The sequence below is a fragment of the Nostoc sp. FACHB-110 genome, assembly GCF_014697425.1.
Classification (GTDB): Bacteria; Cyanobacteriota; Cyanobacteriia; order Cyanobacteriales; family Nostocaceae; genus Nostoc_B.
In genome coordinates, this window is the sequence record NZ_JACJRU010000055.1 from 1 (window position 1) to 46,175 (window position 46,175).

Annotated in this window: 32 protein-coding genes, 3 pseudogenes and 1 CRISPR repeat array; of the genes and pseudogenes, 24 read left to right on the plus strand and 11 right to left on the minus strand. The window is 40.8% G+C overall.

The genetic code is table 11. From position 1 onward, the window contains the following. Positions 1 to 208: 208 nt before the first annotated feature. From pcrA to H6G69_RS34225, 3 genes are all read right to left on the minus strand, one after another. Complete coding sequence (gene pcrA / locus H6G69_RS30265; protein ID WP_190692877.1) at positions 209 to 2,533, minus strand: DNA helicase PcrA; 2,325 nt, start codon at positions 2,531 to 2,533, stop codon at positions 209 to 211. Positions 2,534 to 2,647: 114 nt separating this feature from the next. Next, positions 2,648 to 3,100, minus strand: a complete 453-nt coding sequence (locus H6G69_RS30270; protein WP_190692879.1) for a DUF4365 domain-containing protein — start codon at positions 3,098 to 3,100, stop codon at positions 2,648 to 2,650. Beyond that, on the minus strand, positions 3,100 to 3,597 hold the full coding sequence (locus H6G69_RS34225; protein WP_190692881.1) for a DUF4365 domain-containing protein: 498 nt from the start codon (positions 3,595 to 3,597) through the stop codon (positions 3,100 to 3,102). Before H6G69_RS34225 ends, H6G69_RS30270 begins: the two co-directional genes overlap by 1 nt. Before the next feature lie 181 nt (positions 3,598 to 3,778). Between H6G69_RS34225 and glgA the strand changes: the two genes are divergently transcribed. Both glgA and H6G69_RS30285 read left to right on the plus strand, forming a co-directional pair. After that, positions 3,779 to 5,257: a glycogen synthase GlgA gene (gene glgA / locus H6G69_RS30280; RefSeq protein WP_190692883.1), complete on the plus strand. Its 1,479-nt coding sequence runs from the start codon at positions 3,779 to 3,781 to the stop codon at positions 5,255 to 5,257. Between the two features lie 755 nt (positions 5,258 to 6,012). Next, positions 6,013 to 7,956 (plus strand): ATP-binding protein, encoded by a 1,944-nt coding sequence (locus H6G69_RS30285; RefSeq protein ID WP_190692885.1) that lies wholly within the window; start codon positions 6,013 to 6,015, stop codon positions 7,954 to 7,956. On the opposite strand, the gene H6G69_RS30290 is transcribed toward H6G69_RS30285, so the two are convergent. From H6G69_RS30290 to H6G69_RS30305, 4 genes are all read right to left on the minus strand, one after another. Next, positions 7,949 to 8,401, minus strand: coding sequence for a response regulator (locus tag H6G69_RS30290; protein ID WP_190692886.1), 453 nt, complete (start codon positions 8,399 to 8,401; stop codon positions 7,949 to 7,951). The two genes, H6G69_RS30285 and H6G69_RS30290, sit on opposite strands and share 8 nt — an antisense overlap. A 39-nt stretch (positions 8,402 to 8,440) precedes the next feature. Next, positions 8,441 to 8,884: a response regulator gene (locus H6G69_RS30295; RefSeq protein ID WP_190692888.1), complete on the minus strand. Its 444-nt coding sequence runs from the start codon at positions 8,882 to 8,884 to the stop codon at positions 8,441 to 8,443. Between the two features lie 182 nt (positions 8,885 to 9,066). After that, positions 9,067 to 10,710 carry a glycosyltransferase family 39 protein gene (locus H6G69_RS30300; protein ID WP_190692890.1) on the minus strand — a complete coding sequence of 548 codons (1,644 nt, stop codon included), beginning with the start codon at positions 10,708 to 10,710 and terminating at the stop codon, positions 9,067 to 9,069. 166 nt (positions 10,711 to 10,876) lie between these two features. After that, positions 10,877 to 14,905, minus strand: coding sequence for a PAS domain S-box protein (locus H6G69_RS30305; protein ID WP_190692892.1), 4,029 nt, complete (start codon positions 14,903 to 14,905; stop codon positions 10,877 to 10,879). 128 nt (positions 14,906 to 15,033) lie between these two features. Here H6G69_RS30305 and H6G69_RS30310 point away from each other — a divergent pair, with 128 nt between their 5' ends. From H6G69_RS30310 to H6G69_RS30385, 16 genes are all read left to right on the plus strand, one after another. After that, the gene (locus H6G69_RS30310) at positions 15,034 to 15,678 is read left to right on the plus strand and encodes a PAP/fibrillin family protein (protein ID WP_190692894.1); all 645 of its coding nucleotides are present in this window, start codon (positions 15,034 to 15,036) and stop codon (positions 15,676 to 15,678) included. 155 nt (positions 15,679 to 15,833) lie between these two features. Beyond that, complete coding sequence (locus H6G69_RS30315) at positions 15,834 to 16,211, plus strand: hypothetical protein (RefSeq protein ID WP_190692896.1); 378 nt, start codon at positions 15,834 to 15,836, stop codon at positions 16,209 to 16,211. A gap of 372 nt (positions 16,212 to 16,583) precedes the next feature. Beyond that, positions 16,584 to 17,519, plus strand: coding sequence for a M48 family metallopeptidase (locus H6G69_RS30320; RefSeq protein ID WP_190692898.1), 936 nt, complete (start codon positions 16,584 to 16,586; stop codon positions 17,517 to 17,519). 354 nt (positions 17,520 to 17,873) lie between these two features. Then, positions 17,874 to 18,542 carry a hypothetical protein gene (locus H6G69_RS30325; RefSeq protein WP_190692899.1) on the plus strand — a complete coding sequence of 223 codons (669 nt, stop codon included), beginning with the start codon at positions 17,874 to 17,876 and terminating at the stop codon, positions 18,540 to 18,542. A 55-nt stretch (positions 18,543 to 18,597) separates the two neighbouring features. Continuing rightward, positions 18,598 to 19,620 (plus strand): glutathione S-transferase family protein, encoded by a 1,023-nt coding sequence (locus H6G69_RS30330; RefSeq protein WP_190692901.1) that lies wholly within the window; start codon positions 18,598 to 18,600, stop codon positions 19,618 to 19,620. Positions 19,621 to 19,664: 44 nt separating this feature from the next. Continuing rightward, positions 19,665 to 20,186 carry an adenylate kinase gene (locus H6G69_RS30335; RefSeq protein ID WP_190692903.1) on the plus strand — a complete coding sequence of 174 codons (522 nt, stop codon included), beginning with the start codon at positions 19,665 to 19,667 and terminating at the stop codon, positions 20,184 to 20,186. Positions 20,187 to 20,280: 94 nt separating this feature from the next. After that, the gene (locus H6G69_RS30340; RefSeq protein WP_190692905.1) at positions 20,281 to 20,880 is read left to right on the plus strand and encodes a gamma-glutamylcyclotransferase; all 600 of its coding nucleotides are present in this window, start codon (positions 20,281 to 20,283) and stop codon (positions 20,878 to 20,880) included. 101 nt (positions 20,881 to 20,981) lie between these two features. Further along, positions 20,982 to 22,334: a selenium-binding family protein gene (locus H6G69_RS30345; protein WP_190692908.1), complete on the plus strand. Its 1,353-nt coding sequence runs from the start codon at positions 20,982 to 20,984 to the stop codon at positions 22,332 to 22,334. A 182-nt stretch (positions 22,335 to 22,516) separates the two neighbouring features. After that, positions 22,517 to 23,572, plus strand: coding sequence for a PstS family phosphate ABC transporter substrate-binding protein (locus H6G69_RS30350; RefSeq protein ID WP_190692910.1), 1,056 nt, complete (start codon positions 22,517 to 22,519; stop codon positions 23,570 to 23,572). An 88-nt stretch (positions 23,573 to 23,660) separates the two neighbouring features. Next, positions 23,661 to 24,674 carry an ArsJ-associated glyceraldehyde-3-phosphate dehydrogenase gene (locus tag H6G69_RS30355; RefSeq protein WP_190692912.1) on the plus strand — a complete coding sequence of 338 codons (1,014 nt, stop codon included), beginning with the start codon at positions 23,661 to 23,663 and terminating at the stop codon, positions 24,672 to 24,674. A 68-nt stretch (positions 24,675 to 24,742) separates the two neighbouring features. Then, positions 24,743 to 26,005, plus strand: a complete 1,263-nt coding sequence (arsJ, locus tag H6G69_RS30360) for an organoarsenical effux MFS transporter ArsJ (RefSeq protein ID WP_190692914.1) — start codon at positions 24,743 to 24,745, stop codon at positions 26,003 to 26,005. Positions 26,006 to 26,023: 18 nt separating this feature from the next. Then, complete coding sequence (gene arsB / locus H6G69_RS30365; protein WP_190692916.1) at positions 26,024 to 27,163, plus strand: ACR3 family arsenite efflux transporter; 1,140 nt, start codon at positions 26,024 to 26,026, stop codon at positions 27,161 to 27,163. A gap of 41 nt (positions 27,164 to 27,204) precedes the next feature. Further along, positions 27,205 to 27,660: an ArsI/CadI family heavy metal resistance metalloenzyme gene (locus tag H6G69_RS30370; protein ID WP_190692918.1), complete on the plus strand. Its 456-nt coding sequence runs from the start codon at positions 27,205 to 27,207 to the stop codon at positions 27,658 to 27,660. Between the two features lie 140 nt (positions 27,661 to 27,800). Beyond that, positions 27,801 to 28,196 carry an arsenate reductase, glutathione/glutaredoxin type gene (arsC, locus tag H6G69_RS30375; RefSeq protein ID WP_190692920.1) on the plus strand — a complete coding sequence of 132 codons (396 nt, stop codon included), beginning with the start codon at positions 27,801 to 27,803 and terminating at the stop codon, positions 28,194 to 28,196. Positions 28,197 to 28,307: 111 nt separating this feature from the next. Continuing rightward, the gene (locus H6G69_RS30380) at positions 28,308 to 29,342 is read left to right on the plus strand and encodes a 1-acyl-sn-glycerol-3-phosphate acyltransferase (RefSeq protein WP_190692922.1); all 1,035 of its coding nucleotides are present in this window, start codon (positions 28,308 to 28,310) and stop codon (positions 29,340 to 29,342) included. Between the two features lie 600 nt (positions 29,343 to 29,942). Further along, the gene (locus tag H6G69_RS30385) at positions 29,943 to 32,807 is read left to right on the plus strand and encodes a GAF domain-containing protein (protein WP_190692949.1); all 2,865 of its coding nucleotides are present in this window, start codon (positions 29,943 to 29,945) and stop codon (positions 32,805 to 32,807) included. Between the two features lie 80 nt (positions 32,808 to 32,887). Here the strand turns inward: H6G69_RS30385 and H6G69_RS30390 are convergent, their stop codons facing one another. Next, complete coding sequence (locus H6G69_RS30390) at positions 32,888 to 34,711, minus strand: vanadium-dependent haloperoxidase (RefSeq protein ID WP_190692925.1); 1,824 nt, start codon at positions 34,709 to 34,711, stop codon at positions 32,888 to 32,890. Positions 34,712 to 35,313: 602 nt separating this feature from the next. Here H6G69_RS30390 and H6G69_RS30395 point away from each other — a divergent pair. The 5 genes and pseudogenes from H6G69_RS30395 to H6G69_RS30415 all read left to right on the plus strand — a co-directional run. Beyond that, on the plus strand, positions 35,314 to 35,670 hold the full coding sequence (locus H6G69_RS30395; RefSeq protein WP_190692927.1) for a low molecular weight protein tyrosine phosphatase family protein: 357 nt from the start codon (positions 35,314 to 35,316) through the stop codon (positions 35,668 to 35,670). Between the two features lie 13 nt (positions 35,671 to 35,683). After that, positions 35,684 to 35,920 (plus strand): annotated as a pseudogene (locus H6G69_RS30400) (filamentous hemagglutinin); the annotation flags it as partial. An 85-nt stretch (positions 35,921 to 36,005) separates the two neighbouring features. Further along, the gene (locus H6G69_RS30405) at positions 36,006 to 38,483 is read left to right on the plus strand and encodes an S-layer family protein (protein WP_190692931.1); all 2,478 of its coding nucleotides are present in this window, start codon (positions 36,006 to 36,008) and stop codon (positions 38,481 to 38,483) included. 65 nt (positions 38,484 to 38,548) lie between these two features. Beyond that, on the plus strand, positions 38,549 to 41,155 hold the full coding sequence (locus H6G69_RS30410; RefSeq protein WP_190692932.1) for an S-layer family protein: 2,607 nt from the start codon (positions 38,549 to 38,551) through the stop codon (positions 41,153 to 41,155). A 339-nt stretch (positions 41,156 to 41,494) separates the two neighbouring features. Next, a CRISPR array of direct repeats spans positions 41,495 to 42,263; the repeat unit is 37 nt; unit sequence GTTTCCAAACATAATTTCCCCGCAAGGGGACTGAAAC. A gap of 21 nt (positions 42,264 to 42,284) precedes the next feature. Beyond that, positions 42,285 to 42,371: pseudogene (locus tag H6G69_RS30415) on the plus strand (4Fe-4S binding protein); the annotation flags it as partial. A 64-nt stretch (positions 42,372 to 42,435) separates the two neighbouring features. Here the strand turns inward: H6G69_RS30415 and H6G69_RS30420 are convergent. Beyond that, on the minus strand, positions 42,436 to 43,773 hold the full coding sequence (locus H6G69_RS30420; RefSeq protein WP_190692934.1) for an NAD(P)/FAD-dependent oxidoreductase: 1,338 nt from the start codon (positions 43,771 to 43,773) through the stop codon (positions 42,436 to 42,438). A gap of 259 nt (positions 43,774 to 44,032) precedes the next feature. Next, the gene (locus H6G69_RS30425; protein ID WP_190692937.1) at positions 44,033 to 45,037 is read right to left on the minus strand and encodes an SDR family oxidoreductase; all 1,005 of its coding nucleotides are present in this window, start codon (positions 45,035 to 45,037) and stop codon (positions 44,033 to 44,035) included. 90 nt (positions 45,038 to 45,127) lie between these two features. Between H6G69_RS30425 and H6G69_RS30430 the strand changes: the two genes are divergently transcribed. Continuing rightward, complete coding sequence (locus H6G69_RS30430) at positions 45,128 to 45,826, plus strand: TetR/AcrR family transcriptional regulator (protein ID WP_190692939.1); 699 nt, start codon at positions 45,128 to 45,130, stop codon at positions 45,824 to 45,826. 148 nt (positions 45,827 to 45,974) lie between these two features. Here the strand turns inward: H6G69_RS30430 and H6G69_RS30435 are convergent. After that, positions 45,975 to 46,175, minus strand: a pseudogene (locus tag H6G69_RS30435) (photosystem II q(b) protein); the annotation flags it as partial.

Consider the following 46,175-nt stretch of genomic DNA (forward strand, 5'->3'; position numbering starts at 1 on the left):
CGGTGGAACCACACTGATACCTTCCCGAACTCAGAGGTGAAACGCTGCTGCGGCTACGATAGTTGGAGGGTCGCCTCCTGCCACAATTGCTCGACGCCAGGTTTATTTTTTAAAAGTAAGCAGAGGGTTTATGTAATTACATAAACCCTCTGTTTGTTTTTTATACTGAATAAATTAGTGGATGCGGATTTAGACCGCTGTTTGCTTTTTAATCTACTTTTTGTAACTGGGCTATTCTGGGGTCGATAATTTTTTTTCCTAGAGTGGCGAATTTAATAGCTACAGAGGTTTTATTTCCTGCATTGAAAATGTGGGTTATTTCACCGATACCAAAGGTTTTGTGTAATACTTTGTCACCGACTTGCCAATTATCAACGGTACTGGTTTGTCTGTTATTTGTTGCAGCCGATTTGGTATAAACTTGATGAATTTGATTTTGGGTAGTTAATAATTCTGGGGGTAATTCGTCCAGAAATTGCGATCGCAGTGCAGGTTCTCGTGAGCCATATAAACGGCGTTCGCGGGCGAAGGATAAATGTAACCGTTCTTGGGCGCGGGTAATTCCTACATAACACAAGCGGCGTTCTTCTTCTAAAGCTGCGGGGTCGTTCATTGAACGATAGTTAGGGAATAACCCTTGTTCTAATCCCACCAAAAAGACTACGGGAAACTCCAATCCTTTAGAAGCGTGGAGAGTCATCAAAGAAACGGCTGTTTGTCCTTCTTTTAGATTATCTAAATCAGAACTTAAGGCGGTACTTTGCAAAAAGGCTGTTAACGAAACATCCTCATTTTCTTCTTGAAATTGCAGAACTGCGTTATAAAGTTCTTGGACGTTTTGGATTCTGTCTTCTGCTTCATCTGTACCTTGACTTTGTAAGTCTTGCACGTAACCAGATTCTTCTAACAAACCCATGACAATCTCAGAAACTGGAACTGTGGCGATTTGTTCTTGATAGCGGCTAATCATTTGGGCAAAATTATTCACCGATTTTGCCGAACGCCCCGCTAATGTATTGACAGATGTTTCATCGCTGAGAATTTCCCACAAGTTAAGCCCTAATTGCTGGGAGGCGTTAATTAAGTTATCAATGGTGGCTTTACCGATTCCGCGCCGGGGAGTATTAATCACCCGCAATAAACTCACTGTATCAGCAGGATTAGCGATCGCTCTGAGATAAGCTATCACATCTTTAATTTCTTTGCGGTCATAAAATTTCATCCCCCCCACAACTGTGTAAGGAATTTGATTCCTGACTAACAATTCTTCAAAGGGGCGAGATTGGGCGTTTGTCCGATATAAAATCGCAAAACTACCCCAATTTAATTCGGGATGTTGATGTTCTAAGGTGCGAATTTGCCGAATCACAAAATCTGCTTCTGCAAGTTCATCATCAGCTTTGTGACAATAAATTTGTTCGCCACTTCCCCGCGTTGGCTTGAGAACTTTATCAATCCGTTGGGTGTTATTTTCAATTAATTCATTGGCAGCCTGTAAAATATTTTCACAAGAGCGATAGTTTTCTTCTAACTTCACCATTGTGCGGGTATCTTCATCCGGTAAACCATCACCGAAATCATTTTGAAATTCAAGCAAAATAGTAAAGTCTGCCATGCGGAAACTATAAATTGATTGGTCAGCATCGCCTACTACAAATACTGAGCGATTTTGCCAATTCCATTCACTTTTTCTATCTTCCCCATTTGTAACTAACAACCGAATCAAATCATATTGCGTGCGGTTGGTATCTTGATATTCATCGACTAAAATATGACAGAATTTGCGATGCCAATAACCTAAGACTTGCTCATTTTGTTGAAATAATTTTGTCGGGACAAGAATTAAATCATCAAAGTCGAGGGCGTTATTTTCTGCTAGTTTATCTTGATAGGAACTGTAGACTTGAGCAATAACTCGTCCGCGATAATTTGGTTGTTCTTTTTCAAATTCTTGGGGTGACAAGCCTTGGTTTTTAGCGTTACTGATGGCGTAGCGGACAGAACGCGGTTCAAACTTTTTATCGTCGAGGTTTAATTGTTTGGTGACGATTTCTTTAACTAAAGATTGGGCATCTGATTCATCGAAAATCGAAAAATTTCGATTCCATTTGCGCCCCTTTTCATCTTGATATTTCTCAATATCAAACCGGAGAATGCGGGAAAATAAACTGTGGAAAGTACCGCACCACAAATCTTTGATGGTTGTGCGGTAAACTTGCGATCGCAGTTTGGTTTGTTCGTGTTCTTCTAATAACTCAAATCTTGTACCATGTTGCGTCATCGCCAATTCTTCTGCAAACAGCTTTTGAATGCGTTCCTTCATTTCTCGGGCGGCTTTGTTGGTGAAAGTCACCGCCAAGATATTTTCCGGGTTCACACGGTGTTTGAGAATCAAGTTAGCAATGCGATAAGTTAAGGCGCGTGTTTTACCGGAACCAGCACCAGCCACAACTAACAACGGGCCACAGTAGTGTTCTACGGCTTGACGTTGGCTGGGGTTAAGGTGACTGAGAAAGTCAATAGTTGTAGTCATGGCTTGTGAGGTGTGCTGGTGTGTCGCTGCTTGTCCTATGGTATTTTAGCAGCGTCAACCCTGTGCTTTTAAATAGAAAGATGCGATCGCCTAAAATCTCCAGCCACAGTATTTCTATGCAGCAAAATTGCTCTTAGCGTTATACCAAGCGTTTACATCGTCCACAATCTGTCTGATTCCATTTTCATCTAGAGAATGCCATTGTAGAGATACTTGGCTAGAGTCAGCAATTACATGGTTTAGCCATTTGTAATATCCCTGGTCATCCTCCATCGTCAACAGGAATAAACATAAGGGAAACGGCACATTCTGAAGATATTCAGTTGTTTTTTGGGTAATAGATTGTGAAATATCTTTTAAATTGCTGATAGCTGTGTCTTTTGCTTTAACTTCCACACCAAAAACTCTTCCAGTAGGCAGGTTATCTCTTAGTATCGTTACAAGAATATCAAAGCCATAATCAGCCGACTTCATTCTTTCAATCACTAGATCATTGCGACGAGTCAGGTACATAACTGCAAGATATTCGGCGCGTTCAGCAATAAAATCTTGTAGATTCGGCTTCATTACTTTCTCCATTTGGGATCGCAAAAAATTGATCGGAAAGTAGCTTGATGGGGAGAAGTCCAGTATGCTTTCACCTCATCCCATAGTAATGCCAATACATCGGGTATGAGGGGATAATCTGTACACAAACTGGAAAACCCTGTTGAGCTTTCGCCATTAGCCGACAAAATATAACCCTGCTCTGCTTGCTCATCAATACCAATAACATAAGTAGGAGCAGGATAGGCTGCAAGACGTTTCATATCGCTGTCAGTAACTTTGACTTTTAATCTGCGATCGCTTTGAGTGTAACCTTGGGATGTTGACTTTACTTGCACAAAAAAGAAAGGTATTAAAGATTCATCATGAAAGAGTTCTACGTAAAAGTCGATTGCTCGCTTTTTTTCTCCTAAAAATCGTGGATGATCAAATAAATAGCCACGACTGGGGTGTTTACGTGTGATGAGAACTCGAAAAATAGATTCGCCACGTTCTCCGATAACTTCTCTTGTATCCACTAAGCTAAATACCCCTCAACGCTCCTCAGTATATGTCTTGCAGCAGATGAAACAACCTCAATCTCTACCACTTGTATTAAGCTTTCGTGATTAACATTGGCCTAGTCACTTGTCAATGAGTACATATTGCATATACTGAACAGTATAGTTAATATAAATTTTTGTATAGCGAGGACTAGGAATGTACATAGTACAGATTGCCTCGGAATGCGCTCCTGTAATTAAAGCAGGCGGTTTAGGGGATGTTGTTTACGGACTGAGTAGGGAATTAGAAGGCAGGGGCAATTGCGTTGAGATCATACTGCCCATGTATGATTGTATGCGCTACGACCATATTTGGGGTCTGCATGATGCCTACAAAGATTTGTGGGTTCCCTGGTATGGCGCAGCAGTTCACTGTTCTGTGTACTGCGGATGGGTGCATGGTAGGCTGTGCTTCTTTATTCAACCCCACTCCGAAGATAATTTCTTTAATCGCGGCTGTTATTACGGTTGCGATGATGACAATATGCGCTTTGCCTTCTTTAGCAAAGCTGCTTTAGAATTTTTAAATCAAAGCAACAAGCGCCCTGATATTATCCATTGTCATGACTGGCAAACAGGCTTAATTCCTGTTTTACTCGCTGAGATTTACAAATACAATGGGATGGAATATCAGCGGGTTTGCTACACCATCCATAACTTTAAGCATCAGGGAATAGGTGGTGAAGAAACGCTGGCAGCTACAGGTTTAAATCGAGCAGCTTACTATTTCCAATACGATAAGCTACGCGACAACTTCAACCCCTTTGCGTTGAACTATATGAAAGGGGGTATTGTTTACGCAAATGCAGTTACCACTGTTTCACCCAACCACGCAGAAGAAGCGCGGTTTACAGAAGTAGGTTGTGGTTTAGGTCATACACTGCATTTAAATCAAGATAAATTCTCTGGGGTGCTTAACGGTATAGATTACGATTTTTGGAATCCTGAAATTGACCGTTACATTCCCAATAACTATACCTACGCAGATTTTGAACAAAAAATATATAACAAAAAAGCTTTGCGCGAAAGGCTCTTACTTGGGGCTGCTGATAAACCAATTATTGCTTATATCGGTCGTTTAGATCATCAAAAAGGTGTGCATTTAGTACATCATGCAATTTATCATGCACTCAATAAAGGCGCACAATTTGTATTACTGGGTTCCGCTACAGAGTCAGGCATTAATGCTCATTTCCAGCATGAAAAAGCATTTTTAACTAATCACCCCGATGTCCATTTAGAATTGGGCTTTAATGAAGAATTATCTCACCTGATCTATGCAGGGGCAGATATGATTGTTGTTCCCAGCAATTACGAACCCTGCGGTTTAACCCAGATTATTGGTTTAAAATATGGTACAGTGCCAATTGTCCGTGGTGTTGGGGGGTTAGTCAATACGGTATTTGATAGAGATTACGACCAAAATCTGCCACCAGAAAAACGCAATGGATACGTATTTTATCAAACAGATAATTACGCTTTAGAATCGGCTATGAATCGGGCAATTGATTTATGGTATCAGTCACCTGATGAGTTCCAGCAATTAGCAATTCAAGGGATGAAATATGACTACTCATGGAATATTCCGGGAGCAGATTATCTTAAGATTTATGAATGGATTAGACACCCGTGGTAAATAACAAATAATACATTTGATTGTCAAATTTATTATTTGTTATCAATCACCTACTGGCAATCATACTTATACCTCACTAAAGCGATCGCAAATGATAATCTCAACTTTAGTGGGGTATAAAGCAAATCAGAGAAACAGACAATTATTGCAGAAGACTGACACCAAATGATGAATATATTTTTTGCGTGGGAAAATTTAGCAAAGAACTAAAAGTTCTGTTGCATCAGCACTACAAGAATTTAAATAAGCGTGTAATAATTGATATGGAAATATTACTAAACTGCCGAAGCAGTTTAATCCAAGGTAGGCAAGTTCCTACCTTTTTTTATTGGAGTTATGAGTAATTGTTCTGGTTGGGAAAGGAGAAGTGTATACTGACAGGTTACAAATAAGTTGTATAGCTAAATACAATATTTTGTAAGAACTGAATTATTTAATTATAGCTGCAAAACAATATGATTTGATGACTTTTGTACTATAAATGACTACAAAAGTGGAGATAAAATTTAAGTTAAGTTTTATATCTTTTTTGCTACTGTTGTTATCTAAATTGATTTAGTTTTTTCTTTTGAAGTATAAGTTTGTTAAAGTAATGTGGTTTTTGTCAGCAACTTAGGTAATAAATAACCCAGTATATACTTTAACCAAACATAACTTAATTTATAGTGGTGGAGATACTGTGACCAAATTATTGAGTTTTGGTTGCATTTTTGGCCATTTTTAAAGATTTTTCAACTTCTTTGTGAGGTTAGTTTGTGAAAAACCAAGTTGCAGAGGTGGCCAAAAGGCTGAAGGGAGGCTTTGTAGCTTATAACCAGGGTTGGCAGGTGACTTCTATAAACGCTCAAGCAGCCAAAATATTTAATAAAAATTTGGAGGATTTGCTCGAAAAAAACTTTTGGTACGCTTGCCCAGAATTTGCTGGTTCTAGATTGTATTTTGAGTACCATCGAGCGATCGCTCACCAATCTGTAGTTAGGTTTGAGCAGTTTTTTCCCTTGCTAGACGCATGGTTTGAGGTAGCAATTTACCCTACATTAACTGGATTGACAGCATATTTTCAAAATATCACAGAGCGTAAGCAGTTAGAAATATACCTTCAGATAGATAATGCTGCATTATCGGAGATTAATCAGCCACTATCGCCGCATCGGACACTTTCTCCGCAAACACAAAATTGGCAAACTGTATTAGATAATTCCCCGGATGTGATTTTCCAATTTGATCGCCATTTGCGGCTTTTGTATGTGAACTTAGCAATCGAAAAAGCAACTGGTTCGCCGCCCTCGGCATGGATTGGGAAAACTCATAGTGAGATGGGATTTTCAGAGCATATTTATCATCGTTGGGATGGGGCGTTACGTCTGGCATTGACGAATGTGCAAGAACAATTAATTGAGTGGGAATTAACCACACCATCAGGGGAGCGCATTTATCAATCAAGGTTTGTTCCCGAGTTGAATTTTCACGGTGTAGTAGAGTATGTCTTAGTTTTTAGCCGTGACGTAACTGAGAATAAACGAGTTGAAAAAGAACGGGCGCGATTGATTCGAGAGCAAGCCGCCAGAGTAGAAGCAGAACGAGCCAACCGCATCAAAGATGAATTTTTAGCGGTGTTGTCTCATGAATTGCGATCGCCTCTTAACCCTATTTTAGGATGGGCAAGGCTGTTACAAACTCGGCAATATGACACTACAACCTTAAATCGCGCCCTGGAAATTATTGAACGCAATGCCAAAGCCCAAGCGCAATTAATTGAAGACTTGCTAGATGTTTCCCGCATTTTGCGGGGTAAATTAAATCTGAAACAATGCCCAGTCAATTTGGCAAAAATTGTGGAAGCGGCAATTGAGACTGTACAGTTAGCAGCCCAGGCGAAAGAAGTAGACATTCAGATTAATTGTCAGTCAGATGTGAGTAAGGTATTGGGTGATCCTGATCGGCTTCAGCAGGTAATTTGGAATTTACTGTCGAATGCTGTGAAATTTACCCCCTCTGGTGGACAGATAGCAATTGAACTCAAGCAAGTAGATTCTCAAGTACAAATCATAGTTAAAGATAATGGCGAAGGAATTACCCCAGAATTTTTACCGTTTGTATTTGATTATTTTCGTCAAGCAGATAGTTCAATTACTCGTTCAACTAAGGGCTTAGGGTTAGGGCTAGCAATTGTGCGGCATTTAGTGGAATTACATGGTGGTAGGGTAACAGCAGCCAGCCAAGGTAAACAGCAAGGTGCGACTTTTACGCTCAGTTTGCCAATGATGAGTGCGACTGTTCAGCCCCAACCACCAGATCGTTCCTTATCACAAGCTGTCAATTTAGAAGGGCTGCGAATTTTGATTGTGGATGATGATGCAGATTCTAGAGAATTTGTGGCTTTTTTATTAGAACAACAAGGAGCAATTGCCACAACGGCTGATTGTGCTAGTCAAGCTTTGCAAATGTTTGCTCACATCAAGCCAGATTTACTAATTAGTGATATTGGAATGCCACAAGTTGATGGTTATAGTTTGTTAAACCAGATAAAAGAATTAAATGGTAATCGAGAAATTTTAGCGATCGCTTTTACAGCCCATGCTAGCGAAAGCGATCGTCAAAAAGCCTACCGTGCAGGATTTCAACGCCATATTACCAAACCCATAGAGGCTGAAAAATTTCTAGCCACCATTACCAACTTAGTGGAGAAAATTAGATAACAGGCTTAGTTAAAGGCGGAATCCAATAAACACTCAAAGCTTGAATAATGCTCACTAAAAGCTCAACTTCTGCTGGTTTAACTAAGCAAAAATTTACCCCTAATTCATAAGCTGACTCGATATGTTCATCTAAAGCTGAACCAGTCAACATCACTATGGGCAATTGCTGAAATTCTTCTTGTTCTCTTACCCAGCGCACAAGTTGTAAGCCTGATTTTCCTGGTAGTCTTAAATCTGTTAATAACAGATGTGGCCAAGGATTAGCTATTCTATCTTCATAAGGAGCCTGCCCCAACAGATAGTTAGTAGCGTCTTCTGCTGTTGTTAAGACTCTTAAATTAGGAATATTACTTAACTTAGAACGTTGCAAAGCCCGCCTCACCAACAAGATGTAGGCAGCATCATCCTCAACGTATAAAACAGTTTTGGAATCAAAATCTGCCATTTTTAATAACCTTTAATTAAGCTAAATTTTTGATGCAGACTATGGATCATCCATAGCATCTGGATTAAAGTATGAAGCAATTTGTTGCATTATTTCCACTAATTCAGTAAAAGAGCCAGGTCTGACAATATAAGAACTTGCTCCCAAGACAGTTGCTTGATTAATATCTTCAATTTCTCCAGAGCTACTCAGCATAATCACAGGTAAGTTAGCAAATTCTGGTTGTTGTTTGATCCATGCTAGCAATTCTAAGCCATTCATGCGCGGCATTTTAATATCTGTAAGTATTAAATTGGGCAGAGGATATTGATTGACATAAGCATCCTCGATAGTTTTTTTGAGATAGTTAACTGCCTGTTCGCCATCTTCCACAGCTTGAATTTGAAGATTGCATTTAACTTTACTCATGGCTCGCTTAATCAATAAGATATTGCCTGGCTCATCTTCTACTAGCAGAAGCCAATTCTGCTCAGTATTACTCATAGTTAGTAATTGTTTATTGCTCAAAGATCCGATCAAGAGACACTCATCCTTTTTAGTCCGTACTCAGGATACTAAAGTTATAACTAAAACACGTCTGTCTTAGGTTGAACTTTGATCAGACAGCCTGCTTTAATTTCTGAACTACCTGTGGGGATAGGAAACAAAGAATAGGGAATTAAGTGTTAAATTCCGTAAGACCTCGGGTAAGGTTTTAAAAGTGTTTTCGCTTGATAAACATAAATAGTATTGATGACAACCCCGCCTCGTCTCATTGGGATTGTTTCAATCTCAGTTAAGCTACTAAAGTAAGTTCGATAACTAGCCATCAAATCTTGTCTATTTTTAAAGGGGGCAGTAGTAATGTATAGTGCGTTTTCTCCTACCCATTGATCTGCTTTTGACCAAAAAGCAAACCCACGCAAATCATTGCCAATGTCAAAGCAAGTAATGGGGATGTTTACTAGTGGTTTCAGGGACATAGCTATTGGGCCACCTAAATAATAGCGATTGGTAAATATAAAGCTAGATTTATTTAAGGCGGTACTCAAAATAGGAGAAGACGCAAAGCCACGCCGTAGTTGCTGAATATCAATAAGTTCTGTAGAAGGATCATCTTTGGGAGGCAAGAACCCCCCCATGAGTGCGTATTGGCTAGGCTTTTGCAATATTCCTGTTGTCACTTGCAACAAAGCAATTAGTAAAATACTAGCAATCATAATTCCCGAACCTAAGAGCCATCGCCGCACCCAACGTTGCTGATGCTTCGCCCAGATGCTTGCTTGTTGCCCTAAGAGCAGAGTGGCTGTCCAAAATCCAGGCATTGGCCAAGCAGGCAAAATTTGCCGATATCCGCCTATGAGAGTAAACCCTAAAATTAAGGGCAAGGATAACCATAAGATCAATAATTTAGGCCCATCTAAATAGGTCTGAGAATTAATTATTCTTAATACCACCGGACGTACACTCACCCACCATAGTGGTAATCCTATGGTGGGGAATAGGTAAGCTACCCCGACTAAATAAACAGCAGCTACATTTAGCAGATTGTACCCAACCCGTGGCACTGCTCGCTCTGATTGAAAACGAAAGGAAACCCAATCATGCTGCATATTCCAAAACAAAATCGGGAATATGGTGATGATAAATAAGCCTAACCCTAACCATGCCCAAGGCGATCGCACAACACAGCGATGAGGTGGACTCGTTACACAAAAACCAATTAGCCCTAGTCCTAAAATAAACCCGTGATATTTGCTAATACAAGCTAATCCTACCAAAATACAAAGGACGCTTAAGCGATAACTAGGGACATATAAATTAGCCGTACCAGACTCATTTTTAAACAGGCGATACTTTTGATTATCTGGCTGGCGAAAAAATTCATTAACTGCACAATATAAACTAGCTGTCCAAAAAAACATCAATGGACTATCAGGCAGACTGAGAATGCCAAAGCTAATTTGAAAAATTGGACTGATGGTAGCAATGGCTAAAGTCAGACAAGCAGTTTGCGCCGAGAATAGTCTTTTGCTAGTGAGATACAAGAATATCAAACTGCCTGTATATAAAATTAGCGATCCCAAACGAATTGTGAATTGGGATACATCCCCAGTTAACCACGGCCCAAAACCAGTGGTTAGGGCGACAAAAACTGGATGATCAAAATAGCTCCAGTCTAGATGCAGACTGTAGAGGTAGTAATAAGCCTCATCAAAAGTAGGGTAAAGACTCAAGGCAATTATCGAGCGAAACAGCAATCCCCCAACCAGCAAAATTAGCACTAACTGATTAATTTTTTTATCTGACCATTTCTGGAATTTTTGCATTTAATCGAATTTTTATTTTTGATAGACGAACCAATTCATCAAGTCTAGGTACATAAAAGCCTAGACTAAAAGCACACGATAGTCTAATACGGTTGGGTTGAGGTTATTCGTGATGTTTCCAAATCTGTAGAGAGACGTTGCATTGCAACGTCTCTACAAAATCAGCTTAAACTTGTCGCAGTTCTATCCAAAAACGGCTACCTTTGCCTAGCTCTGATTCTACTCCGACTCGGCCACCTTGGCGTTCGATGCCTTTTTGGACGATCGCCAGTCCTACCCCTGTTCCTGAATAAGTATCGGAACCATGCAGCCTTTCAAACACACCAAAAACTCGTTCTTGAAATTCCGGTGCAATCCCAATACCATTGTCCGCTACCCAGATGCGTATCCAATCTTCGCGTTTTTCTGCCCAGACATTTATGTGGGGTTTTACACCATTCGATACATATTTTAAGGCGTTTGTCAATAAATTGATCAACACCTGAGTTAGAATAGTTGGCTGACCAATTACTTGGGGTAGGGGCAGAGTTACTGTAATTTCGGCTTCTTTGGCTTGGCTTTCTGGTTCAAGTTGCAGCAAAATTTCCGGTATGAGAGTTGTTAAATCAACCGTCTGCAACTGAATTTCCGTTTGGCTGAGTCGGCTGTAAGCAAGTAAGTCTTGAATCAGAGAATCCATCCGTTGGGCAGAATCGGCAATATGGCGAGCATATTCTTGTCCTAGTTCGTCTAAGCGATCGCCATTATCTTCTACTAAAGCATCAATTAAACCTCTAATGGCACGCAATGGCGATCGCAAGTCATGAGAAACAGTATAGGCAAAGCGTTTTAATTCTTGGTTAACTTCTGCTAGTTGGGCTGTGCGTTCTTGGACTCGTTGCTCTAGGGTTTCATTGAGTTGCTGAATTGCCAATTCTACGGCTTTGCGATCGCTAATATCTTGAATCACACTAATAAAATAGTCTGGTGTTCCCTCTGGTTGCCGTACCAATGATACTGTTAAGTAAATCCAAACCAGAGAACTGTCTTGGCGAACATAACGTTTCTCCATTGAATAGGTTTGAATTTCTCCTGCCATCAACTGTTGGACGTAAGCTAAATCAAGTTCTAAATCTTCAGCATATGTAATGTCCTGAAAGGTTTTTTGGTGCAACTCTGCAAAAGAATAATTGACAATATCACAGAGTTTTTGGTTGACTCGCAGCCACCTTCCATCTAAGGCCACATGAGCAATACCAACGGCTGCCTGATTAAAGGTAGCGCGAAATTTCTCCTCGCTGGCTCGCAATCTTTCTTCGGCTATTTTACGTTCTGTAATATCTCGATTAACTTCTAAATATCCGGTGGGGTTGCCTTGCGGATCTCGAATTAACACCTGGCGGCTTTCAACAATAATTTTTTGACCTGCTTTACAAGTATGGATGAGTTCGCCTTGCCAGTGTTCTCGCTCCATCACTGTGCGATCAAGATCAATTCCTGCGGGAACTTGAGTGTGCAGAAAACTATGAGTTATATGATTGAATGCTTCCTCTCGCTGCCAACCATACATCGTTTCTGCGCCTCGGTTCCAGTAAGTAATCGCCCCTTGCCGATCTCGAACAATAATGGCTTCGTAGGTTAATTCCAGTAGATCAGCCTGCCTTTGCAACATGGCAGCTTGTTCTTGTAGTTGTTGTTCTGCTTGCTTGCGCTCAGTAACATCACGAGCCACAGCAAACAACAAGTTCTGGTCGCGGTTAGCAACAGATTTCCACTCTAACCATTTATAAGAGCCATCTTGACAACGGTAGCGATTTTCCAAGATATTTAAAGGAATGCCTGTCGCCAATTTGTTGGCTTCTAAGCTAGTTTTTGCCACGTCTTCGGGGTGAACCAAATTCAAAAAAGGTGCAGTTAAAAGCTCTTGTTGGCTATAACCTAAAATTTTTGACCAGGCTGGGTTAAGTTGCTTGAAATATCCATCAAACCCAGCAATGCAGATCAAGTCCTGAGAAAGGTTAAAAAACTGATTGCGTTCTTCTTCTGCTTGCTTGCGTTCAGTGACATCAATTGCTGTCGCAATTACGATCCTTCTACCATCTGATGATTGACCCAAAGGAGCAGCATAAAAATCCCAAATGCGGCTTTCGCCTGTTTTGGTAGTAATAGAATATTCACCCATCAAGGCTTTACCTTGAAGCGGAAATACGCGGATGATTTCTGCTAGGACTTGTGTTTGAAGATTGCCATAAGCTTTTTCTGTCCAGGTTGCTAGTGTGGGGATATCTTCGATGGTGTAACCTGTAATTTCTGTCCAGGCATGATTGAGTTGCAAAATTTCGCCATCTTCTGTGTGTAGCATGATTGGTAGAGGCGCATCCAGAATGGCACGGCGGAAGCGTTCTTCACTCTGGCGTAAAGCAGCTTCTGCTTGCTGGCGTAAGCTGAGTGCGGTTTTTATTTGAGTGACATCCCAAAACGCCCCAATGACTCCGCGCACATTTCCCGCATCATCTAGTAATGGCACAGCCCGGCCATCTATAAACTTCACCTCACCATCGCCAAAAATAAATTCCAAATCGCCTTCAACACTTTCTCCCGTTCTGGCTGCTTTCTGCATTGGCAGTTCATTGAGGGGTATATCCGCTCCATTTCTTTGAATTTTAAAATCAAAGGGGTATTCGCCACTCTCCGGTGTCGCCGTCATGATTGAGCCAGAATTTCGATGCATCATGGTGTAGGCAGCATGATTACTAGTCATGTTGTGGCATTGAGGATCGTGGGCAATCCAAACGGCTACGGGAACTGCCTCCATAAATGTTTCTAATTCTGCGGCTCTGGCTCTGGCGCGAGCTTCGCTTTCTTGCAAGGCTATTTCCGTTTGCTTGCGGTTGGTGATATCTGAACGGATAGCAATATATTGATATGGTTTGCCTCTATCATCCACAAACGGCACAATAGTTGTAGCTACCCAGTAGAATGTTCCATCCTTAGCACGGTTTTTGATTTCGCCTTGCCATACTTCTCCCTGAGAAATAGTTGCCCACATTTGGCTAAAGAAGTCTTGGGGATGATAACCAGAATTGATAATGCGATGATTTTGCCCGATTAATTCTGCTCTGGAATATTGGGAGAGTTGGCAAAATTTATCATTAACATCAGTAATCATGCCTTGAGCATCGGTAATGGCAACAATTGAAGATTCATCTAAGGCAAATTTAATATCTGCTAGTTCTTTTAAAGATTGGTGTAAAGCTATATTGGCTTGCGATAGTTCAGTGGTGCGTTCTTGAACTCTTTGTTCTAGTTGAGTGTAGCTATCTTTTAAGGCTAATTTGGCTTGTTGACGCTTGATATCTACTTGATTTAGTTCTTTGGCGCAATACCAAGTTAACCCAATAAAAGCAACTACATTACCCGTGGTATGAAAAGAAAGTCCGAAAGGATCATCAAACCAGCCAATTCTTTCTCCTAACAGCCGCAACCATCCAAGTATAAAGGGGACGGCAATTGCAGCCGGCATCAACACCCTGGCTGTAATTCCACCTGCGGTATTACTGACTAATAAATTCATCCAGCCTTGTTCAGGAGCAGCACATAAAACACCAACTGAGAGCAGCAAAAATGCGATCGCAGTATGCAGTGCAACGTAAGTATAAAATGCTAACTCAAATATTGTTTTTGTCCCATAAGCGTAACCAATGATAATTTGCAAGGCGAGTAAAGCAGAGGTAAAAGCTAATAGTTGCACCAGTCGATAACGCACAATTGGGCTAGCCAAGCTGAATAAAGCACTACCTAAAAAAGTAAAGTTCAATGCTGATACAGGAGCCATTCTCCCAAGGTTAGAGGTAGCTATGGCTTTTGGGTTATCTTGAAAAAATAGTTGATCTATACCTAAGTTCCAACCAAACAAATACTCACTTAAAGTTAGCCATCCTAAGATAATTACAACCAAGGCACAGCTTTGAGCTAATCGGCGTTTAACTCTGCTGGTCGAGTGTACATAATTTAACGCTATGCCCGACAGCACAAAACCTAGTGCTGTATTGGCTTTCATTGTGACCCATTGCGGTAATATACTTTGAAAAGAATGAATGTCAAATATCCAACCCAGTAACACAATGCACCCTAGTAAAATAATGCCAAAGCTGCAAATCTGGGAAGTTCTTTTCAGCGCAGTTATAAGACTGCGATCGCACTGAGCAATATCCATAATCTTTGGTGTTCTGTAATATAAATTTGAAAAGTTTTTTAAATTAGCAACACAAAAATTAACCTTGCCCTGAAACAAAATAAGGCCTAATAAAATTAATAGTCGATAAATAGGAAATTATTAAATTCTTGAACAATCGAATTTCATTGAAGGCAAAATTACAAGCAAAGCTAGAGGCAATTAAACCCAATAGAGATGGCGCTCCTATTACCAATATCAAAATTGACAATACTACGGCTACAGAAATTGCACAATTAACTCAGGAGATAGAAAACGTAAACCCCAATCCTCATCCCCTTGTCAATGCCATTGATTTATTAGATGGAGCTTGGCAACTACAATATTCAACCGCTAGAGAAATTCGGGCTTTAGATTCTCTGCCTTTAGGGTTACAAGTAGGGAAAGTTTATCAAGTAATTAACATTGCTAATCAGCAATTTTTTAATCTTGCTGATGTTAAACATTTTCTAGGTATTTTATCAGGCTGTGTTAAAGTAACAGCTAGGTTTGAAGCTGCAACAGATGATGTTGCCCACAAACGAATTAATGTCTATTTTGACAAACGTTACCTCTCAATTGGGCAAATTTTGGGCATTGATACCCCTCAACTCAATCCTTTTAAAGTTGTTCCGGCCAATAATCCTGCGGGGAGAGTTGCTACCCTGGATATTACTTATCTCGATGAAACATTGAGAATTGGGCGTGGTGGCGATCGCAGTTTATTTATTTTAAATAAATCTGATGAATTAATCCAAGATAAGATTGCTAAATAATATAGATAATACCTGTTAATTTTGATAATTAAATGTAAAAGTAAAAGAGAATAGATGGCTGTCTTATTCAATCAGACGGCTATCAGGAATCTAGGAAAATTTTGCAGTAGTTACGGCAAGCGTTAAACTAAAAACAATTTCTTGAGGAAACTTTAATGGCAAAGTCAAACGGTGCTAAAAGTGAAACCACAGCACAAGACACCCCCTTAGTTGTAGACGCTGAAGATACAACTACAGAGCAGAATTCATCTCCAGCAGTAGAAGAGAACCAAGATATTGACAACATCTTGAATTCCCTCAAAAGCTTATTAAGTAGTGTAGAAAAACTGCAAAAAGTCCGGCAAGAAGTGGGAGATATCAAACCCTTAGTTGGTAGAATGCTCGATGGAGAATTAATCGCTGGCGAAGAACTAGAACAACTTAAAACAGGTATAAGCGGTCTTTTTCGATTAGTTCGCGCTTATAGCGATCATCAAACGGCCTTAACAAAAGCACAATCCGCGCGAAATTTGCTAGATGAAATATTAAAGTAATCTTGAATTTTCCTATATAAGAGAAATGATCGCTCCTATAGCCTGAATTAGGGGAGCGATCGCTGCACAAACAAAAGTGGAACTTCTGTATAATATACTTGAAAAAAATATTTGATTACTGACCGTAGATAGATTAAGTATATATCGTTAGGCTGAAGATACTCGACTTTTAAAAAAAGTCAGGTATCTCAAAACTGACATTTCTTATAATCTTAAGGATTCAGCACACAGAAGCCAGAAGTCATAATTTAATAGTAGTTCAGGATGAATAGTCTATTGTTGTCCTGAAGAATATAATTAAATTTTCTAACATTCTGGCTCCTAGATTCTGACTCCTGAATACTTACTTATAATCTAATTTCCGAGAATCTCATGAAAGTTGAGAGTATCAGCATCAAAAACATCCGAGTACAACAAAATAATATATTACGCAATATTTTTAATTTAGCTGCGGTTCCTAATCCCAACACAGCACAAAAACAACTACTGAGCCAAACTTTATGCAAAACAGCCGCAACCATTGAACAAATCTGTTCTAACTTAGAAATCACCCCAGCTAACTTAACCACTTCATCTCGTCAAATTTACTCTTGGTGCAAGTTTCTCACAGATGAAACGAATTTAAATCTGCATTTAGTTAGCACTCATCGCGTGCGACAAATTACGCAACAACTTCTGAATGCGCAAAATCAAAATCCAGCCGAAGTCATGATTGCATTTACTAATTTAGCAGGATTGTATCAAGGCAAAAGGTCTAACAAAATTGTTGATATCAAAATTAACGAAGGTTTTATTTACGCCCCAGAAGAGGTTTTACAAGCATTAGTACAATGTAGTATTTTTGGTAAAAATCAACCAAATACCCAACTTATCAGAGCGTTTGCAGCTGCAGAAGATTATAGTGCAGTTCTCTTAGATTTAGATTTAATTGCTGAAGTTATCGCCGAAAATCCCCAAGGAAAATTTTATAACTTAAATCAATTATTCGACAAATTGAACTCTGAGTATTTTGCTGCCAAACTTCTCAAACCGCGTCTGACTTGGAGCCAAATTAAAACCTATCGCAAATTTGGACACTATGAGCCAGCTAGAGATAGAGTCGTCCTGAGTATGAGCCTTGATAGTGCAAAAGTGCCGGAATTTGTGGTTGAATTTGTCTTATATCACGAATTACTACATAAACACCACGGCACAAAGTGGGTAAATGGCAAAAGAATGGTTCACACTTCAGAATTCCGGCTCGATGAAAGAAAGTTCAAGTTATACCAGCAAGCAGATAGCTGGTTAAAAAAGCTGACATTTGTGTAGGGGAATGGGGAATAGGTAAAACTCAAGCACTGCTGGGACTTCTAAGGAACTGGCAAATAAAAAACATCTCAAATTCTGTTTGGGGCAACATCCTGCACGCCTTGAATGTAGGACGAGTGAGAACAATTTATAGCAGTCGAACCATAGATAATGACAAAGCCTAATTATCCAACATGGATACTGAGAGACTTTCAAGCCTATTCCCCATTCCCTACTCCCCAAGGTTTTACAACCTCACGCCAAATTTGCGTATGTTTGGGGTTTCTTATAGAGATTTTAGTAGTACAATTGTTCTATAACTGCTAAACCTCTACTGCGTCAACGAAGTCTAAACGAGATTAATACATCAATACTATGATGACACCATTACAGGGTATAGTTGCAGCACCAGCAAATTCGCAAACAATTAACAATTCTCAGTTTGAGCAATCTGCTGAACACAAAGCTCATCGGGCAAAAAAAGCTGAAAACCTGACGTTTCAAAGGCTTTCTGATGTGACTAAGGCCATTTTGCATCATGCCTTTTGGTTAGCTGAACAAAAAAATCAGCTTTCGCTGCCAGACTATAAAAAACTCTTGTTAGAACAAGGTTGGCAAGGGGAGGAAAAGAAGTATCTGAAAATTGCGGCAGCGTTTCAAAAGTTCTCACCGCAAGATATTGCCCAGGTTGAGCCGAGAACCATATATCAGTTAGCCGAAAACAGCAAGAAGTATCAACCAATTATTAATCGCTTACTAGATTTAAGCGTGATTAATCAAGAAAGTGTGCGCGGTTTACTTAAAAAGCAGCGAACACGCAAAACAGCTAGGTATGACAAACCAAGTATTTGGCGACGGACGAAAAATGGTGGAAGATACTGCCAAATTCCGCCCATTCATGAACCTAACGAGCAGACGGGGATTACCTTACAGCGAATGATGGATGAGGAAGGATTAACCGCCCAGCATATTGTGGCAGAGGCGATCGCACTTAGACAAGCATACAAAGCAGGGCAATTAGTCAGAATCGACGATAACAATTAAATTTTTCGAGACAATAGAGTTGTAATTGAGCAGGGGTAAGATTACTCACTCAACTATGACTAATACCAAACCAAAGAAAAAAGGCAAGTCCCTGCCGCCAAAGCTCATCATCAGTTTGGGCAAGTATGTCTGGACGACTCTGTGGCATCTGATGATGTCTCGACTTGCCCCCCGCAATCAATCAGGCGAATACATTCGTCCTGATAGCCAATTTAGAAATTTTGTCAGTGCAGCAGAAGCAAGCACTTATCAACCAGCCACAGGACGTTACAAACTTTATGTCGGCTTGGGTTGTCCTTGGGCGCACCGCACATTAGTTGTCAGGGCGCTCAAAGGGTTAGAAGATGTAATCTCAGTAGCAATTGTTGAGCCTTCTGCGACTACTGGGGGTTGGGTATTTACCAGCGAAGAGGAAGGTTGCCAAACTCTACCCCAATTATATGAACTGGCTCAACCTGGCTACACTGGGCGCAGTACAGTACCAGTGTTATGGGACACTCAAACTAAGACAATTGTGAATAATGAGAGTGCAGAGATTATTGTTATGTTGAACTCAGAATTTAATGAGTTTGCAGCTAACCCGACATTAAATCTCTACCCCAAAGAATTGCAAGAGAAAATTGACTGGTGGAATCAAAAAATTTACACAAGCGTGAATAATGGTGTGTATCGTTGTGGCTTTGCTCAAACTCAAGAAGCTTACAACAAAGCCTGTGACGAATTGTTCAACACGCTTGATGAAATTGACGCAGCCTTAAATCAGAGTCGATATCTTTGTGGCAACAATGTCACCTTAGCCGATGTGCGTCTATTTACAACACTGTTTCGGTTTGACATTGTGTATTATGGCTTGTTTAAGTGTAACCGTCGCCGTATTCAAGACTATGCCAATCTTGGCGCATATTTACGCGATTTGTATCAGTTACCAGGGGTTGCTAACACTTGTGATTTAGAAAGTGTCAAGCAAGACTATTACGGTAATCTTTTCCCTCTCAACCCTGGTGGGATTGTGCCGTCTGGCCCTGATATGGCATTTATATTAAAACCCCACCATCGTGAAAAAATTGGGGCAATTTAGCCTTTCCTCCAACAATTGATGTATTTATTGAATTTGGAGGTATAGTGCAACGTATTTCTGTGGTGGGAACCTCTGGTTCAGGTAAAACAACCTTAGCACTGGCTATATCTCAACGCCTCGCCATACCCCATATCGAACTCGATTATCTCCACTGGGAACCTAATTGGGTGGAAGTACCAAATGATGTGATGCGCACTCGCGTTTCGCAATCTTTGTCTGGCTCTCGCTGGGTTGTTGATGGTAATTACAGCATAGTGCGTGATATTGTCTGGGCAAGGGCAGACACAGTAGTTTGGCTAGACTATTCTTGGCCAGTGGTGATGCGTCGAATCTTGTGGCGCACATTTTCGCGGGTAGTCACACAACAGCAAGTCTGCAATGGTAATTACGAGACATGGCAAAAGTCCTTCATGAGCCGTGACTCTATTTTGTTGTGGGCAATTCAAACTTACGGTAAAAATCGCCAAAAGTATCAGACGCTATGCCAAGCACCTGAGCATAATCATCTAAATTTTATCCAGTTGCGATCGCCTGCTGCTGCAAAAGACTGGTTATCAAATTTATAAAATCTTAAACTACGGTTAAGCTATCGATTTTTAGTTGTATATTGTCCAGATTTGATGATAAAATTCTCCGTGTAGTTAATATTTCTAAGGATAAATGAGTAACCAAAATCGACACTCAGGCTACAATTGGGTGCATTCTCATAATCCTGTCAAGATAGATTTGAAACTGCAACAAGAGTTACAAAAAGAGCCAACTTTTTACTATTTTGCTTATGGCTCGTGTATGTGTCCAGTAGATTTAAAGCGCTCGCTGGGCGAAAACACCCACCCTTACGTCATCGGCCCTGGAGTGTTAAAAGGCTACCGTTTGGGGTTTTATTCCTATTCCCCCACCCGTAAATGTGGTGTTTTGGATGTGGTCAAAGACCCAAAAGCCAGTGTAAAAGGTGTACTTTATCAGCTACCCTGGCGACTCAGCGAATACTTAGATATCCGCGAAGGTGTGGCTCAAAGACTATATCAACACGAAATAGTAGAAATTCACAGCCATAACTCCATATATCAAGATGTTCGCACATATATAGTAGTTGATAAGCTACCAGAGGAAATGGCTCCTAATGATTGGTATTTTAATGTTGTACTAAGAGGTGCGGTTACTTGCGGTCTACCTGAAGAATATTGTTGGCATTTGTTTAACCACATGACTCAATTGCAGCAACGGCATCAAGCACAACATATCAGGCAATCTGCTTAAATTAACTATTTATTAAGACAAGTATTCAATAAAGCTTTATTAGGAATAACTGCGATCGCAGAATTTCCCAAAATTTTTTATACTGGTTGAGGTTTTTAATTATGACTCATGCTTGCTGTGGCCCCGGTTACGCCTCCCCAGAAGCCGCCATCAAAGCGGAACGAGAAAAGGTGCTGTATGCGATCGCACTTTATACGGGTACAGGAATAGAAGCCCCAGATTATTTAGCAACTATAGACGTTGACCCTAATTCGCCCACTTACTCGCAAATAATTCATCGCCTGCCCATGCCCTACATTGGTGATGAATTACACCACTTTGGCTGGAATTCTTGTAGCTCTTGTCATGGCGATGCTAGTAAAACAAGGCGGTTCACCATCATTCCCGGACAACGCTCTAGCCGAATTTATGTAGTTGATACAGCCGAAACTACAGCCCCAAAACTATACAAAGTAATTGAACCAGAAGAAATTATCCAAAAGACCAGCCTGACAGCGCCCCATACAGTACACTGCCTAGCTGACGGTTATGTGATGATTTCGATGCTGGGTGATAGCGAAGGTAATGGCCCTGGTGGTTTTTTGCTCCTGGATGAGAATTTTGACATCGCCGGACGTTGGGAAAACCAAGCCGATGGTATGAGATTTAACTATGACTTTTGGTATCAACCACGTCATAACATCATGGTTAGTAGTGGATGGGGCGCACCCAAAACTTATTATCCTGGCTTTGACCTCAATGATGTGACGGCAGGTAACTACGGTCAGCATATCTATTTTTGGGATTGGTCAAAACGCGAAATTCTCCAAAGCTTTGACTTAGGTGCAGAAGGTTTAATTCCCTTAGAAGTGCGCTTTCACCACAACCCCGATAGCACGCATGGGTTTGTCGCCGCCGCCCTCAGCAGTAATGTGTGGCATTGGCACAAGCCTAACGGTCATTGGCAAGTAGAGAAAGTGATTGATATCCCGTCAGTAGAGGTGGAAGGCTGGCCTATACCTGTGCCATCGTTGATTACTGATATTTTAATTTCGATGTGCGATCGCTACATTTACTTCTCTAACTGGCTACACGGAGATATTCGCCAATACGATATCAGCGATCCTACTCATCCAAAACTCACAGGTCAAGTTTGGTGCGGCGGTTTGCTAGGCAAAAGTGGCCAAGTTCAAGGGCATAAATTAGCTGGTGGCCCGCAGATGTTACAACTCAGCCTAGATGGCAAACGACTGTATGTCACGAATTCTCTGTTTAGCAGTTGGGATAATCAGTTTTATCCCGATTTATCGCCCACTGGCTCTTATTTATTGCAGATTGACTGTGATACAGAAAATGGTGGCATAAAAATCAACGAGAATTTCTATGTTGATTTCGGTCAAGAACCCGCAGGCCCAGCCCGCGCCCATGAGATGCGTTATCCTGGCGGTGATTGTACTTCCGATATTTGGGTTTGAAGTTGTGAAATTGAGGACGTTGCATAGTTGCAGGATAATTTAAACCTGTGTCTATGCAATAAAATTTTCTGATATATCAATTTTTTTTGATGAATATTTGTGTATAGTAGGTTGTCTGTAATTGACATATCAATTTTTTTTGAAATGATATAAATATCATCTTAAATATATAGGTGAGGTCAATGAACGCAACAGCAAAGAAACTAGCTCTTGCATTTGGAATGTTGGTCTTGGTAACAAGTTGTGCAACAACATCCAACACATCTACTCAAACTCAACAGTCAGTAAATGTGACCCAAGTGAGTAATTCCGAAAAAGTCTCAGGAATTAAAATTGATGGTTCAAGCACGGTTTATCCAATTACCGAAGCGATCGCAAACCAACTTCAACAAACAAAGCAACAATATAAAGGACAAGTTGCAGTTAACTTCTCTGGTACTAGCGGCGGGTTTAAAAAATTTTGTGCTAATCAAACAGACATTAGCAATGCTTCACGACCCATTTTGACAGCAGAGATAGAAGCTTGCAGTAAAAATGGCGTGAAGTTTATCGAACTTCCCATTGCCTATGATGCTTTGACAATTGCTGTTCACAAAGATAATACTTGGGCTAAAGATATTACAGTTGCAGAGTTGAAAAAGATTTGGGAACCTTCAGCCCAAGGAAAAATCACGCGTTGGAATCAAGTACGTGCTAGTTGGCCTGATCAACCACTGAACTTATATGGTGCAGGTAATCAATCTGGGACATTTGATTATTTCACCGAGGCGATTGTTGGCAAAACTCGTTCTAGCCGTACAGACTACACAGCAAGCGAAGACGACACTACCCTTGTGCGTGGAGTTGCGAAAGACCGCAACGCTTTAGGTTATTTTGGCTTGGCTTATTATCAAGACAACACAAATCAACTAAAAGCCTTAGCAGTTGATAACGGCCAAGGGGCAGTATTACCATCAGTTAATACAGTGAAAGATGCGAAATATCAACCATTGTCTCGGCCTTTGTTTATTTACGTAAATGCTCAATCTGTGCAGAACAAAGCTGAACTTAAAGAATTTATTGATTACTACCTTAAATATGCACAGTTCACAGCCACTTCTGTAGGTTATGTGCCTTTACCTAGTGAAGTTTACGAATTAGATAAAGCTCGTTTCAAAGCTGGTAAATCGGGGACATTATTTGCTGGGAAAGAACAAATTAATTTAACTATCAGTGAATTATTGCGGAAAGAAGAATAGTAATAATTCATAGAACACAGAGTAAAAGAAGATGCGATCGCCATCTACAAGAGTTGCGTTATTTCTTTAAATATTGACAGGAAAACTAATGACAGTTCGTGTTGGCATTAACGGATTTGGTAGGATTGGACGGCTAGCTTTACGGGCTGCTTGGGGTTGGACAGAATTAGAGTTTGTCCATATTAATGAAATTAAAGGTGGAGCAGTAGCAGCTGCTCACCTGCTTAAATTCGATTCTGTTCACGGACGTTGGACACCAGAAGTAGAAGCAAAAGGAGAGCGTGTCTTAATTGACGGCAAACCTTTAAGCTTTAGTGAATATTCCCAACCTAGTGAAGTGCCTTGGGAAGAATTGGGTGTTGATTTGGTACTAGAATGCTCTGGTAAATTCCGCACTCCTGCTACCCTTGATCCCTATTTCAAGCGGGGAGTACAAAAGGTAATTGTCGCCGCCCCCGTCAAAGAAGAAGCACTCAATATTGTGATGGGGGTAAATGATTACCTTTATGAACCTGACAAGCATCATTTATTAACAGCTGCTTCTTGCACAACTAATTGTTTGGCTCCAGTAGTCAAAGTTATTCATGAAGGTTTGGGCATTAAACATGGAATAGTCACAACTATTCATGACAATACTAATACCCAAACCCTCGTTGATGCTCCTCATAAAGATTTGCGTCGGGCGAGAGCTACTAGTTTATCTTTGATTCCTACCACTACAGGCTCGGCAACTGCCATTGGACTAATTTATCCTGAACTGAATGGAAAGCTTAACGGTGTAGCGGTGCGAGTGCCATTACTCAATGCTTCCCTGACAGACTGCGTGTTTGAAGTGGTGCGCCCAACCACTGTTGCTGAGATTAATAGTTTGTTGAAAGCTGCTTCGGAAAAGGAACCACTAAAGGGGATTTTGGGTTACGAAGAACTTCCTTTAGTATCCATCGATTACAAAGATGATCCTCGGTCTTCAATTATTGATGCTCTTTCGACAATGGTTGTGAACGAGACGCAAGTGAAAATCCTGGCTTGGTATGACAACGAATGGGGTTATGCCAACCGCATGGTAGAACTCGCTCGGAAGGTGGCTTTGAGTTTGAAGTAATTTTTTAACGCAGAGTAACGCTGAGGTTTGCGCTGAGGTACGCGGAGTTTATTTCACAGTAATAAATTATGGCTTCTACTACAGCTTCTAGTGCCAATTTAAAAAACTATATCTTGGTGACGCTTGCTTATTGGGGTTTCACCATCACGGACGGTGCTTTGCGAATGCTGGTACTGCTTTACTTTAACCAAATTGGCTATACACCATTACAAATAGCTTTTTTGTTTTTGTTCTATGAGGTTTTTGGCATCGTCACGAACTTTTTAGGTGGTTGGATTGGGTCACAATTAGGACTAAAAGTAACACTTTACACGGGTATTGGGTTACAGGTGGTGTCGTTGGTGATGCTTTCTTGGTTGAATCCTAGTTGGGTGCAGTGGTTAGCGGTGCTTTATGTGATGACGGCGCAGGCATTTTCGGGCATTGCGAAAGATTTAACTAAGATGAGTTCTAAGAGTGCCATTCGTTTGGTAGTTCCTCAAGATGCCCAGTCGTCTTTGTTTAAGTGGGTAGCAATCTTAACAGGTTCTAAAAACGCTCTTAAGGGCGTAGGCTTTTTTGTTGGTAGCGCACTTTTGACTTTGTTTGGCTTTGTGAATGCCTTGTTGATTATGGCAGGAGGACTATTCTTGCTGATGTTTACTGGGCTAATGCTGCCGAAAGGTATGGGCAGAATCAAGAAAAAAGTTAAGTTTAGTCAACTGTTTTCTAAAAGCCAGGAGATTAATATTCTTTCAGCTGCGCGGTTCTTTTTATTTGGTTCGCGGGATGTCTGGTTTGTGGTGGCGTTACCAGTCTTTTTACGGGAATTTTTGGGTTGGTCGTTTTATCAAGTTGGCGGATTTTTAGCTGTTTGGGTAATTGGCTATGGCGTGATTCAATCATTAGCACCAACATTAATTCGGCGGTTTGGTTCTGGTCGTCCCCCGCAAGCGCAAACCATCCAATTTTGGACATTTACTTTAACATTAGTACCAGCTGCGATCGCTCTGTCTCTGCAATTAGGTGTACCTGCTAATATTGCGATCGTCGGTGGACTGATGTTGTTTGGTGTGGTGTTTGCCTTTAACTCAGCAGTTCACTCCTACTTGGTATTGGCGTTTACTGATGATGACAAAGTAGCCCTGAATGTTGGTTTTTATTATATGGCAAACTCTGGTGGTCGCCTAGCCGGGACAGTTTTGTCGGGTTTGATTTACCAGATGTTGGGATTAGTTGGTTGTTTGTGGACATCGATGTTTTTCGTATTAGCAGCCGGATTGGTTTCCTTAAAACTACCCAATCCCAAACCTAGTAAAGCGATCGCTTGGAAAGCAGGAGACGGTGACTAAAATTTTCAGGAGAAATCAATGAATACCAGTCCCCAAAGTATACCCCCAGTAAAAACCAAGAGTAACCTGAGTTTTTTTGAAAAATACCTCACGATTTGGGTATTTTTGTGCATCATTGCAGGCATTACACTAGGAAGATTATTTCCTCAAATAGCTGTGACACTGGATGCAATTAGTATTTATCAAGTGTCAATTCCGATTGCTGTTTGTCTGTTTTTCATGATGTATCCCATCATGGTAAAAATTGATTTTAGCCAAGCTGCAAATGCAATTCGCGCCCCAAAGCCTGTAATTCTTACCTTAGTAGTGAATTGGTTAATTAAACCCTTCACAATGGTGATATTCGCCCAATTCTTTTTAGGATGGTTGTTTCGTCCTTTAATTACAGGGAATGAGTTAATACATGGTGGGGAAGTAGGAATAGCCAATTCTTACATTGCTGGGACAATTTTATTAGGTATTGCGCCTTGTACTGCAATGGTATTGATGTGGGGATATTTATCTTATGGTAATCAAGGTCATACCTTGGTAATGGTAGCAGTTAATTCTCTAGCGATGCTATTTTTGTATGCGCCTTTAGGTAGGTGGTTGTTAGCTGCAAATGATTTAACTGTGCCTTGGCAGACTATCTTTTTGTCGGTGCTAATTTATGTTGGGTTGCCTTTATTTGCGGGGATGTATAGCCGTTACTGGATGTTTAAACACAAAGGTAAAGAATGGTTTGAAACGCAATTTTTAAAGTATCTCAGTCCGGTTGCGATTACAGCGTTACTGATTACTTTAGTTTTACTTTTTGCATTTAAAGGCGAATTGATTGTTAACAATCCATTGCATATTTTATTGATTGCTGTGCCTCTATTCATTCAAACTAACTTTATATTTTTGATTAGTTATGTAGCAGCTTTAAAGCTCAATTTAAATTATGAAGATGCTGCCCCAGCCGCCTTAATTGGAGCTAGTAATCATTTTGAAGTAGCCATTGCTACGGCTGTCATTCTATTTGGTTTAAATTCTGGTGCGGCTTTAGCCACTGTTGTAGGCGTTTTAATTGAAGTCCCAGTTATGTTAATGCTGGTAGAATTTTGTAAACGCACAGCATTTTGGTTTCCAAGAGAGCCAGAAAAGGCAACATTACGAGACCCTCGTTGTTGTTCGTAGAATATTTCAGTTATTCATAATGAATTTTAGGAGTAAAATTTATGTCTGTATTAAAAACTCATGTAGCATTAAACGCAACAAATATTGAGAAATCAGTAGCATTTTATCGAGCAATGTTTGGTGTTGAACCTGTAAAGTATAAAGCTGATTACGCCAAATTTGATATTGTTAATCCAGCGTTAAATTTAACCCTAAATTTAGCTGAAAGTGTGCAAGTAGGTGGTGCATTATCTCATTTAGGTATCCAGGTAGATAGTACACAAGAAGTGCAAGCAGCAATCAAGCGTTTTCAAGATGCGGGGTTAGCTTTATTTACAGAAGAAAATACAGATTGTTGCTACGCCATACAAGATAAAGTTTGGGTAACAGACCCAGATGGTAATCGCTGGGAAGTATTTGTAGTGAAAGTGGGAGATACTGAACCCGAAAATAATTTAGTTACAGATGTTAATTCAGAAGAAGTAGTTCAGGCTGTTAAAAAGCCATGTTGTGCTTAAGAAGTAAATAAACATAAAAATGAGGGTGTGTTATGTCGTAGGCTGACGCACCACTCTAGATATCCCAATAGTGCGTTGCGCTGTGCGACAATACACTCTACTGCTGGAATAATTGTTAACCAAGTTTTAGGAAAATAATTATGAAAAAAGTAATGTTTGTTTGCAAGCATAATTCCCGGCGATCGCAAATGGCAGAAGGTTTCGCTCGCACCCTTGGCGCAGGTAAAATTGTCGTGAATAGTTCTGGTTTAGCCGCCAGTGAAGTAGACCCAATTACTGTTAATGTTATGGCAGAAATTGGCATTGATATTAGTCACCAAACTTCTAAACCTTTAAGTGATTTTAACCCAGAAGATTACGACGCTGTAATTTCTTTATGTGGCTGCGGGGTGAATTTACCCCAAGCTTGGGTATTAAGAGAAATATTTGCAGATTGGCAACTAGATGACCCCGAAGGCGAATCAATTGACACCTTTCGTCAAGTTCGTGATCAAGTCAAAGAACGAGTAATTAATTTAATTGCGGCTTTAACTTGATAATATTGACTACGTTGGTCAATAATTTTAATACCGTAGCGGGATGTCATCGGGAAATACAAAAGTTAATATATACGTCAACTATACTGTTGTCTAATCCGCCTGACTTTTGTGATTAATCAACACACTGAAAACATCCTCAACCAGCCAGTAAAAACAACACCAGATACAGGCTACCGATTTAGCTGGTTTGATTGGTTTTGTCTGTGGTATCCTCCAGGTTGGCTGATTTTACTCAACCGCCATTGGCAACATTATCACAGCGACCCCGACGGCTGGAATTGGCTAGAATATATATTATTTCTCATCCCTGGCGGCTATTATTTAGCATTATTAATTAGATGGTTGCGTCTTGGTTGTCGTTCACCCAGAAAAGAAGTTGGTGAATTTAACCCTAGATATCAACAAGCTTTTCGTAATGAAATATTAGCCCCAATTATTAAATATTATTTTCGCGGGAATTTGCAACAAATTGATAATTTGCCACAAACAGGGCCAATGATTGTGGCAATGAATCATGCAGGTATGTGTTTTCCTTGGGACTTTATTAGTTTAGGTTATTTATTAAGTGAAGCTTGCGGATGGTCTGTGCAACCTTTAGCGAATGTCTCGTTATTTGAACATCCTTGGATGATTTGGTGGCTACCGCCTAAATGGTCTCAGGTTTTAGGTGGAGTCAAAGCAAATATAGATGATTTTGAAGTGGCGATAGCCCAAGGTAAAATTCTGTTATACGCACCCGAAGGTATCCGCGGCCCCGGTAAAGGTTGGCAAAAACGCTATCAACTGCAAAAATTCGATGTCAGCTTTATGCAGTTGAGCGATCGCTATCATATTCCAATTTTGCCAGTAGTTTGTATCGGTAGCGAATCTCTCCATCCTTGGGCTATAAATATAAAAAAATTACAGAAACTCATCAAATTACCATTCTTACCCATATCACCCTTAATGTTGATGTTGCTGTTATTTCCCTCAATGGGTGTTTGGGCAATGAAAACACGTTTGCAATATTTTATTCAACCTTTAGAGAAAAATATCAATTCTGGTAAAAATCATACAACCGCTTATCAGCAGGCACAAAAATTCCGTGAACAAATGCAAAATCAACTAAATCAGATTTTAAGTATCGACTCAAATTTACCCTAATCAGCGCTTCAGCAGAGAAGAAAGCACATTGAGGCCGCAGGGGAAGCACACAAGAGGGTGTGCAGCTTTTAGCATTGCCTGTTCCCTATTTTCACATCTTGCACCTAGCCCCAGCGAATAGAATTCGCACGTCAGATGCTTCAAGTCGGGCATTGCCCGCCCAACGCACTGGCTCGGCTATACAAACGCGCGTCCGCCTATCGCGCTTGCGCTGCGCTTGGCGCACCACGCGGACTAACGCAATATCAAGGGTTTGGAACCCGCGCAGGCGGTGAGGGGGTCGCAGTCTTGGCGGTTCCCGTCGATTGCGTTAGCGCAGCGTAAAGCCTGACGGCATGGCTTCGCTTAGAGCGACGTTCGCGTAGCGTCTCCCTTTGGGAGAAGGAGCGTCACCCCCGAACCCGTTAGCGCAGCGTTAGCGACGCAGGAGCGTCAGGGGTTTTGTCTGTGTAGCCGCGACTTCAGTCGCCCTCGTGCAAGATATGTGTATTCTCACCCTGAAGGGGTGGGGAACTTTTCGCAAAATTTAAAATCCAAAATGGTATTAGGCTGCTTTTCTGGGCATCTTATATATAAAAAGCGATGCTAAACAGAGAACAAATGGGGCAGCAACAAAGACAAATAGCCGCCGAACAACCAATGATTGCTTTGGGACGTGTCCTCCAAACTATCAGAGAAGAGGATAACGTCGATGTTTTGATTGAAACTACTATTTCTTATATTAGAGAACAGTTCGATTACAATCTAATTTGGATTGCTTTATATGACCGTCTCAAACATACATTAATTGGCAAAGGCGGCATTACGCCTGATGGTGATACTAAGGTTTTACGCAAACAAGTTACACTTAGCCCTGGCGACCTTTTAGAACAAGTAGTAATTGAACAACGTCCTTTGGGTGTGGCAGATTTGCGACTAGAACCTCGTGCCGCCGAATGGCAAGAAATAGGCAAAAAATTTAGTATTCAAGGAACTATTGTTTTACCTATTCGTTACAAAGACCGTTTTTTAGGCTTATTATTATTCGGTTCTGAACGGTGGGGGTATTTATTACCAGGTGAAGCCAAAGCTCGGTTATTAATGGTGTTAGGTGAACTAGGCGCAGTACTTTATCAAAATGAACTGAATTTACAGCGTCAGCAAACTAAGCATCTTGATGAACCATTATTATATTTATTAGAAAATTTACGTACTCTCAATAATATCGACCAAAAACTAAAAGCAGTCGTCCAAACAACACATCAATTTGTTGCTCCTAGCCGGACAAATATTTATTGGTTTGAGCGACAAGGGCGGTATTTTTGGTGTCGGATGAGTAATCATCTGGCAAACATTGGCCGGAATCAGAGCCAACAGCAAATAGCTGCGGGGATGACAGTACAAGATTTAAATGAATTTTATTATGCTTTGTCAGTTAATCAAATTGTCTTAATTGGTGATGAGCGTAGTTCTTTAAACAGTCATTTTACAGCCAAAGTATTGCAACGTTTACAGGTGCGATCGCTGTTAGCCGCACCCATCCTGTGGCAAAAAGAACTATTAGGTTTTCTCGCCGTCGAAGCCAATGAACCGCGAATTTGGACGGAAGCCGACAAGAATTTTGTTCAAAGTGCAGCAGGGTTAATTTCTTTAGTTGCACCTACCGAAACAATGGAAACAACTATCAAGCAAATTCAAGATGATGCCCAATTAAGCGGTCAAATTGCCAAAGCTATTTATAACGATGAAGATTTCCAAGCGACGTTAAGCAACTGTGCAACTAAAGTTTTAACCAGAGTTTCGGCTACTCGCTTTTTACTATTACAATACAATCCTGATTTGCATAGTTATCAAATTATTTTTCAAAGCCAACCCCAAAATCGCCGTCCATTGACAATTACTTTTAATGCTCTCAAAGATATGGATGAGCAGATGTTAAAGTCAGCCAAAACCGCAGTAGAGGTGCAGAACGTTGACGAAGATTTGCGGTTTTTTAACTGGCGACCTTTGTTATTAGAACATGGAATGCGATCGCTATTAGTTTGTAATTGTACTCAAGGTCATACACCAAGAGCACTTTTGGTCATTACTCATGAAACTAATCGTAGCTGGGCCAGCCTAGAAAAGGAATTATTATGGGCTGTAAGTCAACAAATTGGCGTAATTGTCCGGCAATGGCAACTCCACACTGATACAGCACAACAACGGCAAATTCTCGCTAGTATTCAGCAATGCTTACGTATTCTCGAAAAATCCCAAAGTCCTACCACTGATGCAGGGGCTAAACATCTAGAACGCACTGCCCTAGAACAAATCGCCACCGTGCTGAATTCTCCTGGGACAGTGCTATTATCTTGGTTGCCGGGCGAAAACGTTGCAGAAATTGTTCCTGGTGCAATTCACGACCATCGGTTTGGGGTAGTAGCCGAGCAACCTATTACCATCGAAACCGAAGCGATAATTCAGTGGGCATTATCTCAAAATGACTATGTTTGCGTCTATGCTGATGACTTACCACCAGAAACCAGAAAATGGTTAAACGGTCAGAGCATTGGTCAAGTTTTAGCGATCGCGCTGCGGACTAATGCTGATTATGCCCCTACAGGAGTACTATTAGTTACAGACCGCCGTAACCGACATTGGACACAACAAAGCCTCCATGCTACAGAAACACTAGTAACGCAGTTAGCTTGGTCGCGTCGTCAACAGCAAATTACCAGATTGCTAGAATCAAAAACCCAAGAATTGCAACAATTAAATTGGTACAAACATCGACGCTTAGAAGAAATTCAAAGAACAGTCACCCAGTTATTAAGCCAGATAGAAGATTTGGGCATTCCCACAAATGAACTCACACAGACGCGCTATAAATTACTATTGCGGCAATTAGACCATGCAACAGCCGCGATGACCGCTTTAGTTAAACTAGAGCAATGGCAATTGCATCAAAGTTCCGAAACAATGCCCATTGCCACATTATTGAAGCGATCGCTCGAAAGAGTGGATCATCTACTTAAACAGCGCAAACTTTGGGCAGGTGTGCATGGTTTAGGACAATCGGCGACAGATGTAGACTCGAATAATAGTGGAATATTTCTCAAAGGATTGCAACCTTCCAGTTATCCATCATCGTTAGCGATCGCTGGTGATATAGTTAAATTTGAGTTAGTACTATACGAATTATTAGTTGTTGCCTGCAACCGCTCTCAAAGTGGCAGCAGAATAGACATTTGGTGTCGTCGCTTAGATGAAAAATGGCTAGAAATATCAATTACAGATAATGGCATAATTGAACCGCACCTACTGGCCGCACTACAAAAACAAACTACCAGAGATATACTCAGCCCTTCCGCACTTAACCAACCACCAGGATTACATCTGCTAATTTGCCAACAGCTAATCGAGCAGTTGGGAGGCGAGTTAAATTTCTATCAATTACCAGATCATCGAGTAGTTAGTCGTTTAGTTTTACCTTTGGTGGTTTAGAAAATTAATACCCCACTATTATGAAAGTGAGGTATCTAAGATGATTTGCGGCATTGTTACACAAGCGCACAGGCATAAGATTAGACAGTAATCTTTGTGCCGTCAAATTTGGTGAAGGTAAAACCTTTAAATGCTTCGTTGTAACCTAGTCTTTCGTCTCTGAGTAGGCTAATCGCTACCTCTTCACCCAAAGCTAAACCAGCAGCACCATCAGTACGCCAATGGATACCGCCATGACCACGACCAATAGCATAATTAGTGGCTAGTTTATTTAATTCACCTCCCACAGTTAATGCCGGGCCGTTGTAAGAAATCAGCTTGGTTGGATCTTGGGGATCAGGGATGACTGGATTGGGAATGATGTGATTCTCGTCAAAGAAAGCCTTCAATAATGTTACACTTACACCTGCGATCGATGCTGCACCACCACTATATGAAGAATGAAGCGGCGAGGCTTCTGGATAAGCCTGAGGTAATAAATAAGTGCCAAAAGTACTGTATGTCTGCTCCAAAGCTTTAGATTTGAACAACTCAGGATGAATGGGATATTGAGTTTTATTGACAAGATTGTTATAAACTAGCCCACCATAAGCTTCTGGACGCAAAATGCGATGGACATAATATTTTTGCCAGTATGAGGCTCTGATGGCACGAGACGTGCCTAAGTTAAGTAAAGCTTGCAAATGTCCAACGGCAAATGTAGCACTAGAACCAACTTGCGTTTTGGAATTTACATAAGGATTACCTGGATTTAAAGGTGCGCCAATCCCACCATTAATTAAAGGATCGCTCAAACTTACTGGCGCACTCAGAAGTAAAGAAGCTCCATAATATAAAGCACCACCAATATGAGCAAACTCTCCAAGGTCGCGCACAGTGGAAATATAACGACGCTTAGGATCGTACTGAATCGCTCTACCAGAACTACCGCCATTTTGAACAGTCAGCCATTCGTTGAAGTCAGTCAGAAAATCATTACCAGGTAAAGCAGTCCGAATTACCCCCAAAATATACTGAGTTCCCCAAGGAATATTCCGCAAGAGAAATTGGGAAATGTAGGGGCCATCTAATACACCTGGAGGTGTCACCGATTTTGCTGTTTTACCTGAACGGTCAGCAGGATCGACATAGTTGACGCTACCGCGAAATAGAGTTTGCGGGGTGACAAGACCATTCACTTTTGGCCCGTCAAATGCCGAAAGCTTATTTAAATCTTCCACAGCTGCCGAAACTTTGGGATTATCAGTGTTATTTTCCAGCTTGGATAAAGGCACATCACGCAGTAAAGCTTGCCAATAGAGTTCAACAGCTTCTGCCGCGCGTGCAGCACTAGCTAAAGCTGGTGGTGCTGGTATGCCAATCTGAGCCGCATTAATCCCTTCTAAGCTAATTGCCAAAGGCCCTTGAGGGTTAACTAGCTTTCTTGTACCACCCAAAATGATCTTTTCATAGTCGTTGGGGTCTTGAGTGGTTAAAGCTTTGGTCAAAGATTTGTATGCGTCTAGATTGACTTCGCCCCTTTGGTCGTGGGGTAATCCTCTACTATCACTACCAATTTTGTTGCTATAACGCGCTTCATCACCATTTGTTGGATGTGGTGGAATGGGAAAACTCCGTTCTAGTCGTGCTGCTTCTACGCGTACTCGATAGGCTTTATTCACAAACCTTTCATAATCGAAGCGTCCGACTATATCTCTATCTCTGTCTCTAGCTTCAGCTATCCCTTCTTTCTTCCAACCAGAAAAGGTAGAACCCATCACACCAGCAACTACACTAGTAGCAGTCAACATAGTGGTGCGATTGAGAAATGAACGTCTGCTGAAACGACCTTTGAATGAACGACGGATTGGAGAATGTTGACTATCGTTTTGAGTTTGATTAGCTGCGTCAGATTCAAATAACATGAAATTTCTCCTGAGTAAAAAGGTCAAGGTCAAACTTGGCTAGAAGTAACTGACTGGAGACATTACTTAGCCATAGTGCGTGTTAGTAAGAAAATACTAGCTGCTTGCGATGTATGCAGAATTTTAACTACTAAAAATCGATAGATTTACCGTAGATAAGGATTAAATTAGAATTTCTCACAAATCAGTCAGAAAAGCAATAGACAATTAAAAAAGGCAGGCGTAGACACAAAAGTTTGGGTCAGACATCTCTTCGTTAAACAAGCTAAGAAGCAAAAAAGAGGTTATTATCACACCATTTGACAAAATTACAGGTCACAATTAATTCGGAAATGCCAGAGACTAAGTTATACCAATTAGCAATTCGTAATTCGTAATGATGCGACGCTCGTTCCTCGCTAACGCTATTAAGAAATCTAGCTCCAGTAAGACTTCCCTGATTGCTATCTGCCGCATTCTTTTTTCAAATTGGTATTACCATATTTTTTAATCACAATTTAGTAGCTAATTGACTAACATAAACCTGTTTCTTTACTTACAGATTTTGTTGGTAAAAAAGCTCAAATACTATAGAATTCCTAAACTAATGTATAATATTGTTAATGAAAAAATTATTGTTTATCTGTAGCCAAAATCGCTTACGTAGCCCAACAGCCGAAGCTGTATTTTCAGATTATGAAGGTTTAGAAGCTGAGTCAGCCGGACTAGATAAAGAGGCCGTCATCCCTTTATGTAGTGAAGCACTTGAGTGGGCAGATATCATTTTTGTCATGGAGAAATCCCATCGCCGTAAGCTATCTCAGAGGTTTCAACCTTGGCTGAAAAACAAGCGAGTAGTTTGTCTAGATATTCCTGATGAATATGAGTATATGGAGCCGACTTTAATAGAATTACTCAAGCAAAAGGTACTACCTTTACTGAGAACCTTACCATTAATGCTGCTGATTTTAGCGAAGTGACCGGAGAAAATTCATACCGCAAAATCCGATGCAGCAAGTTTGGAGCGATCGCACTTGGTCTGATACTCGGGACATCTCTGCATTCCATCAAACACAACCAGCACCAGCCCAAATCTCTAAATCACCGCAAACACTGATTCCTGCTACTTCCTGGCGACGTAACGCCTTTGGCAAAATTGAGCTTGTTGCAGCTAAATCTTCTTCGCCGATGCCATCCGCCTTAACCTGTGCTGCTACACCTCAAAATTAATTAACTTGACAAATTCAATGTTATATAAGCTACTGGTAAGGGAAATATATATACGTAATAAAAGATAAAATTAAGATATTGTTTCATGAAATTTACTTTTGTTGGGTTTGCCGTTTTTGGTGCAATCTGCATCTCTACCGTTGGCGATTGTGGTGTTCATGCACAAGTCACTCCTGATGGGACTCTGCAAACGGATGTGAGTAGTAGTTACAGCATTACGGGAGGCACTCGTATTGGCAACAATTTATTTCATAGCTTTAATCAGTTCTCTGTCCTGACAGGTAGTTCTGCATCATTTGATAATGATATTACTGTAGAAAACATTTTTAGTCGGGTGACTGGTGGTAATATTTCTTATATTGATGGTGAAATCAGTGCCAAGGGTAATGCCAACTTATTTTTAATCAACCCAGCCGGGATTATCTTTGGCAAAAATGCCAGCTTAAATATTGGTGGTTCATTTGTGGGAACGACAGCCAATAGCATTAAATTTGCTGATGGAACAGAATTTAGTGCTGTGCAAAATGCGGGTACACCTTTGCTGACAATGAGTGTACCCATCGGTTTACAAATGGGGGGAAGTTCAGGAAATATTCGGGTTGAAGGTTCAGGTAATAGTAATAATGTCAAACGTATCGGAATTTCCCTACTTAATATCACAACCCCAACTACAGGATTACAGGTAAAATCTGGCAATACACTGTCTTTAGTCGGGGATAATGTCACTCTAGATGGTGGTTTACTGATCGCCAACTCTGGCAAGGTTGAATTAGGAGCGTTAACTAATGGAGAATGGTTGCTAGGAGAAAACAATCAACTTGCAACTGTGAGTATGACTCCAACTACAAAATTTGGGGATATTCAACTTCGTACTGGTTCACTAGTGAATGTAAGTGGTATCAATGCAGGCTCCATACAGTTAAATGGTGCAAACATTACATTGCAAGATGGTTCAGTAATTGTTGGGCAGAACTTAGGTCAGCAGCTTAGTGGAAACATCCAAATCATTGGTAGTGAATCACTCTTAATTACTGGTGCTACATCTATTCTCCCCAGCCAAATTGCAACTCAAGCTTTGGGTTTGGGTAAAGGTGGTGACATCAATATTTCTGCACCTCAAGTCATACTGCAAAATGGTGGGATTGTCGCTGCCAATACTTTCACCACGGCCTCTAGTGGTACAGTCAGCATTAATGCCCCACTTTCTGTTCAACTCACAGGAATTTCCTCATTCGACCCCTCTGCGCTGAGTGCATTTGCTACTACAACCTTTAATCAGGGTAACGCTGGTTCACTTACCCTCTCAACAGGCAAACTGACTGTTCGAGGTGGCGCACAAATTACCTCTACAACTTTAGGATCTGGTAATGCAGGTCAAGTGACTGTGAATGCAACTAACTTGATTGATTTGGCTGGAAGGTCTTCTGCATCTAATAGTGCGATTGTCTCAACTTCCTTTGGCGCAGGGGGTGGTGGAACCACCATCGTCAATACACCTAAACTCCGACTCAAAGATGGTGGTGCTATTATTACCACGGCTTTTTCTAGTGGTGATGCTGGAAAAATCATCATTAATACCGAAGATTCTATTGAGATGATAAATTCTCAACAGCTAGACTTGAGTCTTGCTAATAGTAGTTTCGTTAATAGCCAGATAACTTCTAGTGTTACTGCTGCACCTGCTATACTCCGACGAATTTTGGGACTTCCTGAAAAAGCAACCGGTAGTGCCGGATCTATATTGATCAAAACCTCGACATTAAACATAGATAAAGGTACTGTCATTTCTGTGGAAAATCGCCAAACCGGCCAAGGGGGACAGCTAGAAATCTCTGCGGATCTTGTGACGTTGAAGAATAGCTCCAGAATTAGTGCCTTAACAACATCAGGGAATGGCGGTAATATCAACCTTTATATTCAGAAAGCTCTATTATTACGTCAGGGTAGTCAAATTTCAACCACAGCAGGAGACTTGGGAAATGGCGGTAATATCACCATCAATTCTCCAATTATTGTGGGATTAGAAAATAGCGATATTATTGCTAATGCTGTCGGAGGTCGTGGAGGCAATATTAATATCACAACTCAAGGCATTATCGGGCTGGAATATCGCAACACCCTCACGCCTAGAACAGATTTGACCAATGATATTACAGCCAGTTCTGCATTTAGTGTCAATGGCACAGTCGAAATTAATAATGTTGGTGTTGACCCCAATTCGGGTTTAGTGGAATTACCAGGAAACTTTACTGATTCATCACAAAAGATTGCTAGTGGTTGTACTGCCAATACTGGTAGTAGTTTTGTCGCCATCGGCAGGGGTGGGATACCGCAAAATCCGACACAGGATATAGTGAGCGATCGCACTTGGTCTGATACTCGGGACATCTCTGCATTCCATCAAACACAACCAGCACCAGCCCAAATCTCGAAATTACCGCAAACACTGATTCCCGCTACTTCCTGGCGACGTAACGCCTTTGGCAAAATCGAATTAATTGCCCATCAATCTTCGACTCAGGTACAAACAGCCTTAACCTGTGCGGCTACACCTCAAAATTAATTAACGTTATAAAACTTACCAGACCGGGAAGAATAAATACGGTATAAAAAATCAGAAATCTGTTAATGAAAGTAGCTTTTGCTGGGTTTGGCTGTCTCAGTGCAATCTGCATCTGGACTTTTTGTAGCAATGGTGTTCACGCACAAGTAACTTCTGATAACACTTTCAAAACGGTTGTAGAAAGTGCTACTAATAGTTACACTATCAAGTATGGCACTCGTGTTGGCAACAATTTATTTCATAGCTTTAGTCAATTCTCCATCCCTACAAATAGTTCTGCATCATTTGACAATGTTACTGACATTCAAAACATTTTTAGTCGGGTAACTGGTGGTAATATTTCTAACATAGATGGTTCTATCAGTGCCAATGGTAAAGCCAACTTATTCTTACTCAACCCTGCCGGCATTATTTTTGGTAAAAATGCCAGTTTAAGTATTGGTGGTTCCTTTATCGGGACAACTGCCAATAGCATTAAATTTGATGATGGCAACGTGTTCAGCACTGACAGAACTCAATCTCCTGTTTTAACCATGAAGGTACCGATTGGTTTGCAACTGGGAAACAATGCCGGAGCCATCCAAGTACAGGGAAAACTAGAAGTTCCTACTGGTAAAACTTTGGCTTTGGTTGGTAGTCAAATTGATCTGACAAAAGCCAGCCTGATAGCTCCCAATGGGTGGGTGGAATTGTGGGCGGGGCGAAATGCTGACATTAAGATGGACAATCCAACTGGATGGCAATTGGCAAGTTCTACGGCTACGGCTGACTGGGGTACGATAAGTTTGCAGCAAGATTCATTAGTCGATGCAAGTGGAATTAATGGTGGGGAAATCTACGTACAAGGAAGGGGATTGACTTTAAAGGATGGGTCAAGTATTCAGTCTAATACTTCGTCTGGCCAGGGTAGGGGAATTACTGTCAAGACCACAGAATTTGTTGACCTATTGGGATCTTCTAGCCCAGGACAAATTGGTCGTGGTTTGGGAACATTGATAAATAGTGGAGCAACAGGCCGAGCTGGAGATATAAAGATTGAAACCAAGTACTTACGAATGACTAATGGAGCTAGGCTTCAATCTACAACCTCTGGCAATAACTCTAGATCGGGAGATATAAAGATCCAAGCTACAGATATAGAACTTTTTGGAGCAAACCCATTTGCGACTCCTTTTGGCGTTTACTTACCTACTGACATTACTACAATAATTCAGGGTGGCAACAATAATCAGGCTGGCAGCATTACCATTGAGGCTGCTCGAATTCGTACTGTGAATGGTGGTGTAATCAGTTCTGACATTTTAAACATTGTGAACCGTAAATTAACCGCTACGGGCAGAACTGGCAATATTTCAATCCGGGCTACCGAGAGTTTTGAAATTGCAGGTGGAACACCAACGTTGCGTTCTGGAGTTACGACTTCAGTACAGCCATCGGGAGTAGGTCAAGCAGGAAATATCACCATTGAGACTGGACAGTTACGACTCAGCAATGGGGGAGCCATCCGCAGTACCTTAGCGGGAAATGGTACTGCTGGAAATATCATTATCCAAGCTAAAGATGTGGCTGTCAGTGACCCAATAATCGAGCCTTTGAGTCAGCTAGTCAGTGGCATCAATACTTCTGTGGGTAAAAATATAGTTGGTTCAGGTGGCACAATCAACTTAACCGCAGATAACTTAAAAGTCTTCAACGGTGGTCAAATTACTTCCTCAACACAAGGTCAGGGAAGTGCTGGCAGTATTAACTTACAAGTGAAAAATCTTGATATACAGGGTTTATCTCAACCCTTAAGTAATGGTCAAATTTTACCTAGTAGCATGACTGCATCTTCAGTAACTAACTTTGCAGCAGGTTCTGTAAATATTCAAGCCGATACTGTGCGCGTGCAAGACCATGCTCAAATCACCGTCAGTAATATAGGTACAGGCGATGCCGGAAATCTCAATCTCAATGCTCGCCAGATTTTCTTAAAGAATGGCGCTAGTCTACGTTCCGAAGTCAATGGAGGCGGTCAAGGGAATATTCAACTGCAAGCGAAAGATGTGTTGTTGCTGCGATATGGCAGTAAAATTAGTGCCAATGCCAGTGGTAATTCTACCGGAGGTAACATTAATATCAATGCACCCATCATCGTTGGTTTAGAAGACAGCGATATTATTGCCAATGCAGTTCAAGGTCGTGGCGGCAATATTCTCATCACAACTCAGGGAATTATCGGTTTAGAATATCGTTCCCAACTGACACCAGAAAATGATATAACTGCCAGCTCGCAGTTTGGGGTGAATGGGATAGTCGCAGTCAATAATGTTGGTGTTGACCCCAATTCGGGTTTAGTAGAATTGCCAGCAAATGTTACTGATAAATCGCAGCAAATAGCTAATACTTGTGATGGCAATCAAGGTAGTAGTTTTGTCGCTACAGGACGCGGTGGAATACCCCAAAATCCAACACAGGATATTAGTAGCGATCGCACTTGGTCAGATACCCGCAATCTAACTGCATTTTACACCACAAAACCAGCACAAGCCCAAATACCAAAATCTCCAGAAAGACTTGTCCAAGCTACCTCCTGGCGACGTAACCCTCAAGGCAAAATCGAATTAGTTGCCAATCAATCTTCCACTCAAGAACAACAAGCATTAACTTGTACAGCCAGTTTGTTAAGGTAAAAACTAGCTCTGAAGGCTTTAGTATTAATTTTTCAGGTGTACAAGCGGAGAGAGGCTAGAAACTAGAAAAATATACATCATGTAAAAAACTCGACAATCATAAATAATCATTTTATGATTAGATGATTAGCTTGATGTTTGTCAAACCGAAGCGGGGTCAAAAACCCTGGGGGATTTGCCAAAATCGCCAGAACCTTGACAAAAGAATAATTACAGCGTTTCAAGAATTGGAAAAGTTGAGAAAATCTCTCAATTAGAGCGGCTGAAATCGACCTATTTTTGAGATTCGTCAAATCGCTTCCCAGGAAGCTTGCTCTAGTTAAGTTTCAGCACCGAGCAGTTTCCAAACATAATTTCCCCGCAAGGGGACTGAAACAAAAATTACCTCGCGTTGTTGCAAGCAACCGAGGCGTTTCCAAACATAATTTCCCCGCAAGGGGACTGAAACAACAGATAGTGTGCCAATTATCGCTATGGTTTGGCGGTTTCCAAACATAATTTCCCCGCAAGGGGACTGAAACTTGCTTAATAGCTCTTGCACAATACTATCTATGTTGTGTTTCCAAACATAATTTCCCCGCAAGGGGACTGAAACGATTTACTTCACTTTGAGACAAAATAGAGTTTTGTGTTTCCAAACATAATTTCCCCGCAAGGGGACTGAAACATTTGTTGCATTAGAGTTAGCAGTTGACTGTACTTGAGTTTCCAAACATAATTTCCCCGCAAGGGGACTGAAACTGGACTACAGTCATTCAACTTTGACGAGAACTGTAGTAACGGTTTCCAAACATAATTTCCCCGCAAGGGGACTGAAACCTTAAATATTCATACCGGGAAACAGGAACATCGCGTTTCCAAACATAATTTCCCCGCAAGGGGACTGAAACAAGCAAACTTAGACCAAAGCCTAAGACCTATTTCAGTTTCCAAACATAATTTCCCCGCAAGGGGACTGAAACCAGTAAATCCCAAGCCAATATTGCAGCACCTTGGGTTTCCAAACATAATTTCCCCGCAAGGGGACTGAAACTAAAATAACTGCCATTAGTATCTTTATGAAGTTTTGTTGTTTCCAAACATAATTTCCCCGCAAGGGGACTGAAATCGATCGCAGCATCAAAGCATCAATCATCAGTATTGTATTGGCTGTCAAGCTTGCGCTAGAACTTGTCCGAAAAATTGTTACACCCATAGTCCACTCGAACAAAATTAAGATAGTTTTTTGGCAGCTTGACAAGCAAACAATAACAGAGAATTATTCTAGGCTAACTTTTAGCTTAGGCATCCAATAAAGGACTACTATTTTTAACAGTTTGTGGTTCTGTAAAAGCTTCTCGGCCTGTAATCAATCTAGAGCGACGATTACGAGTAATATAGTTCCAAGCCCACTGAAACACTACTAATAATTTAGTGTCAAACTCAATTAAGAAATAGATGTGAACCACTAGCCAAAATACCCAAGCGAGGAAACCTGTAAGTTTGAGAAAGCCTAAATCTACAACAGCTAAATTTTGCCCAATCATCGCCAAACTACCTACGTCACTGTAATGAAACTGTGGTAGAGTACGACCTCTCAAGCGTCGTTTAATCAGTTTAGCTACATACTCGCCTTGTTGTTTGGCGACAGGTGCAACACCAGGTAAGGGTTTGATAGCTTGATGAGAGAAGTTAGCTAAATCTCCAATGACAAAAATGTTTTTATAGTCCCTGATAGTTAAGTCTGGTTCTACAATTACACGTCCGGCATGATCGCAGTCTACACCTGTACGTTCTGCTAAAATTTGCCCCATTGTGGAACCTTTGACACCAGCCGCCCACAATATAGTTTTTGAGTGAATTGCGCTAACTTCACCGCCTTGCTTAAAAGTAACAATGTCATTTTCGAGGTTTGTCACCCGGGTATTAGTGTGAATATTTACACCTAACTCTTGCAAAGATAATCTTGCTTCTTCTGATAAATCGGGAGCCATGTGTGGGAGAATGCGATCGCCACCTTGCAATAATATGATTTTGGTTTCTGAGGTGTCGATGCTGCGGAAATCTTCTTTCAGAGTTTTATATGCTAACTCAGCGATCGCTCCTGCTAATTCTACTCCTGTAGGGCCGCCACCCACAATCACAAATGTCAACCAAGCACTACGCTTTTCAGGATCAGTTTCTTTCTCTGCGGCTTCAAATGCACCAAATATCCGGCGGCGCATTTCAATCGCATCTTCTACCGTTTTTAAGCCAGGAGCAAGGTCTTTCCAATGCTCTTTACCAAAATAAGAATGGTTTGCACCTGTAGCGACAATTAAGGTGTCATAGGGTATTACTTGATTACCCATCATCACCTTTTGTGCTTTTGGGTCAATATCGCTGACTTCCCCGAGTAGAACTTGTGTATTCTTACTTTTGCTGAAAACAGCCCGTAATGGTGAAGAAATGTCACCCGGTGATAGCGTACCTGTGGCAACTTGATATAACAACGGCTGAAATAGATGAAAGTTTCGTTTATCAATCAGAGTAACATTTACATTAGCATGAGCAAGATGTTTCGCTGTGTATAGTCCTCCAAAGCCACCACCAATGACGACAACCTGATGTGGTACGTTCTTCTCAACTGAATCTGTCATAAAACAATATTTCCTTCTGTTAAGAGAATTGTGACTTTTCTTAACAAAGATGTAACGAAATTATAAACAGTTTGCAGTTTATTTAGAACAATTTAAAAAATCCGAAAAGTAGCCAAAGTTAACAATTGCAGTATCACACCTCGCCAAACAGTCTCCCCTAAAGGTGATTAGTCATTAGTCGTTAAGATTAAACAAGAACCAAGAAAAATGACTAATCACAACCTCAAACAGAAAATGTGTAACTTGAACTCACAGCAGTTTACAAATAGCCGTGAGACTGATACCAAAGAACTGTATCTTTCAATGTATGTGTAAAAGGACGAAAAGTTATTCCCAATTCTTGGATAGCTTTAGCGGAACTTAGGTTAGCTTTTTCCAATAAAGTTTGAATCCCAGCTAATGGCATAGGGTTGATTCTACCTGTCGAACGCGCCCAGAATTCTAGTAACCATGCAATTGAAAGTGCAACTTTATCAGGAATTTCTATTCTTGGAGCTTTTACCCCTGAAATAGCTTCCAATTCTATAGCAATCTCTTTAATAGTTTTCAATGAACCCGCTACAATGTAACGCTCTCCGCGTTTTCCTAGTTCAGCAGCACTAATCATAGCTGCGGCGACATCTCGAACATCAGTCAATGAAGCGCCACCATCGATTGTTCCAGGTAACTTACTTGTTAAAATATCTAACACCAATTGCCCCGCAGAAGTTGGTGCAGCATCACCAGGCCCCATCATCCAGCCAGGCAAAATCATGACCACATCCATTTGACTGGTTTCTAAAAACCGATAAATTTCACATTCTGCCAAAATCTTAGTTTTGAAATAGAGATTCTTTTCAGCGAACTGACTATAAGGTGCAGCTTCAGTCGCAGCCTTATCTGGATAAGTTTGGATAACCCCACTGGATGATGTGAAAACCGTTCTTGCTACTCCTTGCATCTCTGCTGCTTGCAAAAGTTTTATCGTCGCATCGACATTGATGCGCTTCATCTGATTCCAGTCACTACCCGGTTGATAATACTCTCGAAAAAAGGCTGCTGTGTGAAACACCACATCTACTCCTTTTAATGCAGGAGCAAAAGCAGACACATTCTCTATATCACCCTGAATAAACTGAACCTGACTATCAGGATGAAAACGTTGAGCCTTATCTATAGACCTCGCTAGCCCTTTAACTTGCCATCCCTGTGCCAATAGTAATTGGCATAAATTACTACCCAGTAGACCTGTTGCTCCCGTCACAAATGCTGTTTTACCATTCATGAGATTTATCTCCTGGTGATTGTATTACTTGTAGATTTAGCCTGAACTTTGTTAGTGTGAGTCATTACTCACTTTCTTATTAGGCAGTATATGAGCAAAAGCTCACATAGTCAATCTCCAAATCATCAAACAGTAAACTCACCAGTTTCCGAGGAGGGTCATGCAAAATCTCAGACAGCACGTCGCAGTCCTTCAGGCAAACGTGGTCAGCAACGCCGTGATTTAATCTTAGATACTGCTGCTGATTTATTAGCAGATGGAGGAACCGAAGCCATCAATACAAATGTCTTAGCCGAACGTGCTGGTATTTCAGTTGGTTCGGTATACCAATATTTCTCTAATAAAGAAGCAATCTTAAATGCTTTAGGAGAGCGATATATGCAGCAATTGAGTAGTAATACCTTAGCCGCTTTACAGCAAGATGTTTCCGGCCTAGATTTTTCTACTATAGTTGATCGGGTAATTGATCCAATGATTGCCTTTGAACGCAAACATCCAGCCTTTAGACATCTTAATGCTGGACAAGAAGGACAAACAACTCTAACTCAGGCGGCTCAACGGGTTGATCAAGAAATACTCACAACTATATATGATTTACTTTTAAGGGTTAATCCTAATCTCAATCCTATCCAGGGTCAAAAAATTGCTAGGGTGACGAAAGCTATTTATAAAGGCATAAGTTATCTGATTGGACAGGAAAAAGAAATTGAAAAAGAAGGTGTAAATTTTGAAATTATGATTGCTGAAATGAAACAAATGATGACAGATTATCTTCAAAAGAATTTATAGCAAAGTAACAGAAAATAAGGTCGAAAACCCATGATTTTTAATATTTTATGATTGGACTTTATAGTTTTACATACCTTAAAATAAAAGACACCCTCTTTCAAAGAGAGTGTCTTTTATTTTATTGAAACTATTGCTTGGTTAGTTAGAATTAACCATTGATAACAGGAGCAGAGATAGCAACAGGAGCTTGCTCGCCGCTAGCCAAATCTAAGGGGAAGTTGTGAGCATTGCGCTCGTGCATGACTTCCATACCCAAGTTAGCACGGTTGATGATATCAGCCCAGGTGTTAATGACACGACCTTGAGAATCAATCACAGATTGGTTGAAGTTGAAACCGTTCAAGTTGAA

Excerpts from the sequence above, each read along its gene's own strand:
- H6G69_RS30425 (WP_190692937.1), bottom strand. The coding sequence starts at position 45,037 with ATGAATGGTAAAACAGCATTTGTGACGGGAGCAACAGGTCTACTGGGT.
- H6G69_RS30405 (WP_190692931.1), top strand. The coding sequence starts at position 36,006 with ATGAAATTTACTTTTGTTGGGTTTGCCGTTTTTGGTGCAATCTGCATC.
- H6G69_RS30390 (WP_190692925.1), bottom strand. The coding sequence starts at position 34,711 with ATGTTATTTGAATCTGACGCAGCTAATCAAACTCAAAACGATAGTCAA.
- H6G69_RS30420 (WP_190692934.1), bottom strand. The coding sequence starts at position 43,773 with ATGACAGATTCAGTTGAGAAGAACGTACCACATCAGGTTGTCGTCATT.
- H6G69_RS30385 (WP_190692949.1), top strand. The coding sequence starts at position 29,943 with ATGGGGCAGCAACAAAGACAAATAGCCGCCGAACAACCAATGATTGCT.
- H6G69_RS30270 (WP_190692879.1), bottom strand. The coding sequence starts at position 3,100 with ATGAAGCCGAATCTACAAGATTTTATTGCTGAACGCGCCGAATATCTT.
- glgA (WP_190692883.1), top strand. The coding sequence starts at position 3,779 with ATGTACATAGTACAGATTGCCTCGGAATGCGCTCCTGTAATTAAAGCA.
- H6G69_RS30290 (WP_190692886.1), bottom strand. The coding sequence starts at position 8,401 with ATGGCAGATTTTGATTCCAAAACTGTTTTATACGTTGAGGATGATGCT.
- arsB (WP_190692916.1), top strand. The coding sequence starts at position 26,024 with ATGAATACCAGTCCCCAAAGTATACCCCCAGTAAAAACCAAGAGTAAC.
- H6G69_RS30315 (WP_190692896.1), top strand. The coding sequence starts at position 15,834 with ATGGCAAAGTCAAACGGTGCTAAAAGTGAAACCACAGCACAAGACACC.
- H6G69_RS30345 (WP_190692908.1), top strand. The coding sequence starts at position 20,982 with ATGACTCATGCTTGCTGTGGCCCCGGTTACGCCTCCCCAGAAGCCGCC.
- H6G69_RS30370 (WP_190692918.1), top strand. The coding sequence starts at position 27,205 with ATGTCTGTATTAAAAACTCATGTAGCATTAAACGCAACAAATATTGAG.
- H6G69_RS30350 (WP_190692910.1), top strand. The coding sequence starts at position 22,517 with ATGAACGCAACAGCAAAGAAACTAGCTCTTGCATTTGGAATGTTGGTC.
- H6G69_RS30305 (WP_190692892.1), bottom strand. The coding sequence starts at position 14,905 with ATGGATATTGCTCAGTGCGATCGCAGTCTTATAACTGCGCTGAAAAGA.
- H6G69_RS30340 (WP_190692905.1), top strand. The coding sequence starts at position 20,281 with ATGAGTAACCAAAATCGACACTCAGGCTACAATTGGGTGCATTCTCAT.
- arsJ (WP_190692914.1), top strand. The coding sequence starts at position 24,743 with ATGGCTTCTACTACAGCTTCTAGTGCCAATTTAAAAAACTATATCTTG.
- H6G69_RS30355 (WP_190692912.1), top strand. The coding sequence starts at position 23,661 with ATGACAGTTCGTGTTGGCATTAACGGATTTGGTAGGATTGGACGGCTA.
- H6G69_RS30430 (WP_190692939.1), top strand. The coding sequence starts at position 45,128 with ATGAGCAAAAGCTCACATAGTCAATCTCCAAATCATCAAACAGTAAAC.
- pcrA (WP_190692877.1), bottom strand. The coding sequence starts at position 2,533 with ATGACTACAACTATTGACTTTCTCAGTCACCTTAACCCCAGCCAACGT.
- H6G69_RS30325 (WP_190692899.1), top strand. The coding sequence starts at position 17,874 with ATGATGACACCATTACAGGGTATAGTTGCAGCACCAGCAAATTCGCAA.
- H6G69_RS30300 (WP_190692890.1), bottom strand. The coding sequence starts at position 10,710 with ATGCAAAAATTCCAGAAATGGTCAGATAAAAAAATTAATCAGTTAGTG.
- H6G69_RS30320 (WP_190692898.1), top strand. The coding sequence starts at position 16,584 with ATGAAAGTTGAGAGTATCAGCATCAAAAACATCCGAGTACAACAAAAT.
- H6G69_RS30410 (WP_190692932.1), top strand. The coding sequence starts at position 38,549 with ATGAAAGTAGCTTTTGCTGGGTTTGGCTGTCTCAGTGCAATCTGCATC.
- H6G69_RS30395 (WP_190692927.1), top strand. The coding sequence starts at position 35,314 with ATGAAAAAATTATTGTTTATCTGTAGCCAAAATCGCTTACGTAGCCCA.
- arsC (WP_190692920.1), top strand. The coding sequence starts at position 27,801 with ATGAAAAAAGTAATGTTTGTTTGCAAGCATAATTCCCGGCGATCGCAA.
- H6G69_RS30330 (WP_190692901.1), top strand. The coding sequence starts at position 18,598 with ATGACTAATACCAAACCAAAGAAAAAAGGCAAGTCCCTGCCGCCAAAG.
- H6G69_RS30295 (WP_190692888.1), bottom strand. The coding sequence starts at position 8,884 with ATGAGTAATACTGAGCAGAATTGGCTTCTGCTAGTAGAAGATGAGCCA.